Source organism: Psychrobacillus sp. FSL K6-2843 (genome assembly GCF_038626375.1).
Lineage (GTDB): Bacteria > Bacillota > Bacilli > Bacillales_A > Planococcaceae > Psychrobacillus > Psychrobacillus faecigallinarum.
On the sequence record NZ_CP152021.1, the window covers coordinates 2,421,823 to 2,479,493 of the forward strand.

The window sequence follows — 57,671 nt, forward strand, 5'->3', positions numbered from 1 at the left end:
TGCACTGTTGTTTTTGTCATCATCACTTGTCACTAAATTAACTATAACTACAATAATTAACAGAAGTACTATTCCGATTAACACATTCAAAATTGTATTGTTTTTTTTCTTTCGATTGTTTAAGCGCGAATTAACTCTTTGGTTTTGGTCTGGCATACTCTTCCTCCTTTTAAAGATAGAGAACTATAATTTAATAGACGCGAATAAAAGGTTTAAGTTTCATTTTAATTACCCACTTTTGTCTATCAACTTTAATACTATCAAGACGGCAAAAAAGGGGCAAACATAAATTGTTTACCCCCTCTTGTATAAAATATCTTCCAATTATGAAATAGAGATGATTTCTACGTCCATTTCTCCACCCGGAGTAATGATTTTCACTTTATCTCCAGTGCTCTTTCCTAAAAGGCCTTTAGCAATTGGTGAATCGTTTGAGATAAGTCCTTCTAAAGGATCGGCTTCTGCAGATCCAACGATTGTATAGCTTTCTTCATCACCATCTGGTATTTCAACGAAAGTAACCGTTTTTCCTAAAGAAACGATATCATTATTGCCTTCCTCTTCGATGATAACAGCGTTTCTTATCATGGATTCAATGGTAGAAATTCTTCCTTCTACGAATGCTTGGTCTTCTTTAGCAGAATCATATTCTGAATTCTCAGATAGATCCCCAAAGCTACGAGCAATTTTAATACGTTCTACTACTTCTTTACGTTTTACCGTTTTCAATACTTCTAGTTCTTCTTCTAGTTTAAGCTTACCTGCAACGGTCATCGGAAATTGTTTCTCAGTTGACACTTCCATACACTCCTTTAAATACCCTCTTTATAAACATACATTTCCTATTCATATGCATTAAGTTAATTTGATATGAATTTAATGAAATATTTGTAAATCTTTCATCATCATATTATACAATAGCATTAGTTTCAAGAATAGTTTTTATTTTTGTAACCATTAAATCGATGGCCACCTCATTTTGACCACCTTCAGGGATGATTACGTCTGCATATCTTTTAGTTGGTTCGATAAATTGATTATGCATCGGACGAACTACCGTTAAATATTGCTCTACTACAGATTCTACTGTACGGCCTCTTTCATGAATATCACGTAATATTCTTCGAATAATGCGTAAATCGGAATCTGTATCTACGAATAACTTTATATCCATCAAATTTCTTAAACGCTCGTCCTCTAACACTAAAATTCCTTCTAAAATGATAACATCCTTTGGCTCGATTAAGATTGTTTCACTTGATCGAGTATGCTGAGCATAATCATAAATTGGTTTTTCAATAGCTTTGTCGTTTAACAAATCGTTTACATGCTGAATAAGCAAGTCATTGTCAAAAGCGAAGGGATGATCGTAATTTGTATTTAGTCTTTCTTCAAATGCCAAATGGCTTTGGTCTTTATAATAATAATCTTGTTCAATAACTACTACAGAATGGTCTTTAAAAACTTCACTAATTGCGTGGGTAACGCTAGTTTTTCCGGAACCGGAACCACCAGTGATACCAATGATAAGCGGAGTGCGTTTAGCCATTATTTTAACCCCTTTCTCATCATGTTGTTTGGATATAATTTTACAGGGCAATAAAATTGAACAATTTCCAAAGGATGTCTTGCCGCATCCAATTTCTGACCCTTTTCGTTTTTAATCTCTTCGATTACTAGACGTACGTTATCAATTTCAGGACCAAAAAACTCTACTTCATCTCCAGGCTTAAAATAGTTTCTTTGCTGTAACGTCACAACTTGTGTTTCCTCGTTATAATCAAGCACTAATCCTACAAAATCATATCCTAGTTTTTTGTCGTGAACTCCATACATTTGTTGTTCAACGCCTGGCTCTCCCTCGAAGAAAGCTGTATCTGCTTCTCGGTTTGCACATTTTTCAAGCTCGTACAACCATTCTTGCTTCATTACAAAGTTCGCCGGGTCAATACAATACGCATCGATTACTTTACGGTATACACTAATAACCGTGGCAATATAGTGAATAGACTTCATGCGTCCTTCCACTTTGAGGGAATCAATACCCATTTCGATCATCTTAGGAATAGATTCAACAAGCTTCAAGTCTTTCGGACTCATTGCAAAAGGAATATCTTCTTCCTCAAACAACGCTTTTTCCTCACTATTTGAATCTGTCTCATATAAATCATAATCCCATCTACATGATTGACAACAACCACCTCTGTTAGAATCACGAGCAGTCATATGGTTAGAAAGTGTACATCTACCACTATAAGCAATACACATAGCACCATGGATGAATGTCTCAATTTCTATATCCACTTTTTCTTTCATTAGTTTAATCTCTTCACCGCTAGTCTCACGAGCTAAAACAACGCGATGTAAGCCCTCTTCCTTCCAATATTGAACCGCCTTCCAATTTGAAAGCGATTGTTGAGTGCTTAAATGGATTTCAAGCTTAGGAGCCGCATTTCTACATGTTTCTATGATTAATGGATCGGCTACAATAATTCCTGTAACTCCCGCATCTTCTATAGACTTTAAATATGTCTCAAGTCCTTGCATATTTTCATTATGAGCAAAAATGTTAGTCGTTACATAGATTTTTGCCCCATAGCGTTTGGCAAATTCCACCCCTTCGCGCATTTCTTGAATAGAAAAGTTACCTGCGTTCGAGCGCAAACCAAACTCTTGACCACCTATAAAAACTGCATCTGCTCCATAATGAACAGCAATTTTTAACTTTTCTAGACTTCCTGCTGGCGCCAATAACTCAGGCTTTTTGGTAATAACACGTTTACCGTCGACTAATTCACTAATATGATCTATTCTGGTGCTTATCACATGTATTCTTTCCTTTCTAAACTGAAAATACAATTCAGCTACGAGCTAAGCAATTAATATACTGTTTCTTTAAAATAGAAACCGGTATCCAAAGGTCTAAGCGGCGGTTGAATAGCTTCGATTTTTTTGAGTAATTCTTTTTTAAGTTCCTTGTATGCAGTTCGTGATTCGTAATATGCATCAATTGCCTGACGGTAGTAGCCAGTTACTTCTGTGACATAAGACGCCTCGTGAAAAATACCATCAATTTTCAAACTATCCACTTCTGCATCCAAAAATTCATCTAGCTCATCAATCATACAAATATCATTTGGACTAAAGATGTGTGTTCCATTTTGATCTTCGTAAATAGGATATTTATTCGAACGCTCTTTATCATGTAAAAACATATTATTGTTTTGAGAGCGATTTTCCACTTCCATTGCTTTATCTTGAAAAAGAAAGTAGTTTCCGATTAATGAACGTTTTGATTGAAACATACATGTCATTCCATGTACTTGTGCCTCAATTTCTACTTCAGCGTTTTCTTTAATTTCAATAACTTCTTCCAAGCTAAGCTCGCGAGCCAACACTGCTCGTGTTGCTCCACGTTTTCCCCAATAATTTGCGGTAAAGAAGTTAGTTGCTGTTTGTTCAGTATTCCAATGAAGAGGTATAGTTACTTCTGCTTCTCTTTTGGCAATGATTACTGCTGGATCACCAAATACTATTGCATCTACACCGATTTCTTGCATTTTTTGCAAATATGGACCTAACTCATCTACTTTATCGTTATGGAATATACCATTCATTGCAACATAGATTTTTTTATTATGTTCTCTTACTAGTTTAGTCGCCTCAGCTATTTCTTCAACAGAAAACTCCCCTGCTAACCTTAAGCCAAAATACTGCTCACCAACTAAAAAAGCATCTGCTCCTGCCTGAATTAGCTCGCGGATATGCTCAATATTTTTTGGAGTCACTAATAATTCTGTTTTATCCATAAATGTCACCTCTTTATACTGACTAGCATTCCATCTCCTACTGGGAAGAATGCTGTATCATAATCTGGGTGCTGCAATAGCCATTCTAAAAACTGATGCTGATTGCGCACCATCGTTCTTTTCCTTCTAGGAACATCCTCCATCGGAAGCTCTGAAAGGCCATTTAACAAAATGTTATCACAGTAAATAACACCTCTATCGTTTAACAAAGGTGCGTACTTTTCAAAGAATTTTTTATATTGTCCTTTTGCAGCATCTATAAATATTGCATCAAACCTTTGGTTATTTAAATCTTCGTCATTTATTTCTAACGCATCACCAATAACTACTTGAATGCGATTATCCAAATTGGCTCGCTTTATATATTCCTTCGCGAGTTCTGCCTTATGCTCATCACGCTCTACAGTAACAATTTCAGTAGCTTCTAGCTTCATAGCCATGCGCATAGAGGAATAACCAATCGCTGTTCCTAGTTCTAAAATGGAGGAAGGCTTTTGAAGAGAGAGAAGCTGTAGTAATGCTTCCATCCCCGACAGTTGCATTATCGGAACATGGTTTTCTAGTGCATATTGCTCCATTTCAATTAATATGGACTCTCTCGGTTTAATAAGATTTTTCATAAAGTCTTCACTAATGTTCATTGCTTTGTTACTCCTTTTAGATGCCAGGTTGGTTCCTTATGTAGTGTATAGGGTCTTTGTACTTTCTCGAAATTCTACTCCTATAGACAAGTATATTCAACTGTTTAATATTACAGGGTCAATGAAAAAACCCATCTAATAATAACATAGCAGGAGAAGGAAAGCGATAACCTTCCTTCTCCTGCATGCTTATTATTTTAAATGTTCGTCAATTTTTTGAAGATGTTCCTCATATGTGACGGAGAAATAATTTTTTCCTTCTTTATCAGCTAGGAAATAAAAATACTCAGTATCTTCTGGGTCCAAAGCAGCTTCAATGGAGGACTTCCCGGCATTTGCAATTGGACCAGGCGGTAATCCTTTATTTGTGTAAGTATTATATGGGTTTTCATATTCTAAGTCCTCATATAAAACGCGCTCTTTATGACTGCCTAGAGCATAAAGCACAGTTGGATCTGTTTGTAATGGCATATCAATCTCTAATCGGTTGTAAAACACACTAGAAATTTTCTGACGATCTGTTTGAGCAGTAGCTTCCTCTTCTAACAATGAAGCAAAAGTCAAAAGCCAGTGAACAGATTTTTCTTCTGCTTGTAATAACTCATAATAAGGTGCCATAGTTCTATCTGTCTGTGCTAATAACATTTCTGCAATCTCTTCATTAGTCGGTTTTTCTTCGAAAAAAGGATAAGTCGATGGATATAAATAACCTTCTAATGCGTAACGGACGTTTTCGCCTTTAATTTCTTCTGTAAGCAATGCAGGATATTTTGCCATCATTCTTTCAACAAACTCATCACTAGTAACTAGTTCAAAAAATTCCTTTGAAGAGTTCCCTGTTTTCTTTTCAATTACTTCTCCAATTTGTTCTAAAGTTAAACCTTCTGGAATTGTTAAAGAAAATAGTGGTTCTCTGTATATTTTACCAGTTTTTAGGCTTTCTATAATTTCATCTAAAGTCATATCCTTAGATAAATCATACGTGCCAGCCTGAAAATCAGATTGGTTATTAAATTTTACATAGTATTTAAATATCCTAGCATCTTTAATAATACCATTCTTTTCAAGTGTAGAAGAAATGCTATCAATGCCAGACCCAATAGGAATTTCCACCGTTACTTTTTCCGTCGAATCTGGATCCATCGGTGAAAGTGCTCCTTTAACATAGTTATAACCTATGTATCCGCCAATAGCTCCAACTAGTATAATGAATAAGGCGATTACTAATACAATTCTTCTAACAAGTTTTACTTCTTTTTTTTTGTTTTTCATTCGATTAAACATTATCTCTTTTTTAGATTTGTTTTCCACGGGCTTGCCCCCTTTTTTCTCCCTTATTATACATGATGCTGTACAAAAAGAAAAAGGATGGCTTGAGAATACTCAGTCCATCCTTTTTAAGCTTGAATTAGTCTTCGTCTTCTTCTGTTTCATCTAAAAACGTATTTAACATTTCTTCAATCATATCCCACTCAGCATCATCTTCGATAGGAAGTAAATCTCCGTCTTCTCCGTTTTCATTTGGAGTAAAGGAAGAAGCATGAATTTCGATTTCTTCGTTTTCATCCTCTTCAGCACCGATTGGATAATAAAGTACATAAGATTTACCAAATTCCTCTGATTCAAATGTAAATAGTACGTTACAAAGCTGTTCGTTCCCGTTTTCATCAACTACTGTGATATTTTCTTGTCCGTGGTCCATTTGTGGTCACCTCATCTGTTTTTTCTATCAAGATATCCCTGTAAAATCATTACAGCTGCCATCTTGTCAATAACTTGCTTGCGTTTTTTTCGACTAACATCCGCATCTATTAACATACGTTCTGCAGCCATCGTTGTCAATCGTTCATCCCATAATGTAACAGGAAAGTTGTATTTATCGGTTAACAGCTTGGCAAATTGCTCTGATGCCTCTGCACGGGGACCAATCGAGTTATTCATGTTTTTAGGAAAACCTACCACGAATTCACTTACTTGATGTTGTTTTACCAATTCATCAATCCGCTCAATTCCAAATTCTTGCACATCTTCGTTAATCTTGATTGTTTCTATGCCCTGGGCTGTCCACCCGAGAGCGTCACTTATAGCAACACCCACGGTGCGAGAACCGACATCTAAACCCATTATTCTCATAATTACGCCTCATTATTCTTTTTAATATAGAACTTGACTAACTCCTCTAAAATTTCATCACGTTCTAATTTACGGATCATATTTCGAGCATCTTGATGGCGAGGAATATAAGCTGGATCACCAGAAAGTAAATAGCCAACAATTTGATTGATAGAGTTATACCCTTTTTCCTCTAACGCAGAGTGGACCTGAAGCATCACATGTTTTACTTCTTGTTCCATCGATTCCTCTGGGAAATTAAATTTCATTGTTTTATCAAATGAGCTCATGATCAGCACCTCGCTTTCAATTTGGTAATGAAGTTTGCTTAGTTATTTGTTAAGTATACCCTATTTTCGGATAAGTTTAAACTGATTTGATATATTCGTAAACTGAGTTAAGTGCGGTTTCAAGTTGGCTTGCGTCTTTAGCCCCAGCCATTGCGAAGTCTGGACGTCCCCCACCTTTACCGCCACATTGTTCTGCTAATAGTTTGACGATATTTCCAGCGTGGTAGTTCCCGCCCACTAAATCTTTTGTCACGCCTGCAGAAATCATCACTTTTTCCCCATCCACTGCTCCTAGAACTATTACAGATTTATCCATTTTTTGTTTTAGATCATCCATCATTTGTCGCAGTTGATTGTTATCTTTTGCTTCTACTTTAACAGATAACACGGTAACATTGTTAATTGTTTGTGCTGATGATAACACAGATGCTGCTTCACTATTTGCAATTTTTGCAGATAAGGATTCATTTTCTCGTTGTATGTTTTTTAAATCTAATAGTAGTTGGGAAACCTTCATAACTATATCCTTTGGCTGAGCTTTCAATAATGATGCTGCTTCCGAAAGAAGTTGTTCCTCTTCCTTGACAACCTCAAATGCGCCTTTTCCAGTAACAGCTTCAATTCGTCGTGTTCCTGCTCCAATACCGCTTTCAGAGAGAATTTTGAAGTAGCCAATTTCTGATGTATTTTTAACATGTACACCACCGCAAAGCTCTAAAGAATAAGTTCCCATCTGAACGACTCTAACTATATCCCCGTATTTTTCACCAAAAAGAGCCATTGCTCCCATACTTTTAGCTTCATCGATATTATGGTAGCCAGTTACTACCGGAATATTATCCCACACCTTCTCGTTAACTATACGCTCAATTGTTTCAAGTTCTTCCTTTGTAACTTGTCCAAAGTGAGAAAAGTCAAATCTAAGTCGGTCGGGTCCAACGTATGAGCCCGCTTGGTTTACATGGCTTCCTAACACATCTTTTAGTGCTTGATGCAAAATATGTGTAGCAGAGTGATTTTTAATCGTCAGTCCTCTTAGCTTTTGGTCCACTGTTGCCACAACCTCTGCTTCAACAATCATTTCTCCTGATTCAATTACTACAGTATGAAGATTCTGTCCGTTTGGAGCCTTTTGGACATCTTTTACAAAGCCTCGGAAGTTATCATTTTCGATTACACCATGATCTGCGATCTGCCCACCACTTTCAGCATAGAAAGGCGTTTGCGTTAATATAACTTTTACCTCTTCACCTTCATGTGCAGATTTTACAAGATCTTTCCCCAAAACTATAGAAGAAACTTTTGTTGTTACACTAAGAGTATCGTAGCCTATAAATTCGCTAGCGTCTTGAAGGTTACTAAATACCTCTGACTGAACTTGCATGGAATCTACGTTTTGACGAGCAGCACGTGCTCTAGAACGCTGTGCTTCCATTTCCGCTCTAAACCCTTCATGGTCAACCGTCATATTAGCTTCCTCTGCGTATTCTTCGGTCAATTCAATAGGAAAGCCATAAGTATCATATAACGTGAAGGTTGTAGTACCAGGAATAAATGATTCTCCCTTAGCTCGTTGTTCTGCGATAACCTTTTCTAAAATGCTAAGTCCATCATGTAACGTTTCGTGGAATCTTTCTTCCTCCGTTTTAATAACTCGCATAATAAAATCTTTCTTTTCTGTAACCTCTGGATAGAAATCTTGCATAATTTCTCCTACTACAGGCACTAGTTCAAATAAAAATGGTTGGTCGATTCCTAGCTGTTTTGCAAAACGAACTGCTCTGCGTAGTAGCCTTCTAAGTACATAACCTCTTCCCTCATTTGAAGGTAAAGCCCCATCTCCAATCGCAAAAGCAACAGTTCGAATGTGATCTGCAATTACTTTGAATGCAACGTCGTCTACACTATTTAGTCTATATTCTTTTCCAGAAATTTGTTCTGTTTGTCGAATGATAGGTATAAATAAATCTGTGTCGAAGTTGGTTGGAACATTTTGCACCACACTAGCCATACGCTCTAATCCCATGCCTGTATCAATGTTTTGCTTTGGAAGTGGGGTGTACGTATGATCAGGGTTATGGTTAAACTCAGAGAAAACTAAGTTCCAAATTTCTAAATAACGTTCATTTTCTCCTCCTGGATATAGCTCAGGATCATTTATATCATTGCCATAGGACTCGCCTCGGTCATAGAATATTTCGGAGTTTGGACCACTTGGACCTTCTCCGATGTCCCAGAAATTCCCTTCTAATCGAATAAGTCTTTCTTCTGGAATGCCGATCTCATCTCTCCAAATAACATATGCTTCTTCATCCTCAGGATGTATCGTAATTGATAGTTTTTCGGGTTCAAAAGCCATCCATTTTTCATCAGTTAGAAATTCCCACGCCCAGTGGATAGCTTCCTTTTTGAAATATTCTCCAATTGAGAAATTCCCTAACATTTCAAAGAAGGTATGGTGTCTTGCCGTCTTTCCCACATTTTCAATGTCATTCGTACGGATTGATTTTTGTGCATTGGTGATACGGGGATTATCTGGAATCACTCGTCCATCAAAATATTTTTTTAGAGTTGCAACACCACTATTTATCCATAATAATGATGGATCATTAATGGGTACAAGTGGCGCTGAAGGCTCTTGTGTATGGCCTTTTTCGATAAAGAAATCTAAATACATTTGTCTAATTTGTGCACCTGTTAACTGTTTCATCTTTCATTCCTCCTAAAAAAATAAAATAAAAAAAGCCCTCATCCCTAAAAGGGACGAAAGCTATTATTTCGCGGTACCACCCTAGTTACATAGCAGTGTATTTCTGCCATGTCTCTCAAGAAACCTTAACGCGGTTAAACGGCAGGTATTAGCTGCACTCAGAAGTAGCTTTCCTAATTGTTATAATCTGGGGATTCTTTCAGCCATGGAACCCTTCTCTAATCAGCTAACAATAGTACTTTCTCCGTCTACATTTTCATATATACAATTCTGATTATAAGTAACTATTTGTCCTCTGTCAATCCGAATCTAAGAACTGATAGGGATTTATACCCTTCATGCCAATCATTGGGTCAATCGAATGATAATTGTCTGAGGATAAATAAGTAGTGACTAAATCATCATGCGTAGATTGACTTGTAACTTCTTTTGCTTCTATTTCTTCAGCTATTGATTTTGCATCTTCTACTGTTTCTTCGTCCGCAAGACGTTCCTTTAACGTTGTTAAACGCTGTAAATCATCCGTTCGTTTCACTCCAAAAGTAAAAACTTCCGGATCGCCACAAAGAATTAAAAAGTTTTTTGCTCTTGTTATACCTGTATACAACAAATTGCGTCTAAGCATTTTCATATAGCTTCTAGTAACCGGCATAATAACCGTTTGGAATTCACTGCCTTGTGACTTATGGACAGAGCAACAATAGGCAAGAGTAATTTGATTCAAATCATTTTTTTCATATGTTACTTCATTGCCATCAAATGATACGACTAGCATCTCTTTCTTTTCCACTGTTTCGTTTGCTTTAAAAAGAGCCACTACCTCACCCATATCACCATTAAAGACATTACTTTCTGGTTGGTTGACCAGCTGAAGTACTTTATCTCCTATCCGATAAATAGTTTCTCCGAAGGTCATCTCTTTTCTTGTACCGTCTGGATTTGGATTGACCATTTCTTGAATCATCTTATTTAGCGTGTCAATCCCAGCCGGTCCACGATACATAGGAGCTAGAACCTGAATTTCTCGGATGGATTGTCCCTTCGATAATGCTGCTTTCAAGACTTGTTCTACTACTTTAGGAATTTGTTCCGGAGAAGCCTTGATGAATGAGCGATCCTTAGTTTTCGCAGTTAGAGTTGCAGGCACACTTCCTTTTTTCATCTCGTGTGCTAGCTCAATAATTGAGGACCCTTCAGATTGACGATAAATATCGACAAGCTCCACTGTAGGTATCCTTTTACAAGCCAGTAGATCCTTTAATACCTGACCCGGACCAACAGGTGGCAACTGATCTTGGTCACCTACAAATATGACTTGAGCGTCTTTGGGGATTGCCTTTAAGAGCTGATGCCCTAGCCACGTGTCTAGCATGGAAGTCTCATCGATAATTACTAATCTACCTTCAATCTCTTTGCCTTCTGTATCATTATCTTCTTGCCCATTAAAACCGAGTAGTCTATGAATCGTCATAGCTGGTAGCTCGGTCGATTCACTTAAACGCTTTGCAGCTCTCCCTGTAGGAGCTGCCAAAACAATAGGAAACGGCTTTTGTTCTTTCGCCCATTGTTTTGGATCTAAGGATAGTCCATGTAGCTCTGCATAGAGCTCTACGATTCCTCTGACAACAGTCGTTTTCCCGGTTCCAGGCCCTCCCGTTAAGAGAGTTATAGTAGAGTTCAGAGCTGTTTCAATCGCCTTAATTTGTGTTTTTGCATATTGAACACCTAAGCGCTCCTCTAATGCCCCTAAATGCTTTTTAATCTCCGACAACGGAAAATGATGAAGGTCCTTCTCTGTTAACAAGGTTTCCACTTTCGAACTGATTCCCACCTCTGAAAAATATAGAGAAGGAATATAAAATCGGTTAACTTCCCCAACAATACGGCTTTCCTCTGCGAGTTCAATACAGCATTTGGTTATAGCATCATAAGAGATTTCTTCTCTTTGGGCATTTTCAAGCATTCTTTTAACGTCTTCAAGAAGTTGCTCAGCATATTGAAAAACATGTCCCTCACTCAGTGAAGATGATTGAAGTAAATGGTAGATAGCAGCTTTTATGCGGTCCGGATGATTTCCTTTTATGCCAAGCTTATAGCCTAGCTCATCAGCACGAACAAAACCAACACCCTCCACATCCTCTATTAAACGATATGGATTATCAGTTAGTTTAGAGATTGTTTCTTCTCTATAGACCTGATAGATTTTCATCGCTATTTGCGGACCGAAGCCCCATTCATTTAGCTGAATCATTACTTTTTCCAAGCCTAGATTTTGCTCCAAGGTAGCTCTGATTGTCTGCTTCTTTTCCTCTGCCAACCTTGGAATAATATCCAATGCAGAAGGGTCATCTAAAATTCGATTGATCGCATTTTCTCCAAGCTTTTTCACAATCTGCTCAGCAGTCTTTCTCCCTATTCCAGGAAACATATCACTTGAAAGATAATGGACTATACCTGTCTCAGTAGCAGGAACTTCTTTTTGAAAAGTTTCTACCTGAAATTGAACCCCATACTTAGGATGATTTTTAATATAACCAGTAAATTTATATGCCTCTTCCAAAACCAATGGAGGAAAATAACCAGTTACAATTATTTCTTTCTCTTTATATACGGTATTTGTTGATTTTACTTTTAATTTAATGATGGAGAACAGGTTTTGGGGATTATGAAAAATAGAGACGATTGGTCGACCAGCAATAAATTGCTTTTCATTATTAATCATTTCTTTTGTCATCACAACCGCCTCCTAACTTTTTCTTAATTACGTAGAGAAATCATATCGTACACATATCTTGCTTGATCATAGTTTGGTTGAATGGTAAAAGCTTCTTTCAAATGCTTAAGGGCACTTTCTGTGTCTGAAGTAGACACGGCATATAATACCCCCATATTGTAATGAGCATCTGCATTTTCTGGATCTAATGCTAAAATTTCTTTGAAGATTGGTTCTGCCACATCGAACATTTCTATACTTGCAAGTGCTATGCCATATGTTAGCTTAATCTGAATATCTTGGGAGTCCAATTCATAGGCTCTCTGAAGATATGGAAGGGCAAGCTTAGTTTGGTCCACTTTTTGAAAGCTTTTACCAAGCATAAAATAAGCATCCGGGCCTTCTATACCATTTGTAATTGCTTTTTCATATAACTTGGCAGCCTCTTCATAGCGTTCAGCATTAAAATACAAGTTTGCTAAGCTATAGTAAGCAGTTGCAGCATTTTCGTCTAAAGTAATTGCTTTTTGAAAGAAACGCTCCGCACGTTCGTTCTCATTCATAGAAGCTAGTAAATTGCCAAAATTAATATAACCAATTGACTCTTCTGGGTTTTCTTCAATTGCTTTTGTAAATAACTCTGCTGCTTTTTCATAATTTTCTTCTTGAATCGCTTGGATTCCTAGTTCATTATAATTCAAATCCATTACCTCCATTAACCTACATAATCCAGTTTAAGACCATCTTTAAATACTTCGTCAATTGTTGCTCCCCCAAGGCATTCATCCCCTTGATAGAAAACAACTGCTTGACCAGGAGTTATCGCACGAACTGGTTGATCGAATATTACACGAACACGATTGTCAGCCAGTAGCTCTACATGAACTCCTACATCTTCTTGACGATAACGGAATTTAGCTGTGCAATCAAAAGATGCTGGCTTGTCTAATGTAGTTGTAAAGGATAAATCAGTAGCAGTAAGGCTTGTAGAGAACAAAGCATCATTATTGATATTTTGTCCAACTAATAAAACATTTCTTTTCAAGTCTTTTCCTATAACAAACCAAGGATCACCTGAACCACCAATACCTAAGCCATGACGTTGGCCAATAGTGTAGTACATTAAGCCATCATGTTTGCCCATCACTTTTCCGTCCATTGTTTCCATCGTACCTTGTTTAGCTGGTAGATATTGACTTAGAAACTCTTTGAAATTTCTCTCACCTATAAAGCAAATTCCAGTGGAATCCTTTTTAGTAGCTGTCGCAAGTCCTTGCTCCAGAGCAATTTCCCGCACTTTTTTCTTTTCTAAATGTCCAATTGGGAACATAACCTTTCCAAGCTGTTCTTGATTCAATTGGTTCAAGAAATAGGTCTGGTCCTTATTATTATCTCTGCCTCTTAGCATCCTCGTTTGGCCGTCTCGCACTTCTACTTGAGCATAATGACCCGTTGCAAGATAATCAGCCCCAAGTGCCAATGCATGCTCTAAAAATGCTTTGAATTTTATTTCTTTGTTACACATTACGTCAGGATTTGGTGTTCGTCCCGCTTTATATTCCTCTAAGAAATATGAAAATACTTTATCCCAATATTGTTTTTCAAAATTAACAGCATAATAAGGTATACCAATCTGGTTACATACTTTAATAACATCTTCATAATCCTCTGTTGCCGTACAAACTCCATTTTCATCTGTATCATCCCAGTTTTTCATGAAAATCCCGATTACATCATAACCTTGTTCTTTTAAAAGATAGGCAGCAACGGAGGAATCAACTCCTCCTGACATACCGACTACAACTCTTGTATCTTCTTTTCTCTTCATCATTACTCACTCATTTCAGTTATCCAAGAATAATTTTACTTATTTTGTTAGCTGCTTCTACAGCTTCTTCTTTAGTATTGTTTAGCCCAAAGCTAAAACGTACTGAGTTTCTTAGTTCTGGAGAGCTCTCTCCGTACATAGCAACTAGCACATGGGAAGGATCTATAGAGCCTGCTGTACAAGCTGAGCCGCTTGAGGCATCGATTCCTGCTAAATCTAATTGGACGAGGAATGTCTCTACATCTGTTTTCGGAATACTTAAGTTCACAACATGGGTTAGAACCTCGTTCTGCGTCCCGTTGATTTTAAAATCTACTCCATTTTTCTCCAACTGTGTGACAAAAGCATCCTTTAGCTTACGATAATGCGAATTGTTATCCTCTATATTTTGCTGTTTAAGCTCAACCGCTTTGGCAAATGCAACAATTGCAGGGACATTTTCGGTGCCTGCTCGTTTTTTTCGTTCCTGCTGTCCCCCATAGAATAATGGCTTTAAATAAATATCTTTTCGTTGATATAAAAAACCAATTCCTTTAGGTCCATTAATTTTGTGACTTGATACGCTTAGCATATCAATATGGAACTCTTGTACATCTATTTTGACACTGCCGTAGGCCTGTACGGCATCCGTATGGAAGTATGCTTGGTGATCCTTTAGGAGATTTCCAATTTCTTTAATTGGCTGAATCGTTCCTACTTCATTGTTTGCAAACATTACAGAAACTAAAATAGTATCTTCTCGTAATGATTTTTTCAAGTATTCAATACTGATTAAGCCAGAACTGTCTACGGGTAGGTAGGTTATTTCAAAGCCTTCTTTTTCAAGTTGTTCACAGGCATGCAAAACAGCGTGGTGTTCTATTTGTGTAGTAATAATATGCTTACCTACATCTTTACGGGCAAATGCTGTCCCAAATATCGCATAATTGTCAGCTTCTGTCCCACCACTCGTAATAGTTATCTCTGTTTCATGGCAGCCAATAGAGTGAGCTAGAATTGTTCGAGCATCGTCTAGTTTTTTCCTAGCGCTTCTCCCTGTTTGATGAATACTAGATGCATTTCCGTATACTTGGTTTATTTCTTCTACAAATGTATTGACCACTTGTTCTGCCATTGGCGTTGTAGCAGCATGATCTAAATATATTCTATTCATGATGAACTCTTAACTCCTTATATATAAAACATATACCCTTTTGTATCTGGGTTTTCTTCCGAATATTTTGCTAGGTCTTCAATAGTAGTTGTATCGAGTACATTCTTGACCGCATCACGAATTCTCATCCATAACTCTCTCTGCGGTGGAGCTTCCTCTTCAATTCCTTCAACTATTTGAATGGGACCTTCAAGCACACGAATGACATCGCCTGCAGTAATTTCATTTGGCGCTTTAGAAAGCATATAGCCTCCATAAGCTCCTCTAACACTTTTAACCAATCCAGCATTGCGCAATGGAGATACGATTTGCTCCAAGTATGCTTCCGATAAGGAATGCTCAGAGGCAATTTGACGTAGCGCATGAGGTCCTTCTCCGTATTGCTTACCTAGCGCCACCATAATTGTAAGACCATAACGGCCCTTTGTTGAAAATTTCAAATGTCCCACCTCATTTTTCGTTTATCCATTCATTCTTATATTTCACTATAAAAGTATTTATAGGACTTAGATTGTTTCTATTTAGATTAACTTCATAGGTAAAAAAATTCTTTCCCTAGTATAGCATAACTCATAGGGCTAACGACTTCAAAATGACTTTTTGTCTCATCTTCTATATAATAAAGGAACAAATGTACGTTTTGTATAACCAAAGCACATTCGCTTGTACCTGCACTGACAAGTAAATGATTATCTTTTGACGAACACGTTCTAGTACAATCAATTTGTAATAGACATACATTCGTACTTAAGTGTCTTAAATGTAATCCAGGTGCCAGATCAAAGTCACTCAAATACTTTATTTACAATCAATCCTCTCTTCAAAAACAGGATTTCAAATACGAATAAAAAGGAGAGATCATTTTGCAAAATGAACCTTTAGCTTATCGAATGAGACCTCAAACAATCGATGAAATTGCTGGTCAACAGCATGTAATCGGTAAGGATACTGCATTATATAAAATGATAATGAATGGGCATGTACCATCTATGCTTCTTTATGGAGATCCTGGTGTGGGCAAAACCTCTTTAGCTTTTGCGATTGCTGGGACAACCAAATTACCCTTTATTGCATTAAATGCAACTAAGGCCGGAAAAAAAGATGTCGAGGATGTCGTAGCAGATGCTCGGATTAGCGGAAAGGTAATTTTGTTTTTAGATGAAATCCATCGCTTCAACAAGCTACAGCAGGATACACTTTTGCCCCATGTTGAAAACGGTTCTATAATTCTTATCGGGGCTACAACGGAAAATCCCTTCCACGATGTAAATCCAGCGATACGCTCACGCTGTGGTGAAATAAAGCAGTTAAAGCGTCTTACTACTGAGGATGTAGATGTTCTTCTAAAAAGAGCCTTAGAGGATCCTGACAAAGGGCTAGGCAAAACTCCTATTAAAATCACCGATGAGCAACGGCTAAAAATAGCGGATGCTTCAAATGGAGATGCTCGAAAGGCATTGACTCTATTAGAATCTACCGTTTTTGCCAGCTTTGAAGAAAATGGCGTGACTGTAGTGGAGAATGGCACTCTGGATAGCCTTATCGATCGTGTTGGCGTCTTTGGAGACAAAAAAGGTTCACACTTTTATAATCTGTTATCTGCACTACAAAAATCAGTTCGGGGTAGTGATACGGACGCAGCATTATATTATCTTGCCCATCTATTAGAAAACGGAGATTTGGTAGCAGTTAGCAGAAGATTATTGGTAATGAGCTATGAAGATATTGGACTTGCCAATCCTTCAGTGGGCCCACAAGTATTAGCCGCTATACAATCCGCAGAAAGACTTGGACTCCCTGAGGCACGCATTCCCCTTGCCAATGCCGTAGTTTTAATGTGCTTATCAGAGAAATCCAATTCGGCATATGTAGCACTTGATAAGGCTATTAGTAGTATACATTCAGGTAAAACAGGAGAAATCCCAAGTCATTTAAAGGATACTCATTACTCTGGAGCCAAGGAGCTTGGACATGGTGGCTATGTATATCCTCATGATCATAAAATAGGAACCTTTGGCGGTTGGGTAAACCAAACCTATCTTCCAGATAATTTAGTCGGAACAAGATTCTACGATCCAATAGATGCAGGGGAAGAGAAACGTCTTTCTGCTATTTATAACAAATTGGAGAAATTTAAGAAGGAAAAGTAGAAAAATAGCTTTTGTGCCTGTTGGCAATGCGAGAAATAGAGAAATTCATATACTGCTTTACTATGAAAAAACGCTACCGAAAAAATCGGTAGCGTTTTTTGTTTGCAAACTTAAAGGTGTGCACCTTCGAATTTAGTAATTACACACCCATTTTTCTGCGTGTATTACTTACTTTCTTGGTTTGCTGGCTTTTCATTTTTTGGTTGGCTGCTGGGCCGTTTCCTTTTGCTTTGCCGCCACCAGCTTGATTTTTCTTTTCTTCAAGCTTTTGTTTCACAGCTTCTTGAAGAGTCATTTTTTTCTTTGGCTCTTCTTGATTTGTTGTTTCTGTCATATAAGTTTCCACCTCGTTTGAAATGTGATTAGTTTTAGTATAAGTGATGTGGAAAAAACTGCAACCAATTACTGCACTCGATTCACTGTAATATTTTTCGTGATATCATTTATTACCCAGCTAGCACAGATTAATCCAACCACAGACGGTACAAAAGCATTAGATGATGGTGGCATTTTTGCTTTACGAATTGCTGCATCTGGTTTTCCTACTGTCTCTACTACATCTTCTCTTACTACGATAGGACTTTCATCCGAAAAGACTACTGGGATACCTTTTGTAATTCGATCTTCCTTACGAAGCTTAGTACGAATCACTTTTGCTATTGGATCGGTATGTGTTTTAGAGATATCTACAATTTTAAATCGAGTTGGATCCGTTTTGTTTGCTGCTCCCATACTAGAAATAATTTTAATGCCTCGTTTTAAACATTCCTTCATTAGATGAATTTTATATACAATAGTATCAGATGCATCAATTACATAATCAATATTCATCGCAAAAAATTGTTCATAAGTTTCTTCGGTATAAAACATATGCATGTCAATTACTTCACATTCTGGATTAATATCTGCTATTCTCTCTTTCATCACTTCGGATTTTGACCGCCCGATAGTAGACATATAGGCTACTAATTGACGATTGATATTCGTAATATCCACGTTATCCTTATCAACTAAAATAATACGCCCCACTCCACTGCGAGCACATGCTTCTGCTGCAAATGAACCGACGCCTCCGACTCCTAAAATTGCAACAGTTGTATTTTTTAAGAAATCTACACCCTCTTTACCGATAGCAAGTTCATTTCTAGAAAATTGATGTAACATACTAAACACTCCATTTATATCAGATTAGTTGGTTTTATCTTTTCACTTCTCAAATATTAACAAAATCATTATGCCTACGCTAGTACATTCTAAATTTATTGCTGTTGTACCCATGCCCCCATATTATAAACTAAATGCAACTTTTAAGTCGATGATTGTAATGTGAGGTCTAACGATAGGTAAACGTATTACAAAAAGATATATTCATTTCTTGTTCTTTTTTGCTCAAATAGAGATTACTATTATTGAATACAATTGAAGAATTGGGTCACGTGCCGACCTCAAAGCGCAGAAAAAAACCTCCTACAAAGATGCAGGAGGCTGACTGTTTAAAGATAGACGAATCCCAATCGTGCCGACTAATAGAGCTTATCGTTTTGAACCCGCACAGAGCAGGTGGGTGTCCTCTTTACTGTCTTTGAAGTCCCTAGACTAGAGGGCATGTCATCAACAATAAAAGTTAGACTCCCGACGATATAATTGTTCGGTCAAAACTGATTGGCATTTTGCGAACACATCAGGATTCGTATTACTTATATATTATCACAGATATTAATGAATTTCAAATGAAACACCACACTATAATTTAACTATTCTGAATAATGATTTATAGTAAAATTTTCATACTCATAATTATTTCCTTTAATTTATGATTAAAGTCACCACTTAAAAATTCTATTGAAAACTAGTCCTAGATGACCCTACATGTGAATATTATTCATAGACAAGACATTTAACGGAGGTCTATTTGTGAATTCACTAATGACGTATTTTATTCTTGGTGTCTCTTTAGCGGCACCCATTGGCCCTGTAAAGGCTACCCTACTTAATACCGGTATAAAGAACGGATTTTTTCATGCATGGTTTTTTGGTTTGGGTGCCATTGCAACAGATATACTTTATATGCTTATGGTGTATTTTGGAGTGGGACAATTTATCGACAGTCCAATGATGAAAACTTTTTTATGGTCTTTTGGCTTTTTTGTACTCATGTATACTGGCATTGAAAATTTACTTACGGTCAATAATATATCTATGGATGCAAAATATCGAAAAGTAGTACGTTTAAGACATTCTTTTTTATCGGGGTTACTCATGGCATTATTGAATCCTTTGACTATTTTATTTTGGCTTGGGATTTATGGCTCCATACTAGTCGGTGGCGCTAGTGGCTCGTTATCTGGACTAGAAGTTATTTTATATAGTATTACTATCTTATTAGGTATTACACTTGTAGATTTAACAATGGCTACTATCTCAAGTGGTTCAAGAAAATTATTATCAACTTCTCTTCTAAAAACGGTGTCCATCATCTCATCATTATCAATGATTGCGTTTGGAATTTACTTTGGCATTCAGGCCTACTATTCCTTATTTTAAGTTAAGGATTTTTCCTTATACATAATAATTAACTGTTAGTGGACATTTGTTTTGATGAATGCATAAAACAATTCCTCAAGGAGAACATACCCTTAATTGATAATTAAAATTGAGGTGTGTAGGTTGGGTAAGAAAGATGAAATTAATACAGTAAGCAAGATGTGTATTATAAGCATATCTTCCATTCCTTTAGTTATGACGTTAGGGAACTCTATGCTGATTCCAGTTTTGCCGATCTTAGAAAAAAAGGTGGATATCAGTTCTTTTCAATCGAGTATGATTATAACTAGTTACTCCATTGCTGCTATTATTCTCATTCCAGTGGCTGGTTATTTATCGGATCGATTAGGAAGAAAGAAAATTATTTTGCCCTGCTTACTTCTTGCTTTATTGGGTGGACTAATTGCTGGTTTTGCCTCTTGGAAAATGGAGAATCCTTACACAACTATTATTATTGGTAGAATTCTACAAGGGATGGGTGCGGCAGGAGCAATGCCGATTGTATTACCACTAGTCGGAGACCTTTTTAAAGATGATTCAGAAAAAACTAGCTCCACCTTAGGTATTATTGAAACATCTAATACGCTTGGGAAAGTGTTGAGTCCTATTATAGGCTCGGCGATTGCAGCAATACTATGGTTTTTTCCATTCTTTTCAATCTCAATTTTTAGTGCCATTGCTTTCGTTTTAATATTTTTCTTTGTCAAAGTTCCTAAAGGGGACAATGAAGAGCCAGACAAAATAAAAGAATTTTTAAGTAAAGTAAAGGAAACCTTTAAAGCAGAGGGTAAGTGGCTGACCTCGGTATTTTTAAATGGTATCTTTGCGATGTTCGTATTATTCGGAGTATTGTTTTACTTATCAGAAATACTAGAAAAAATTCATGATATTAAAGGTGTTAAGAAAGGTTTTGTGTTAGCAATCCCCCTATTGTTTTTATGTATATCTTCTTTCCTTACTGGCCGAAAAATTGAAGGAAAGCTCAAAATGATTAAACGAATTATGATCATATCTCTTATTATTAGTTCAGCTAGTGTCGTTTTTATTGGTTTTGTCAAGGAACAACTCATTCTGTTGTTAATAGTTACAAGTATACTTGGTATAGCTATTGGAGCCATACTCCCTGTCTTAGACACAATAATCACAGAAAATATAAAAAAAGAAGAGCGAGGCACCATTTCTTCTTTTTATAGTTCAGCTCGTTTTATAGGGGTTGCAGCAGGACCACCTATACTTTCACTTGTCATGAAAAACTATTTAAATCCATTTTATATCGGCTGTGGTATTCTTGGCATACTACTTATGTTTCTTGTCTTTAAGCTAGTTAAAATAGATGAAATCGAGAAGACAGAGAATGAAATTGCCTAGAAGATTATACGTCAATACTATAAAAACGACAAAGACCGATAATTTGCATTCGCATTATCGGTCTTTTTATTATTTTTTATATTACGGAGTCACTTATTTACTTTTAATAATATAACCATTCATGACAATTATTAGCTAATTGCTGTAACTCCCCTAAAGTTATACTAGCTTGGTATCCATCGCAAATTTTAACATAGCAAAAAAAATTAACACCTACTCCCTCTATCTTTAAGCAGAGACAATCTAGGTGCTCATTTTTTGTCAAAACTATATACTAAGTTCTTCAAACTCTATTTAGCATTCACGCTGAACAGTATCAATAAAATACCCGCAAATAAGCAAATTATTCGAGTCATTGATATTTTATCCGCTAGGCCCATTAAACCTATACCAGTTGTGACGATTAAAATACATGGTCCGACTAGAGCTAGCATGGAATTAATATAGAAAGCTTTTTCCAAGTTATTAAATTTCAGCATAAACATTGCCGCAGTGATTTCTACACTTCCTGAAAGAAGTCTTAATAAAATAATAAAGAGTAAAGCTTTTTCTATAACTTCGATCATCCTTCCAATTATCAATCATTTAATAGAGTATATGTTAGCTCCTTCTAAATTATTTTATAACCTCTCCTAGATTCAATTTATTCAAAAACCACCTTTTATTGTATGACCTATAAAAGGTGGTTAATTATTATTGTTTTTACTTATTTAATTTTAAGTGCAATTCATCTAGCTGTGCTTCTGCTACTGGGCTTGGTGCTTGAGTCAGTAAGCAGCTTGCGCTAGCTGTTTTAGGGAAGGCAATCGTATCACGAAGATTTGTTCTTCCAGATAGCAGCATAACCAAACGGTCCAACCCGAAGGCTACTCCACCATGTGGAGGTGTACCGTATTCGAATGCTTCCATTAAGAACCCAAACTGAGCTTTTGCCTCTTCGTCAGAAAATCCAAGAATCTCAAACATTTTTTCTTGAACTTCTCTTGAATATATACGCAGGGATCCTCCACCAAGTTCATAGCCATTTAGTACAAGGTCATATGCTTGTGCTTTTACTTGACTTGGATCTGTTTCCATTAAAGGTAGGTCCTCATCAGCCGGACGTGTGAATGGGTGGTGTGCAGCGTAATAACGTCCTTCTTTTTCGTCATATTCGAATAATGGCCAGTTTACTACCCATAGGAAAGCATAACGACTTTCATCGATAAGATTCAAATCTTTACCTAATTTCAAACGTAACGCTCCAAGGGCATCAGCTACTACAGACTTTTTGTCTGCTACGAATAACAATAAATCTCCCGCATTAGCATCTAAAGTTTTAATAAGAGTGCTAGCCGCTTCTCCTTCAAAGAATTTAGCAATAGGACCTTTTACGCCCTCCTCGTCAACTTTTAACCAAGCAAGACCTTTAGCACCATAGCGAGAAGCATATTCTCCTAACGCATCAATATCTTTTCGTGAATAGTTATCGGCTGCTCCCTTGACGTTAATAGCTTTAACTTGGCCTCCTGCTTCTACTGCTGAAGTAAATACTTTAAAGGCACTATCTTTTACTTGATCTGAAAGATCTGTTAACTCTAAACCAAATCGAACATCTGGTTTATCTGATCCAAATCTAGCCATTGCTTCGTCATAGTCCATTCTAGCGAATGGTATACTAACCTCTACACCTTTAACATCTTTCATTATCTTTTGCATCATGCGCTCATTCATTTCTAAAATTTCATCCATTGATAGGAAGCTCATTTCCATATCAATTTGAGTGAATTCTGGCTGACGGTCAGCACGTAAATCTTCATTACGGAAGCAACGAGCAATTTGATAATATTTTTCAAATCCACCCACCATAAGCAATTGTTTGAATAGCTGAGGGGATTGAGGCAGCGCATAAAATTCTCCATCATGCACTCGACTTGGCACTAAATAATCTCGCGCTCCCTCTGGCGTAGATTTTGTTAAAATTGGTGTTTCTACTTCTAAGAAGCCTTCATCATCTAAAAATCTTCTAACAGTTTTCGTAATATCTGAACGCATTTTAAATGTGTCATACATAACAGGTCTTCTTAAATCTAAGTAACGGTATTTTAAACGAATATCTTCCCCTGCATCTGTTTGATTTTCGATAGAAAAAGGAGGATTTTTTGCTTCGTTAATAATTGAAATCTCTAATGCTTGAACCTCGATAGCACCAGAAGGAATATTAGGATTAATTTGATTTTCTGCTCGCGCTACAACATTCCCTTTTACCTCAATGATAAATTCGTTTCTTAAAGTATTTGCTACCTGGATTGCTGATTCTGAAATCTCTGGGTTAAATACTACTTGCACAATGCCAGAACGATCTCTCATATCAACAAATATTAATCCACCTAAGTCTCTTCTTTTCTGAACCCATCCGATTAATTGAACGGATTCTCCTATATGTTGTTCGTTTAGTTGTCCACTTGTATGCGTTCTACTCATTGTTATTTTGCCTCCGTTAACTTTTTTACTTCATCTATTAAGGATGTAAAAGGTACAAGCTGTTGAGTTCCTGTAGATAGATCCTTTAACATGACACTTTGTTTTTCTAGTTCATCCTCACCAATTACAATAACTGCCTTCGCTTTTAAGCGGTCAGCTGATTTCATTTGAGCCTTTACTTTGCGTTCCAAATAGTCCATATCAGCAGAGATTTTATGCTTACGAAGCTCAAATGTAAGCTCTGTTACCTTTTTCTTTGCTTCCTCACCCATTGCTACTAAGTAAACGTCCAATGATGTAGTATCTGGAAACTCAATTTTTTCTGCTTCCATTGCAAGTAATAGTCGTTCAATACTCATTGCGTAGCCAATTCCTGGAGAATCTGGACCACCAAGCTCTGCTACTAGTCCGTTATATCTTCCCCCACCAGCAAGTGTAGTAATGGCACCAAATCCTTCTGCAGTGCTCATAATTTCAAATGCAGTGTGATTGTAATAGTCTAGCCCACGTACTAAATTAGGATCTACCTCGAAATCAATATTCAACATTGTTAAATATTCTTTTACTTTTGCGAAATAAGCTGCAGATTCTTCATTTAAATAATCTGTTAATGAAGGAGCCGTTTCCATCAATGGATTGTTTCGGTCTATCTTACAGTCTAAAATTCGAAGTGGATTTTTTTGTAATCGATTTTGGCAATCTGAGCAAAACTCTTCAATATGTGGCTCAAAGTGATTAACTAAAGCCTCGCGGTGAGCGATACGACTTTCAGTATCACCTAATGAGTTAATCACTAGTTTTAAGCTTTTTAAGCCTGCTCTTTTATAGATGGACATTGCTAGTGAGATTACTTCTGCATCAATCGCTGGATCTGAGCTACCTATTGCCTCCATACCAAACTGAACAAACTGACGATATCTACCTGCTTGCTGACGCTCATATCTGAACATTGGCCCCATATAATATAACTTTACTGGTTGGTCCGGATAGCCAAACATCTTGTGTTCAACGAACGACCGAACTACAGATGCTGTACCTTCTGGTCTTAATGTTAGGGAACGATTTCCTCTATCTTGGAATGTATACATCTCTTTTTGAACAATATCCGTTGTATCTCCTACACCTCTTGTAAAAAGCTCTGTATGTTCAAAAACAGGTGTCCTGATTTCTTTGTAGTGGTACATACGACATTGCTCTCTTATTAATTCCTCTACTACCTGCCATTTTGCTGTATCTGATGGCAAAATGTCCTGTGTTCCTCTTGGTAATTTAATATCCATTTCCATAGACTCCTCTCAAATCCATATAAAAAAAAGCTCTCATCCCTTGCATATAGCAAGGGACGAGAGCTTTTATAAGCTTCCGCGGTTCCACCCTAGTTGGTTAATACATCTATTAACCCTCTCAACGCTGGATAACGGCCAGATCCGTTTTTGCCTACTAAAGAAAACTCTTTCGACAAAAATCCTCTCGAATGTTGTTCACTGTAGGCGTATGTAGGAAAGATTTCAGCCACGTCTTTCCCTCTCTTGTCATCCCGTTCAAACAGTTACTTTTTCGGTCATCGGTTTGTTATATTTTTTAATTATACTTTATCATAATGACGTAAATGAAATAAGTCAACCTTTTTAAAGAAAAGGTAGTAATTTTTTATTTGACTATTTACAATATAGTTAGAGGTGATCCAATGAATAACAAATTAGTCCACAAATTGGCAATATTTCTGCTTTTAGTTGTACTAATAATCCCTAATGTAAAGATGGAGGTCCAAGCTCAAGAACAGCAAGCTGTGGTCAATGTGGATTCTTTAAAAGTCAGATCTGGTCCAGGCCTCACTTACGATGCAATTGGATCGGTACAAAAGAACGAAAAGTTGACAATAATCTCTAAAGAAAACGATTGGTTAAAAGTAAAATACAAAAATACATCTGGATGGGTTGCAAGTTGGTATACAACTGAGGAAACATCAGATTTAGCTAACAAGCAAATTGTTTCCAAGGTAAACCGATTAAATGTCCGCACAGCACCTTCAGTATCCTCAGCTGTCATTGGACAACTAAACGAAGGAGACAAATATTTAACATCTCGTTCGGAGAAAGAATGGATTGAAATTGACTTCAACGGGCAAAAAGGATGGGTAAATAATACATACGTTACAATAGTTGATCAAACACCAGTGGAAACTTCTACACCATCCAGCACAACTGAGAAAAGAACCTTTGTTATTTCAGTTGATGTATTAAATGTCCGAGCCAATCCAGATTTGTCTTCTAAAAAGATTGGACAAGTGAACAAAGGCGATGAATTTAAGGTGCTTGCAACAGATCATCAATGGATTCAAGTAGAGCTTAAAAATGGAAAAAAAGGATGGCTCTATAGTTTTTACGGGAATTTCTCTAATGCTGTAAAATCTAATTCCTCTATTCCAGCATCGGATACGATAACTGTTCTATATAGTGGAACTAATATCCGTTCGGATAAAAGCACTAATAGCGAGGTTTTAAAAAGAGCTTCTGCCGGCGAATCATTTGCTGTTTTAGAAACTATTGATGATTGGTATAAGGTGGATTTAGGAAACGGTAAAATCGGCTACCTTGCAAGCTGGGTAGTTTCAAATACAGGGGACTCCACTTCACAAAGTACGGTTAAAGAAGGGGAAAAGAAGGAAAATTCTAAGCGAAAAAAAGGAACTCTAGATGGAGTTACTATCGTTATCGATCCTGGGCACGGAGGCAACGACCGTGGGACAACAGGTGCTCTTGGAACAGATGAAAAAGATATTACCCTTAAAACTGCAGAGTTACTTTCTTCCAAGCTTCAAGCAGCAGGCGCTAATGTTAGGATGACCCGACAATCAGATGAATATGTAGATTTACGAAAAAGAGTTTCAATAGGTCATCAAGTTGGAGCCGACGCATTTATAAGCCTACACTATGACGCTATCGATAATAGCTCTGTTCGAGGTTTTACAACCTATTACATGAATAGCTATCAGAAAGAGCTAGCAAAGCATGTCCATGATGGTCTTGGAGATATGATTTCTCTGAAGGATAGAGGGACTCAACCAGGCAATTATCTAGTATTGAGAGAAAATAAACAGCCTGCTATTTTAATAGAGTTAGGGTATTTGAGCAATCCAACAGAGGAACAGAATGTCACTACCCAGAGATTTAGAGAACAGGCAACACACGGAATATACAACGGGATTATTGACTATTTTGATAGTCAATTGAAATAAAAATTGTTAAGAAACAGCAAAATAACTATAAATGCTATTTTAGAGAGGGAAGTAGTGACTCATGTCATGACTTCCCTCCTTTTTCATATATGGCTTTTGAAGCGTACAGCTGATTTCCGCTTAAAGCGGACGCTTTCCGCAGGGGGAACGCCATCACCGCCGCTTGCGCATCGTGTGTGATGTCTTATCTATCTCCCTCCTCCTGTTGGACAAGCAAAAACCTTACTAATCCTATAAACGAGGATTGTAGTAAGATAATGCGATACCAAAATAAAAACAGTGCCACTTAAAAATAGTAGCACTGCTTTTAAATTATGCTTCTAGCATGATTGTCACAGGACCATCATTTGTAAATGCCACGTCCATCATTGCACCGAATGTGCCGGTTTCTACTACAAAACCTTTTGAACGTAGCTTTTCATTAAATAGCTCCCAAAGGGGCTTTGCAATTTCTGGCCGAGCGGCTTCTATAAAGCTTGGTCTACGGCCACGCTTAGTATCAGCATATAGGGTAAATTGTGAGACAGAAAGAATAGAACCATTTACTTCCTTAATCGAAAGATTCATTTTGCCTTCTTCATCTTCAAAGAGACGAATGCCTTCAATTTTGTTCGCTAAATATTCTATTTCTTTTTCAGTATCTGTAGTCGTGATTCCTACTAACAACAAATAACCGTTGTCTATCTTACCAGTCACTTCACCGTCAACAGTAACACTTGCATCTTTACATCGCTGCAACAAAACCTTCATATACCATAACTCCTTTAATAATACGCTGTTGTTAGCTTTAATTAATAATACGCTGAACAGAGTACACATCTGGCAGCTGCTTAATACGATCTACCACTTTATGAAGATGAGCAATATTAGAAATAAGAATAGACAGATGAATGGAGGCAATATCATTATCCGATTTGCCACTTACTGCAACAATATTCGTTTTAGATTCGTTTACTACTTGAAGAACTTCATTAAGAAGACCTGTCCGATCAAATGCAGACACTTCTATATGAACTTGGTAATCCTTCTTGGTAGGTGAATCAGTTTGCTCCCATTCAACCTCTATAATGCGTGAATGAGCATTGTCATTTTGGACATTCGGACAATCTGCTCGGTGAACAGATACACCTCTCCCTTTGGTTATAAATCCAACAATAGCGTCCCCAGGAACGGGGCTGCAGCAACGAGAAAGTCGTATTAGAAGGTTGTCTATCCCCTTGACGACTACTCCTGATTCTGTCGTTTTCTTGGTAGGTGGAGTGTTCATTTCTGTATTAATTTTTTCTAACGCTTCCTCTTGGTCGCGTATTTTTCTCATTTTTTCTGCTAATCGGTTAACGACTTGCTGGGCGGTAATTCCATTAAAGCCCACAGCGGCATATAAGTCCTCTTCCCCAGCAAATGCATATTTTTCACAAACTCGTTTGATATTTTCGAGAGTCAAGACCTCTTTTATTTCAAATTCCTGTGCCTTGATTTCTTTTTCAATTGACTCTTTACCTTTGATAATGTTTTCTTCTCTAAGCTGTTTTTTAAAGAATTGCTTAATCTTGTTTTTTGCTTGAGAGGATTGAGCAATTTTAATCCAGTCTCTGCTCGGACCAAAGGACTGCTTAGAGGTCAGAACCTCTATAATATCTCCTGTTTTTAGCTTTGTATCTAAAGGAACCATTTTTCCGTTTACCTTAGCACCAATTGTTTTATTGCCAACTTCCGAATGTACTCGGTAAGCAAAATCAATAGGAACAGAACTAGCAGGTAATTCGATGACGTCCCCCTTAGGGGTAAAAACGTAGACCATATCTGAGAACAAATCAAATTTCAGAGATTCCATAAACTCTTCTGCGTTGGATGACTCTTGTTGAAACTCAAGTATCTCCCTAAACCATGTAAGTTTTGAATCTATTGTTTGCTTACCAGTCTCCACCTTTTTGCCCTCTTTGTAGGCCCAGTGTGCAGCAACCCCATACTCAGCAATATTATGCATTTCCTCTGTACGGATCTGAACCTCTAATGGCTCTCCATTAGGGCCAATTACTGTAGTGTGTAAGGATTGGTATAGGTTCTGCTTTGGCATCGCAATATAATCTTTAAACCTACCTGGCATTGGCTTCCAAAGCGTATGAATCACACCTAAAACCGCATAGCAGTCTTTAATGCTATTGACGATGATTCGCATTGCTAGTAAATCATAGATTTCATTGAATTGTTTGTTTTGGACTACCATTTTTCGATAGATGCTGTATATATGCTTTGGTCTTCCGGATATATCTGCATCTACCTCCATCTCGTCCAACTGTTTACAAATATCATTCATTACATCTTTTAAGTATGATTCACGCTCCGTGCGTTTTTTCTTCATGAAATTGACAATTCTATAATACTGCTGCGGATTCAAGTATCGTAAAGCTGTATCCTCTAATTCCCATTTCACTGCGGATATCCCTAAACGATGAGCAAGTGGTGCAAAAATCTCTAGCGTCTCATTTGAAATTCTACGTTGTTTTTCTTCGGGTAAATGCTTTAAAGTACGCATATTATGTAAACGGTCAGCAAGTTTAATCAGGATGATCCGAATATCTTGCGCCATTGCTATGAACATCTTGCGATGATTTTCTGCCTGTTGTTCTTCTTTAGACATATATTTAATTTTACCTAGCTTGGTCACTCCTTCAACCAAAAGAGCAACTTCTTCGTTAAACTCTCGAACAATATCATCTCTTGTATACTCGGTATCCTCTACTACATCATGCAAAAAGCCAGCAGCAACAGTCTCCGGATCCATTTGAAGATCAGCAAGAATACCTGCTACTTGTATGGGATGAAGAATATACGGTTCGCCAGAATTACGAAATTGTTCTCGATGGGCATGTTCTGCTAACTCGTATGCTTTTTTAACGAAGTCAACATGTTCCTTATTCATATAAGTAGAAAGTGTTTCAAAAACATCTTCTGCTGTCTTCACCTGATCTTTTGCCATGCTAACTCACCTGTTTTCGTTATTTTTCAAAAATAGTATATAGGCTATATTTTATAAAAAAAAAGAGGGACTTGTAAAGTCCACCCTTAAACTGTATAGTCGATTACTTTCTTATTATACACAAATTATGTCTATATAGAAAATGAATAATATTAGTATTGCATTAACGTACGAATATTGTAGTCTTTTAATTTGTCGCGTCCTTCTAAATAAGACAATTCTATTAAGAATGCACAACCAACCACTACACCGCCAAGTTCTTCTACTAACTTAATGGTTGCTTCAATCGTTCCACCTGTTGCAAGTAAATCATCTACAATAAGTACACGCTGACCAGGTTTAATTGCATCCTTATGCATAGTTAAAACATCTTTCCCATATTCTAATCCGTATTCAGCACGAATTACTTCCCGAGGGAGCTTGCCTTCCTTACGAACTGGTGCAAAACCTATGCCTAAAGCATAAGCAACAGGGCATCCAATGATGAATCCACGTGCTTCTGGTCCAACAATAATATCTGCATCCACTTCTTTTGCATATTCAACAATTTGGTCAGTCGCATATTTGTATGCTTCTCCATTGTCCATAATTGTTGTAATATCCTTGAATCGAATACCTGGTTTAGGCCAGTCTTCTACAATTGTTACATATTTCTTTAAATCCATTTTTGCTCCTCCTCAGGAACGGTTTGTGCTGCTCTTCGCTCTTCAAACCATTGTTTCAGCTCTTTATATGGTGCATACAAAAGCTTTTGCTCTAAACTTATCTGCTTTGTACGCTGTTGATAGGCTGGCGCTTCAGATAAATCTCTTTTAGGGAGATTTTCATTCAAGACCAATGTGCCACCCTCTATTCTAACAAAATTTAACTCAAAAAACACCTTTGACATAAAATTTATTGTGTTTGGACTCCATCCAGTATGTTTGGATAGTTCGTGAATATGCTGTTTTAAAGCAAAATTTTTCCTTTTAGCAATGAAAGAAAAATACCATTTGAATTGTTCTCGGGTTGGTAATCCTTCAAAATAAGTAGACTCGTTTGCAAAAAAGTGAGCATAAATTCGTTGCCAATCATGGTGTTCTAACAAGTTTATTAAATATTGCTCCTCTAATGGTAGATCTAGTAAACAAATACAATCGGAAACAATGCCTTCTTCTATTACGTTATTGTGAAACCATATTTTGCCAGAAATAATAGATTCAAAATGAGCTAAAGATTCCTTGTTAAAGCAGACAAAGGTAGTATTTCCCTCTGGTATAGTAGGCAGCCATCTATTCACCTGGCGAATGCCTCTTATATCAAACAACTGCCACTGATTCGTTTTTGCATCTTGAATCATAAGCTGTGGTTTTTTTCGCCCATTCCACTCGTTGATTTGCAAGTCTCCAATAAAGGATAATTTGGTTGCCGGTGCAATCTCATCAGCAAGATCACCTTTTCCAAATCCGATAGCGTCTAACAAAACAGCACCCTGCATTAGCTCCATCTTCACATGGTTTTGGGCAGAGCCAATTTTCCTTACTGAGTTCACTTCTATATTTTCTAAACAATATACAGGTTTAGCAAAACCCATACCAAAAGGAGAAAGCATTTGAATGGATTGAATGGATTCCGTGGATATTTCATGCATTTCCAGTGGCACATCAATTGATACAACAGGTATTAACTGTTCCTCAGTCAGGCACGTCGTCGCTTGTTCATTAAGTCTGTTTCTAAATTCTTCTACATGTTCGAGAGGGAAGGTCATACCTGCTGCCATCGGATGACCACCAAAATGAGTTACTATATCGCTATTCTTAGCTAGCTCATTGTACATATGAAATCCTTCGATGCTACGTGCAGAACCTTTAGCAATTTGTTTTTCTACGTCAAACCCAAGAACTATTGAAGGACGATAATATTTTTCCACTAATTTTGATGCAACAATTCCTAATACGCCAGGATTCCATCCCTCTTTACCAACTACAATAACACTTGGACCTTTTAAGTCTAAGTGTTGTTGTTCGATTAATTCAATCGCTTCATCCGTGATTTGCTTTACAATAGCTTGTCGTTCTTTATTTTTATCGTTCAACATATTAGCTAGAGCAAGTGCTTTATTTGGTTCTTCTGTTAAAAACAACTCAACTCCCGGGGAAGCTTCTCCAAGACGCCCTACAGCATTGATACGCGGTCCAAAAGCGAAACCGATAGTTTCCTCATTTATAGCGCTTGTTTCAACTCCACTTACATTTGCCAAAGCCTCAATTGCAATAGAATCATTTTTCTTCATCTGCTTAATACCCTGTTGGACAAAATAACGATTCTCACCCTTTAACGATACGAGATCGGCAATTGTCCCAATGGCTACTAGGTAAAATAATTCTTTCGGTATTTCACCTAGTAAAGCATGAGCAACTTTAAATGCCACCCCTACACCAGCCAAATGCGAGAAAGGATATTTTGTATCTTGTAAACCAGGGTGAATAATTACATCTGCCTTGGGAAGCACCTCACCAGGTTCATGGTGATCCGTTACTATTACATCCATTCCTAAGTTTTTAGCAAACTGAATTTGCTGTATGCCGGATATTCCATTGTCTACTGTAATAATAAGTTTGACCCCTTCATCAAAGGCCTGTTGGAATAAGCGCTCGCTTGGTCCATAACCATCTATAAATCTGTTAGGAATTTTAAAGATAACATCTGCACCCATAGCTTCCAATGTTTTCATCATGACAGTTGTGCTTGTTATTCCATCTGCATCATAGTCACCGTAAATCATAATTCTTTCTCCAGCATCTATCGCTTGATGGACTCTTTCTACCAGTTTTTCCATCCCTTCAAAGAGAAAAGGATCATGAACGTTATCTTCAGTAATATATATAAAGCTTTTAGCTTCCTCTACGCTATTAAACCCTCTAGATACTAGTACTTTAGCACAGACTCTTGGAATCGTGAGTTCTTGTTCAAAGGTTGTAACCAAATCATCATTAGGTCTAGAGATTCTCCATCTTTTTTGAGATTGTATCATTTTATTTCACTTCCTTAAGTTTTATTATAACGTAAAAACCTTGAGGGATTAATATTTTTACTTTAACAAAAGTGTCTGAGTAACTAACATTTCAAAGTCAGTCCTTCTTTTTCCAATAGCCTAGAATTCTACATAAATCATTTGCTTTCCATATTAAAAAGAAAAAAAGAGCAGAGAATGAATACTCTGCTCTTTTTACTGTTATACCACAGGCTCGTCTGAACCCCATTTTTTCTCTTCTTTTTCTACTTTTATACCACCTGTTTTACGAAGCTCTTTAGCTTTTAGATCAAACCATAATTGAGTTGCGATAAACAGTGATGAATACGTCCCTGCAACTAAACCGATCAATAATGCAATAGAGAAGTTTCTAATACCTTCTGCACCAAACAATAATAGTGCCACTACTACAAGAACAACGGTTAACACAGTATTTACTGAACGTCCTAATGTTTGACGAAGTGATTTATTTACAATTGTCGCAAGCTCTTCCTCAGTAGTAATTGCTTTACTACGGTGAAGATTTTCTCGAATTCGGTCAAACGTTACAATTGTATCGTTAATCGAGTAACCTACAATAGTTAAAACAGCTGCAATAAATGTAATGTCGACTTCTAAACGAAGAATGCTAAATATCGCGATCATTAAGAATGCATCATGTAATAAGGAAACAATGGCAGCAACACCCATGCGCCACTCAAATCGGAACGCCACATAAATTACAATTCCAATAGCAGCGAATAGCAAAGCTTTCATTGCATTTGCGGCAAGTTCCTTACCAACCGTAGATGACACAGTACTTACTTGTGGTTCTGCACCAAATTGTTCGTTTATATCTGCTTTTAAAGTCTTAATTTCTTCTTGAGAAAATTCGTCTTTATATCGAACTACAGCTCCATCAGCATTTTCTCCTGAAATTACAATATCCTCAGTAGATAACCCGATAGAATCCAATTTCTCCGATACTATTTCCTGCGTTAATGGAGTATTTGACTCAATTTGAACGCGTGTACCAGATGAAAAGTCAATTCCAAGATTCAATTTGAATACACTTAAAATAACAATCCCTGCTACCGTTAACACAATAGAAGCGATATAGAAAATTTTACGATTATGAACAAAATCTATACGATCAAACTTTGTTGTTAAATCTAATGTATCTACTTCTTCTTCAGGAGCATGAATACGTTTTTTCGGAATCCCAAACCAACCTGGTTTATTGTCAAAGTACCCACTATGCACTAAAAGACCTAATAAAATACGTGAAGCCCAAACAGCTGTAATGAATACAACCAATATACTAATGATTAAAAGCGTTGCAAAACCTTTTACTGAGCTTGTACCAAAATAGAATAATACGACTGCAGCTAAAAGTGTCGTGATATTAGCATCAAAGATAGCAGTAAATGATTCCTTTGCTCCGCTTTCAAAAGATTTCTTCACCGACTTACCTACACGCAACTCTTCCCTTATACGTTCATAGGTAAGAATGTTGGCATCAACCGCCATACCTACCCCGAGAACAATTGCGGCGATACCTGGCAGCGTAAGTACCCCATTAATCCAATCAAAAACTACTAAGATTAAGAAAATATAAACAACCAATGAAATTACCGCAATAAGACCTGGAAGGCGATAATAGAAAATCATAAACAAGAATATAGCTGAAACACCAATGATACTTGCTAGAATTGTGCTATCCAATGCCTGTTCACCGAATTGAGCTCCAACAGAAGTTGAATAAATTTCGGTAAGCTTAACTGGTAGTGCTCCTGCATTTAGAATTCCCGCAAGGTTTTTAGTTTCATCCACTGAAAATGCTCCAGAGATTTCTACGCTTTCTGAACTGATTCGTTGTGTAACACGAGGGTTGGAAATGAATTTTTGTTCTTCCTTCAACACCTCAGCAGCGTAGGAGTCAACTCCTTCTTCAAAATCTAACCAAATAACTAGCACATTGTCAGGTGCTGGTTTAGCAGCTATCTGTTCAGTAACTTCTGCAAATTTATTTGCATCCTTTAATTCTAATGTAACAATCGGTTGTCCTTGTTGATTAAAGGCAGATTTTGCTCCGCCTTCTTTTAAGTCCATACCATCTAGCATGATATTATCTTCTGAGTCTCGGAAAGACAGATTAGCCTGAGTAGAAAGTAATTCCCGCGCTGATTCCTGATTTTCTACTCCAGCGAGCTGAACCCTAATTCTATTTCCGTCTTCAATTTGAATACTAGGCTCACTTACTCCTAGAACATCAATTCTGCTTGTAAGAGCAGATGCAGTATCAGCTACTACTTCCTCTGTGATTTTTTGTCCTTTGTTGAGTTCATCTACTTGATAAAGAACTTCGAATCCACCTTGTAAGTCTAGACCTAATTTAATATTGTTTAATACTCCACTAACTGTCGGGCTTATAGTCCCGGCAAAAATCACTAGAAGCAGTAGAAACGCAACTATGCGTCCTCTTGTTTTCATATGTACTTCCTCCTAAAAATAACCACAGACTTCCTTCGTCAGAAAGACTATTGCTAAAAACAATTACGTAATATTCTATCTGTTTTAATTCCAAAAAATGCAACATGTTTATTATGAAACACGATACCCCTTACTGTCAAATGACTCTTTGCTTATTTTTCCTCTGTTTGAGGATTCAATAAGATTTGTAATTCTTCTTGATTGATTTCCGAGAACCAATTAGATGTTCGAGAATTTTCAATTTGTTCGTAGGTCATATACTCGGCAGGTGTTATGGAAAGAACGTCATTAACAATCTTATGAAGAGACAAGGAAAGAACATCTAGCTTTCTCCATTTCTTTTCTACACAATACTTCCAAATATCTGCTTCTGTTACAGTTTCGTACTGATAAACTTTAAACTCACTCTTTTTGCTCTCTAGAGCAGGTAGTACGTGTGTATAGATATGATTGTATGAGTTTTCCAAAATACTGCACCTCTTTATAGAATAATGTGGTAAGTAGCTTGCATATTATTATTGTAAACGAAGTTCCTGTATTTGAGAAGGAAGTGTTTAATTGTCAACTTATTTAAGAGGGTCTATTGTATTAATGTTTGCCATTTTTTTGTCCAAGTTTCTAGGTTTTATTTATCGTATGCAATTTGTTCGATTAACGGGAGAAGAGGCTGTTGGAATTTACAGCACGGCTTATCCAGCATTCATATTCTTTCTTTCGCTGATCCAACTGGGCATACCTATAGCTATTACTAAAATAGTAGCAGAGTTACGAACAAGGAACGCTATTTCAGAGTACTTTACCGTTATGAGAACATCCGTAATTGTCACAGTAGTCTCTATGATAGCTTTTACTCCCCTCTTTATCTTTGTTACTCCTCTAATTTCTAGTAACTTGCTAAAGAACGATGCTATTACAATGACTCTCTATGTTTCAATTGCAATTGTCCCGATTGCTGCAGCAGGTGGAATTCTTAGGGGATTCTTGCAAGGTATTGCAAGACTTGAAGAAACAGCAATAGCCCAACTTATTGAACAGATTGTGCGTATTTTACTGATTACCTTTGCATTACCATTGTTTTTAACTTCCTCAACTCCACAGGAAGCTGCTGCTTACGCCATGTTCTTAGCCTTATTAGCAGAGGCCGCTTCTTTACTTTATCTGAAGTGGAGATATAACAAATGGAAGAAAAGCCAGACGTATAAGAAATCTAAAAAAGCATATCCCTTATCACCATTATTTGCAATTGCACTGCCTTCTTCGGGCAGTAAGCTTTTTGGATCGTTCACTTGGTTTTTAGAGCCTATCATTTTTATTAAAGCTTTAGCCATTACTGGAATTAGTGCCGTAGCCGCTACAACTCTTTATGGTGTCATCTCCGGTGTTTTAGTTCCTTTGTTGCTCTTCCCATCATTCATACCTTTTGCCTTGTCTATCGTCCTTATACCAGCTGTTAGCGACGCCTATGCAAGGAAAAATTATAGCTTATTAAAAGAGAGAATACATCTTTCATTAAAGTTCTCTACTTTAACTGGTTGTTATGCAGCTACGTTATTCTATCTACATGGAGGCGAACTTGTCTATGAATTGTTTCATGTAGAAAACGCAACAGTTTATATGAAAATACTTGCACCGATATTTTTCTTTTACTATATTCAAAGCCCACTCTTCTCCATCCTACAGGCGTTGAATAGTTCTAACAGTGCTTTTTTAAACTCTCTGTATGGTGGAGTAGGGAAATTATTATTATTGTTTTTCCTTGCCTCTCAGGTATCCATTCAAGAAAAGGGAGCAATTGTCGCGATAGGATTTGGTGTTCTCATCACTTCGTTTTTACATATCGCTTCACTTAAAGAAAAGAAAGAAGCCCAAATCGGATTCTCTTTCTTTGCATTGCCATATGTAGTTTTTATCGCCACTATTATTACCCGTCCAATGGTAATATCCATAGGGAGTCAGCCATTAATAGTAGATTGTTTGATAACTTTGGTTTACTTAACTATTGGTCTATTGCTATTTGGACAAATTAAACGAAAAGAAGTTAGTGTCATCTTTAAAATTGCAAAAACAACTAAAAATAAATTTTAATATAAATAAATTATGAAGTGACTAAGAAGAATCTGGGACAAAACCCACCTTAGAAATTTAATAGTCCTGGAAATTTACCGATTAGTAAATTTTCTGGACTTTTTTTCTGCTCATAGTCAATGTTCTCCGATACAGCGGACGCTTTCCTGGGTGGGGACACGGGACGAGCCCGTAGTCTCTCCCACGCGCTTGTCCCCTAGGAGTCGCCGCCTTCGCTCCGAAAAACTAGAATTTTCTAGGATATCAAGTGAAAACTGTACATAATTTCAGGCACTACAAAACAAAATTCACTCAGAATGAAGTATCCTCTTGTTTAAATATTATAACAAGAATCTACTCACAACATTTTTACGTAGCATGAATCTACTTATGTCCCAGCCTCTTCTATCTTTTTAAAATGATGTCCTTAATTGAATATATAGTTCATCGTCCTCATAGCTACAATAAAACACCTTGGTGGGATCCAAAATCATTTTCTTTTCAAGCTCTTCTAGTAACCATTCCTTACTTTTACCAATTCGTGTAAGGTGTTCTAGTTGTATATCGCCATCAGTAATCAAAGGGAAAATAAATTGTTCCTCATCCTTCTTAAAAACAGATAAGTTTCCAGAGGGCTCTAAGAACGCATAGGAAACCGAACGGATAGAGCCTATTTGTTGCTCCCGAAGCTGTTGAAGCAAATCGTCCATATTATATCTTTGTTTCCTCATCTCTTTTTCAACAATAATTCCATCCTTCATAATAATAGAGGGATGGCCTTCCATCATATCTCTAAATTTTTTACTTTTTAAGGAAGTATAAGAAGCAATTAACTGAATGATCAATAACGTCAACATTGGTAGTAAAGCATGCATAAATTCACTTCTTGGATCATCTATTGCTATTGCTCCAACTTCAGCTATCAATAAAAAGACGACTAAGTCAAAAATACTCAACTCACCGACTTCTCTTTTTCCCATCATTCTTAATATAGCTAGTATGATCCAATATAATGCTATCGTACGGAAAATAATAATGAGAATCTCGTTCACAAAATTCACCTCACTATTAGATTGCCCATAAAAAAAGAACTTACTCCTAAGAGTAAGCTCTTTATTTTTTTTAGATTGTTGAATCCGTTACAACTCGTCCAACTGCAACGCGTTCAAATTGTAAACGCGTACCATCTGCTACTACTACAAAAATAGTTTGGTCATCCACTGCATCTACTTTTCCGTGTAATCCACCAACAGTGATAATATGATCTCCACGCTTTAGATTGCTTTGCATTTCAGCTGTAGTTTTCTGTCTCTTTTGCGCTGGTCGAATGATAAAGAACCACATTACGACGAACATAGCAATAATTGGTAATAAACCTACTAAATCCACTAATATTTCCCCTCCTTTTCCTCTTTATACAGTATACAAGAATCAGAAGTTTTTTGCATTTGGTTTGTTGTACCCATACTCTTCAAAAAACTCTTCTTTAAAATCAAGCAGTCTATCTTCTCTAATTGCCTGGCGAACATTCTCCATTAATTTCATTAAAAAATGTAGATTATGATAAGAAGCTAAACGCAATCCAAAGGTTTCATCTGCTTTAAATAAATGACGAATGTATGCTCGAGAATAGTTTTTACAAGTATAGCAATCGCACTTCTCATCTATTGGGCCAAAATCTCGAGCAAATTTTGCTCCCTTAATTACTAGACGTCCTTTATGTGTAAAGAAAGTACCATTACGAGCAATTCGGGTTGGTAATACACAGTCAAACATATCCACTCCACGAATAGAGCCGTCAATAAGTGAGTCTGGTGAACCGACTCCCATTAAGTATCGAGGCTTGTCCTCAGGCATTAAAGGAGTAGTAAAATCAAGAACACGGTTCATGACATCCTTTGGTTCACCTACAGACAATCCACCAATCGCATATCCCGGGAAGTCTAATGACACTAAGTCTTTAGCAGATTGTTTACGAAGCTCCTCATATTCTCCACCTTGAATAATACCAAATAAGCCCTGTTTTTCGGTATTCGTATGTGCAGTTAAGCAACGCTCTGCCCAACGAGATGTACGCTCTACTGAAGCTTTCATGTATTCAAAGGTAGCTGGATAAGGCGGACACTCATCAAAAGCCATCATAATGTCCGAACCTAGTGCATTTTGAATCTCCATTGACTTTTCTGGGCTTAAAAATAGCTTGTCCCCATTTAAGTGATTACGGAAATGTACCCCTTCTTCTTCTATTTTGCGCATATCGCTTAAACTAAATACTTGGAAGCCCCCTGAATCTGTTAAAATTGCACGGTCCCAATTCATAAATTTGTGCAAACCACCAGCTTCACGAATAATATCGTGGCCAGGACGAAGCCATAGATGATAAGTATTGCTTAAGATGATACCCGCATCCATTTCTTTGATATCTTCGGGCGCCATTGTTTTAACAGTAGCTTGTGTACCAACCGGCATAAATGTCGGTGTTTCAAACGATCCATGTGGAGTGTGTACAATACCAAGACGAGCACCTGTTTGTTTATCTTTTTTTATTAACTCATACGTAATTGCTGCCATTTAATAATTCCTTCCTTTTATGAACATCGCATCTCCAAAGCTAAAGAAACGATAACGTTGCTCGATAGCTTCTTGGTATGCAGATAGTATAAATTCTTTTGATGTTAAAGCACTCACTAGCATTACAAGGGTAGACTTTGGTAAATGGAAGTTAGTGATCATTCCATCAATACATTTAAATTCATAGCCTGGATAAATGAATATAGATGTCCAACCACTATCCTCTTGAAGAATACCATTAAATCTAGTAGCAACAGTTTCAAGTGTTCTAGTGGAAGTTGTACCCACCGCAACGATCTTTCCACCAGCTGCCTTCACTCCATTGATTAAATCTGCTGTTTCCTTTGTGATACGGTAAAATTCCGCATGCATTTCATGATCATCAATGGAATCCACACTTACTGGTCGGAATGTGCCCAAACCAACATGAAGTGTCACAAAAGCAATGTTAACACCTTTTTCTTTTATTGCTTCCAATAATTCCGTTGTAAAATGAAGTCCAGCTGTTGGTGCTGCTGCTGAACCCTGTTCCTTTGCGTAAACTGTTTGATAACGATCCTTATCATCTAGCTTTTCATGGATATAAGGTGGTAGTGGCATTTCTCCAAGCTTGTCCAATACCTCAAAAAATACTCCATCATATTCAAAACGGAAAATTCTTCCTCCGTGATCCTTTAAACCTGTACATACAGCTGTCAACAAGCCTTCTCCAAATACAATTTTTGTACCAATTTTTACTCGTTTTGCTGGTTTGACAAGTGTTTCCCACTCATCACCCTCCATTTGAGTCAATAATAGTACTTCAATATTTGCTCCTGTGTCCTCTTTGACGCCCATTAAACGAGCCGGCATAACCTTCGTATCATTTAAAACTAGGCAATCACCCTCATTCAATTCATCAATAATCATGGCAAAGCTTTTGTGTTCAAGCTTATTATTTGGATAGTCCGTTATTAAAAGTTTACTACTCGTGCGATCAGCTAATGGTGTTTGTGCAATTAACTCTTCTGGTAATTCAAAATCAAAATCTTCTACTCTCATTAATAAGTACTTCCTTTTTTAGTTGTTTGTATCAGTTGGCAATGGTATTCCTAAGTGTTCATATGCTAGTGGAGTCACAATTCTTCCACGTGGAGATCGTTGAATAAAACCAATTTGCATTAAATATGGCTCATATACATCCTCTATTGTAGTAGATTCTTCTCCTATGCTAGCTGCAATCGTATCTAATCCAACTGGACCACCTCTAAAACGCTCAATCATTGCGTTCATGAGTTTATGATCTATATGATCCAAACCTAGTGGATCCACTTGTAATAACTCTAATGCATCTTTCGCAATACTTAAAGTAATTTTACCATTTCCTCTAACTTGCGCATAATCCCTCACCCGTTTTAGCAAACGATTGGCAATACGAGGAGTCCCTCTTGAGCGACGAGCAATTTCTCCCGCAGATTCATGATCGATTGTAGCGTTAAATAGCTCTGCACTTCTTACAACAATCGCCGTTAGCGCCTCTTCATCGTAGTAATCTAAACGAAGCAGTACTCCAAACCTGTCACGGAGCGGAGCAGATAATGCACCTGCTCTTGTCGTTGCTCCCACTAATGTAAAAGGTGGTAGATCTAAGCGTACACTTCTGGCAGCCGGCCCTTTCCCTACAACGATGTCTAAGCAAAAATCTTCCATAGCAGGATAAAGTACTTCTTCAATAGAACGATTTAATCGATGAATCTCATCGATGAATAGTACATCGCCCGGCTCAAGCGAACTAACTATCGCAGCTAAATCACCCGGTCGCTCAATAGCTGGACCGCTTGTCATCCGCATTTGTACATCCATTTCGTTTGCGATAACTGCGGCAAGTGTAGTTTTACCAAGTCCAGGAGGTCCATATAGAAGACAATGATCCAGACTCTCATTTCTCATTTTTGCCGCTTCGATAAAAATACTCAGGTTATGCTTTATTTTATCCTGTCCAATATATTGTGATAATAACTGTGGACGAAGTGATTGCTCAAATGGCTCATCATATGGAGAAACATCACTGGAAATCACACGTTCTGTCATTCAAAGCCCCTCCTTTCTTATTTACCTGAAAATAATAGCTGCAATCCTTTTTTCATAAATTCGTCCGTTGTATGTAAATCATTATTTGACTTAAGTAATGGGCGTATTTTTGAAAGCTCCCGTTCAGAGTATCCTAGTGCTGTTAGAGCTAGAATAGCTTCTTCCAATTCATGATCCGATTCATTTTCAACAAATAGGCCAGGTTCGTCATTATCGAATTCCATTAACTCAATATCGATTAAGTCATTTAGCTTTCCTTTTAAGTCTAATATCATTTGTCTTGCTGTTTTTTTACCTACTCCAGGGAATTTTACTAAGAATGATTCATCTTCCCTTTCTATTGCTTGAATTACATGAGTAGGCTCCCCACTTGCAAGTATAGCCAGTGCTCCCTTAGGACCTATACCAGAAACAAGTATTAACTTTCGGAACAGCTCTCTCTGTGCAAGTGTAGGAAAACCCATTAATTGCTGAGCATCTTCTCTTATATGAAGATAAGTAAAAACTTGTATTATCTCTTCACTTTTTCTAAATGCATATGGGTTTGGCGTAAACAATTGATAGCCAATGCCCTGTTGCTCTAAAACAACATATTCAGGAGTCACTCTAGTGACCTGCCCTTTTATGTAATCATACATACTTTGCTTCCCACCATTTCCATACAATCATTATAGCATAACAAACAAAGAGGGCCGCCCATAGCTTGAGCGACCATCCTCCATTAAACTATTATAGCTGACTTAAATTATAGCATAAACTAGGCCAATTTGTTAAAGCTTTGTTCGTATACGGAATAAGCTGGTTAATAAACTTTTGTTTCCTCTCGCCGGGCAAGGCAAACGCATACAACCATTCTCTATACAATTCATTTGGGTACATGATTGCTTCTTTATATTTTGCAACAGTTTTCTCTAACTCAGGAAACTCGTTTAGGAACAATTCAATATCATACTCCATTTCAGGCAAAACCCGATGAATCCAAAGGATGTACTCCGTCTCCCTAGGTCCTAACACCGCCAAGTCAAAATCAATTATTTTATAAGTAAAGTCATTGGCTAAAAAGTTATGATGTACGACATCCCCATGCAATAGTGTCGGATTCTTCATACTAAATGGTCGAATGTTTTGAAGTGCCATATCCCCATATTGCACTAGCAATTTTGTCTTATTAAAACCAATATAGGATTCTATAAAAGGAGCTATTTCATCTACTTTTAGAAATCTAGTTTGCCACTTGGAAATTAAATTAAAAGGATAAAGCAAATTACTCTTTTCCCATTCAATCTTTTTTCTAGTGCTATGCATTCTCTTAAGTAAAGAATAAGTCTCAGATCTATCTTTTTTGTCTTTATAACTCACTGTACGATTATTTTTAAACCATGGCTGAATTATATAATCCTGCTGTGTTGAAGGAATTATAGGTAATACAAAAGGTTTTTCTAAACGGTATAGCTCATCATGGATATAACGAATTTTTGCAGCTTGCTCTCCCGAAGTGTATTTTTTTACAGAAAAAATACCATCTTCGTTTTTCCACTTCCATACATTTTTCTTTATCTGCTTTATATAAGTATCCACATTTAAAAGTGCTGATGCGGATATGGTGGACACGGATATACATGTTGATAATATGGTTGTGGAGGACAAGGATAACCACCGTGATACGGATTATGACTATACATTTGTGGCTGAGCATAGTTCATATGTGAATCGCCACATGATGCACATGGGGTTTGCTCATAATGCGGTTGAATATATGCCTGTTGAGCGTTCTGCTGTTGATATTGCTGAAAATAATCATTTTGCATATAATCGTTAGCCATTTCTAAAGCAGAAGAAGGTTCCTCCACCATCATTTCTGTCATCTGCGTCGCTAGAGTCTCTACAGCCGGCATACGAGGATGACTAGGCATAACACTGTATTCTACCTGCTCTTCTACGTCTATATTGGAAGATTCGATAAGCATCCAACTATTTGGTGAAGGCATATCATATTCTGGCGATGGCATCATTTGCATTGGAGCAAAATGGGTTGGTTGAATAGCCATTGGGTGATTTTGCTGCATATAATGCATCGGGTGAACGTGTGCACATGGATCCGGCGGGCATGGCATAGGTGGACAAGGCATAGGCGGGCAAGGAACAGGGTACATAATAGGATGCTGCTGCATTGGTGGACATGGAACAGGTATTAGCTTAGGCTGAACTGGTTGAATCGGAATTGGTTGTACGGGCTTAGGCTGTGGTTTTACCTCCGGTTTTGCTTGAGGTACTGGCTTTGGCTTTGGCGCTGGTTGTGGCACAGGAACTGGTTTTGGTACTGGTACTGGTTTTGGCTGCGGTGCTGGTTTAGATTCAGGTACTATTATCGGAATTGGTACAGGTACGGGGACAGGTATCGACTTTTGAATAATTTTTTCTTTTGGAGCAGGTACACTTGGCTGAATTGGTGGCATTGGTTGTGCAGGTTGGGCTTTTGGTATAGGTACAGCTTTTGGTGTAGGTGCAGCTTGTGGAATTGGTTGCGCTTTTGGTATTGGCTGAGCCTTTTGAATTTGTTTAAGGTTGCCATCGTATGGCTGAGCTGTTCCATCACCCATCATCCCCTTCTTGTTTGGGCGATTCTCCCCATAAGGATGTACCATACTTTCTGTCTTCCTCGCTTCTGGTATGAAGATTTTCATTCCTGGTACAATATATTCGGGATTAGCTAAATGAGCATTTATCTTTTTTAAATCATCAAAAGAAACTCCATACTCTCTTGATATTTTCCAAAGGGTATCACCCTTTTTAACAATATGAATTTGCACAGTCTTCCTCCTTCCTTCACCTTAAAATATGTGTAACAACAAAAATTGGTCACAGATTTTAAAACATTGATAGTTCCCTTCATGATAAACTTATGAATAGCAACTATACTGTTATGCAAGGTTGGAGGAATTTACTTATGAAAAAATTAAAAGGGGCAGAGCGTAGAACTTGGATCTGTTCTTATCTCAAGGAACAAGACCAACCTATTAAAGGGTCTGAGCTTGCTAAATTAGCAAATGTGAGTAGACAGGTAATAGTAAACGATATTACCCTGCTGAAGGCCACCAATCATCCTATTATGTCTACTAACCAAGGGTACATTTTATTACCTAACCGCGAAGACTTTGGTTCTGTCCAAAAAAGTGTAGTATGTATCCATAAATCAAAGGAGACTGAGGAGGAGTTATTAACATTAGTAGATGCTGGCGTTACAGTAGAAAATGTAACTGTAGAACACACGGTATACGGCGAAATTACCTCATCTATTATGGTTTCCAATCGACATGATGTGGAAATATTTTTAAAAAAAGTACGAGAAACAGAAGCTTCCTTTTTACTAGAGCTAACTTCAGGGGTTCACATTCATCGGTTATCTGCCCCAAGTGAGGAGATATTAGTAAGAGGAATAGAGGCTATTCGAAAAAAAGGGTATATAATGGATGAGCAAAATTAAAGGGTAGTTGAAGCCTCTTAAAGTGCCCACTAGATTTTTGATTTAAAATGCTTAAGAACATAGTAAAGTTTCTAAATTAGTTTGGTTTAGGAGCTTTTTATTTTTGAATAAAATGAAACCTCAAAATTTGAAAATCAATACAAACTTGTTTTATACGTATACTTTTCAAAAGTTTTTCGTTGGTTACTTTGCTTGGTTTACCATCTTCTATTTGCAAAGAGCAATATCCAACATTTTTCTTTGTATTTAACAAGAATGCCATGAACAGAGAGTTCATGGCATTCTTAATATATAAAATTTCTGGTCTATTAAATAAAGGGTAATTTATTCAGAGGGTACTTCCGCTTTTGTTTCGTATGTATAATAGGAGCCAAGTGATTTAACCTCACAACCTAAAGCCTTCAACTCTTCAATTGCCCCTATCATCATTGGAGCTTTCTCATCTTCGAGCACGTCTATGATGAAAAAATATTGTCCGAGTCCGGTTTTTAAAGGTCGAGATTCGATTTTACTCAAGTTAAGCTGACGCCATGCAAATACAGAAAGGACTTGATGAAGAGCTCCTGATCGATCATCTTTTGGTAGTGTGATCATTACAGTAGTTTTAACCTGTCCATTATGTCCTTTGGTTTCTATACATTTTTTCTTTTTCGAAAGCACGAAGAACCGAGTATGGTTAAAATGAAAATCATGAATATTATGTTCAACGATTTTTAAATCATATTCAGCTGCTGCGGATGTATTTGCGATTGCAGCAATACATTCATCTGCTCGTTCCGACACATACTTTGCTGCTGCTGCAGTTGAGGAAGATTGCTCTAATGGCACCTTACCAAATCGATAGTACAAATATTTGTGGCACTGAGCCAATGCATGTGGATGGGAGTAAATAGTTGATATTTTTTCCGATTTTTCCATATTATTTGGATGAACCATCAAATGCTGAGCAATCGGTGACAAAATTTCTGCAATTACGTTTACTTCAGCTTCATGAAATAAATAATCTATCGTTAAAGGCACCGTGCCCTCTAAAGCATTTTCAAGTGGAACAACTGCTACCTCAACCTGTCCGTTACTAACCATTTCAATACACTCTGGAATTGTTCGTATTGGTAGTAAACAATCCGTTGGAAATAACGCCTGTGTTGCTAAGTGAGTAAAAGAAGCCTCCGGTCCAAGGTAGGCAATCTGTAAATTTGTCAAAACCATACACTCCTTACAAAGCACCAGAGCTAATTACTTCAGCTGATTCTACAAAGTCTAGTCGCTTCATTTCGTTTATAAACTCGTCCAATTCCTTATTCATAGCAGTCACATCCAATGATAACGTGACACTAGCTCTTCCTTGAATTGGAATTGTCTGGTGAATCGTCAATACATTGCATGTAGAATCTGCCACTAAGGAAAGTAGTCGCGCAAGCGTTCCTTCTCGATCTTCTAGCTGTAAAAAAACAGTTAAGATTCTTTCTTGTACAATCGAATGGAACGGAAAAACCGCGTCACGATATTTATAAAAAGCACTACGAGACAAATCTACTTCTTTCACTGCATCCCAAATCGAGGAAACTTTCCCCGATTGAAGAAGATGCTTTGCTTCTAAAGTTTTTTGCATTGCTTCTGTCAGCACATCTTCTCTAACAAGATAAAAGCGCTGGCTTGTAACATCCTTCATGCGGTTCCCTTCCTCCTATTCGATAAATTCAAACTCGAATTGTAGTAATCGTACAGTATCTCCGTCCTTCGCTCCACGTTCACGAAGTGCATCGTCGATACCCATGCCACGTAACTGTCTAGAGAATCTACGAATAGAGTCTTCTCGACTGAAATCAGTCATTTTAAACAATCTTTCTACAGTTCCGCCAGATAATACAAATGCTCCGTCATCGTCTCTTGAGATAACAAAGTCATCCTTAGAAGCCTCATGCTTGTACATTACAGATGTCTCTGTCTCTTCTTCTTGCATGTGCTCTAATGGATATTCAGGTGCATCTTCTAAAATATCTGCTACTGCAAATAGTAATTCTTGCAAGCCTTGACGAGACACAGCTGAGATAGGGAATATCTTTGTATCTTTTCCTACTTTCTCTTTAAATAGCTCAAGGTTTTCTTCTGCCTCTGGCATATCCATTTTATTTGCTACAATAATCTGTGGTCTTTCTGTTAAGCGAAGATTATATTGTTTTAACTCTTCATTGATTGTAACGTAGTCCTCGTAAGGTTCGCGGCCTTCCATACCAGACATATCAATGACATGAACAATAACTCTCGTGCGCTCTATATGACGAAGGAATTGATGTCCTAGTCCAACGCCTTCATGTGCTCCTTCGATAAGCCCTGGTAGATCTGCCATTACAAAGCTTCGATGATCTTCCGTTTCAACCAAGCCTAAGTTCGGTACAATTGTTGTAAAGTGATAAGAAGCAATTTTAGGTTTAGCTGCTGATACTACTGATAATAATGTAGACTTACCTACACTTGGGAATCCAACAAGTCCAACGTCCGCTAAAACCTTTAACTCTAATGTTACATTTAATTCAATACCTGGCTCACCTTTTTCAGATAGCTCTGGTGCTGGATTTGCTGGAGTTGCAAAACGTGAATTCCCACGTCCTCCACGACCACCTTTGGCAATAACTGCTTGTTGTCCATGCTCTACAAGGTCTGCAATAACTTGTCCAGTTTCTTCATTCATAACTATTGTGCCAGGAGGAACTTTTACGATTAAATCATCCGCATTTGCTCCGTGCATATTTTTACTTCCACCGTGAACTCCACGATTTGCTTTAAAATGACGTTTATATCGGAAGTCCATTAGTGTGCGCAGTCCCTCATCTACTTCAAAGACTACATCTCCACCATTACCTCCATCACCACCAGCGGGGCCACCCATTGGGACATACTTTTCTCGACGGAAACCAACCATACCATCTCCGCCGTCACCGCCTTTTACATACACCTTAACGTGATCGACAAACATTTATTTCACTCCAATCTTTCCTTTGCAACCAACTTAAATTGCAGGTTTCCTTCTCTGTTGCTTAGTCTTTCCATGTTAAATAATTCATTTCCTGAATCGTCTATCCAAGAATAAGGAGTCCAATCTCCTTGAACCTCAATTAAAATCTCTAGTAATTCAGTCGAACTGATATGAACTTTTAGTATTTGTTCCTGATATCCTTGTAGTCGTGGATAAATAGATTGTACAAATTGATCCAATATACCATTTAAAGCAGTGTCATACTTTTTGGCACCGTATTTTTCTATAGTTGTTTGGACCTCTAATGTCATATGACCATACGTTATCGGAAACGTCTGCAGCCATTCATTCGTCTTTAACAATCCTATGTTGTTTAAATCGAAGAATTGAGCGCACTTCTGTGAATACATACGAATTAATTGCTTAGCCTCTTCTTGTCTACCCATATCCAAATTCATTTGAATCAAATGCATATTGTTTAAATAATCATGCATAGAATGACGAAGTACTTCATTAATTGATATATTTTTAGGATTCATATTAGTATACACGCTCCAACGTTTACTATCCTTTCTAGTATAACAGGAAAGGAATTATTTTGCGTAGAACGAAGAATACTTTTTAACTATTTTTAAAAATAAAAAAGGACTGCATAAATGCAGTCCTCTTATTTGTAAATTAAGCTTCTTGAGCTACAGGATATACACTTACTTTTTTCTTGTCGCGGCCGAAACGCTCAAAGCGTACTACACCGTCAACTTTCGCGAAAAGTGTGTCATCTCCACCACGGCCAACGTTTTCACCTGGGTGAATTTTTGTACCGCGTTGACGGAATAAAATTGATCCGCCTGATACGAATTGTCCATCAGCACGTTTAGCGCCTAGACGTTTCGATTGAGAGTCACGACCATTTTTAGTCGAACCTACTCCTTTTTTCGATGCGAAAAACTGAAGATCTAATCTTAACATATGTTCCACCTCCTACTTTTTGAAGGTTATTTTTATATACTTAGCGTAATCTTGCTCAATCGTTTGTAAAGATACAATCATTGACTCCAATATCAACTGCATACTCGCAGCTTTCTCAGAGCTTTCAATGCTAGGTACTTCAACGTATAAATACCCTCCGTCACCCTTTTGCTTAATAATAGGAGTAATTTTTGTAAGTGAGATGATGGCATTTACTGCACCAAACGATACAGCAGTAGCACCAGCACATACTAAATCCTTCCCATGCTCGGCAAAATCAGCATGTCCCTTCATTTCAAAGGAATGAATAAGACCTGATTGATCTCTTGTAACAGTCACTTTAATCATATTATAAGCTAATAGATTCTACTACTAATTTAGTGTATGGTTGACGGTGACCTTGTTTTTTACGATAGTTCTTTTTAGCTTTGTATTTGAAAACGATGATTTTTTTAGCTTTGCCGTTTTTTACAACTTTAGCTGTAACTTTAGCACCTTCCACGAATGGAGCACCAACTTTAACATCATTTCCACCTACGAATAATACTTTATCAAAAGTTACAACTTCATCAGCATTTACATCTAATTTTTCAATGTAGATTTCTTGCCCTTGTTCAACTTTGATTTGTTTACCACCAGTTTCAATAATTGCGTACATTTACCTGCACCTCCTCTTAGACTAAGACTCGCCTTCCAAAAGGTGATTCAGTAGACTGAATACTTAAAACCTTTTCAGAGCGGTTGTAGCAACGGGTGCTGCTACAAACAATAACATTAAAATGTTAACACATATAAAAAATCGAGTCAAGCATTTTTCGTAATACGATCAAATGCTAGCTTGTACCTTCTAAATCTCCAAAAAGATAAATTTTGCAATGCTATAAATAAAAAGATTAGCGAGACAAATAATCCTTTAGGAAAATAGTACAAACTTGTATAAAAAATTAGCAAACTGATCAATAAGGAAAAACTGATTAACTCGATATAAAAGTTTGGAAATAATGAATTAATTACTCGCCCTCCGTCAAGAGGATATATCGGAAGTAGATTTAAGCAAAGAATAACTAGCTGAGTATAGGTTAACAGCTCTACTTGTGGAAAATCGACTACCTTACTTACCAGTAGAACCACCAAAGTAAAGAAAGGTCCTCCTAAAATAACTATAAGCTGTTCTCTTTTTCCCCACTTTCCAAATTGCTCAATCTTTATCTCCCCACCATAGGGAAGTATAGTACAGGACGTAACCCTTCCTCCAACTGCTTTTGCCGCAACTAGGTGGCCTAGCTCATGAATGATTAAGGATCCAAAAACAATTGCATACACTGCAATCTCGCCAGAAAGGTAAAAAAATAAAAGAAAGGGAATCATAATAGGATGAATTCTGAAAAGCCTACTCTTCATAATTTGTTGCAAGCCAGTCGACAATATCCGTTGTCTCTAAAGTTTCTCCATCCTTCTCTACTTGAACATACAGAATGTCTCTTTTTACTGATGCAAATATGTCTCCCGCATTTACGGTTGTATATGGTAGTTGATAGAATTCTTCCAAAAATCCATAAGTAACCGTTTCTCCATTGTCATATAGAATAGAAATAGTCTTCCCAGTTTTTTTCGTGTAGCCGGTAAATATAATTAAACCATTTTCAGAAGCACCAATTTTTTGGGAAGCACTGATTGAAAGCACTGCTCCTTGACCATATGGTTGGATGGTACTGTACTCAAGCACTGGATTTTCTAAAAGGGGTGCACTAACCGTCACCACGTCTTCATTTGGGGTAATCCATTCCCTAACTTTTTGATAAATTTCCGTCGGCTTTTGAGGTGCTAAAAGTGTATTTGAATAGTTTGTAGATAGCACATCATTTTTTTCAAATTTGTCCATAACGATGAATAGAAATACTAATAGAATTGCAAGCATCCATTTTTTTTTCGATAGCATAACATTCCCCCTAAAAAAATATATGACTATCTGTCCCATTTCATGAATAAAAGAGGTAAGGGTATTTTTTCTTGAAAGTTTGAAATCAAAGAACATGAAAGACACCTTCCAAGCTACAGTGGAATATAAGCGGACTGGACTATATTCAAGCCAACAGATTCATTTGAAGTGGCAAGGTAACACAAAAATAATAAATAGATAATGTAAACAAGGCACTTTCTGTTCAAATCGAACAGAAAGTGCCTTATATAATCTTTATAAATAGCTTAGTCATTTTTTATTTAGAAAAAATTGATTTTATCTTCGAAATGACGCCTTTTTTAGGTGTATCCATTGACATTAACGGAACGGATTCTCCTAGAATTCGTCTAGCTATGTTTCTGTATCCAAGCGCTGCGCGGTTGGAAGGATCCATTACTACTGGCTCTCCCTTATTAGATGAGGTAATGACATTCTCATCATCAGCTATAATTCCTAGTAAGTCTATGGATAAATGTGTAGTGATTTCATTAATATCTAAAGCATCACCACTTTGCATTAAATGCTGCCGGATACGATTGATGATTAATTTTGGTGGATCGATGGAATCCTCTTGCTCCAACAGACCAATAATTCGATCTGCGTCACGCACTGCCGAAATTTCTGGTGTAGTGACAACAATTGCTTTATCTGCTCCGGCAATAGCATTTTTGTAGCCTTGCTCAATACCAGCAGGGCAATCAATGAGAACATAGTCATAATCTCTTTTTAGTTCTGTTACAAGATTTTTCATTTGCTCTGGTGTCACTGCATTTTTATCCGTAGTTTGTGCTGCTGGTAACAGGTATAACTTGTCCTCAAAACGCTTATCTTTTACAAGCGCCTGATGGATTTTACAGCGACCTTCTACTACGTCTACTAAATCATAAATAATTCTATTTTCTAGTCCAAGAACTACGTCTAAGTTTCTTAGACCTATGTCTGTGTCCATTAAACAAACTTTCTTACCTTGCAAAGCCAATGCAGTACCAAGGTTAGCAGTGGTCGTCGTTTTACCGACTCCTCCCTTACCTGAAGTTATTACGATTGCTTCTCCCACATTAGCTTCCTCCTTTAAATGTTGATAGATTTGGTCTTATTAATCTTAGCTCCTGTAAGCGATCGATAGCTATAGAGCCATTAGTATGTAAATAAGCACATTCCATTTCAGGCTGCTCAGATAAGACACTTAACTCATCTGTCATCGTTTCTATAACACTATCAATTATTAGATGGGTTGCCTCTAGCCAAGATGCTGCGATGACAGCCTCTCTGTTACCATTTGAACCAGCATGCGCGATTCCTTTTAATCGTCCAAGTACAAAAACATTACCACCTGCAACTACTCGTCCATTCGGATTGACATCCCCTATGACAACAAGGTCGCCTTCTGCTTTGATAACTTGTCCAGAACGTACTATTCCGACGTAAGTCTCTGATTGATTTTCTATTAATCTTCTATTACATTCTTCAACAGCCATAACCTCGCTCTGTATTTTCGAAACGCGAAGATGCTCTGTTTGTTGTACACAGTTGATAATTTCTTTTGCCTGCTCGTCATTACAATATCGATATCCAAGTTGTAAGAGTACTTCTGCCTGGCCTTCAAAACCTTCATCAGAAACCTTTTTCGTTAATTCTTCTAAAAGTTCTGTGTATGAACACTGATCGTCTAAACGTAATACAAGGCCCTCTTTCGTCCCTTTAATCGATATTAACTGCTTTTTTGTCAATCAAGTCACCTCAGATCTACTGTCAACCAAAAACAATTATTTTTGAAGAAGTAATGCTTTTTGATTAAACCGATATAGAAGAATATATTTAAAAGCCCACCCGAACATCAAAATAAAAATGAGATTCGCAATCATCGTTGGGATGAGATTATGTTGATAAAAAGTTGTAAATGTCATGAATTTAATACCGATGGCCGTGTAGAAAAAGAACAGTAAGGTTTCTACTACTGCCACCAAAACTAATGAGAGAAGTGTAGCTACTATCAGATGTTGATGGATAAATTTTACGATAAAGCTTGCCACTAAACACATTAGAGGGTAAATAAAAGAATATAATCCAATAATATCAATGAAAAAGACATCATACAAGAGGCCAAACAATAAACCATATAACATTGCTCTTTTTCTATTGTAATAAATGGAAACAAAAATCAAGTATATGATTAAAAATCTTGGAACTAATGTATAAAGTTGATCGTTTAGCTCAATCGGTGAGAAAAGACCAAAAATCGGTTCCATATAAAATAATAGAACCGAAATGATCACTACTAGATATCTTATCATGAGCCATCCCCTGCCTCTTCCGTCAAGTCAGCCTCTGTATTGTCACCATCCGAACCGTCTACCGGATTGATAGAACGCTTAGCAATGATTACATGTTCCAATATAGAGAAGCTTGCCGAAGGTTTAATATAAGCAAGTTTTGTTAAACCGTAATCATCGGTGGTAACCTCAGTCACCTCACCTATTATGATTCCTTTCGGGAATATTCCACCTAAACCTGAAGTAGTAACTTTTTGCCCTTTTTCCACTTTAAACTCTGAATCAATTCTTTTCAGTATTAATTCTTTTCTAGTTTCATCATATCCCTCGATTAGTCCAAAAACCTCTCCCTCTTCGCTAGCAATAACTGCTGAGACCCGGTAATTAGGATTTTGAGTAGACATAAGTTCAACGGTTGACGTGTAAGGAGTAGTTAAAATTACTTTACCTATAAGGCCTTTGGCAGTCATCACAGCCATATTAGGCTGGACACCATGAATTTCCCCTTTATTGATAATAATTTTTTCTTCCCACTGATCGGGATTACGAGCAATTACCGTCGATTGGATCGGATTGAAGTCTCGTAGATCGTCCTTTTTGTCTAGAATTTCTTGTAATCTTTCATTGTCAAGTTTTAAGGAATTAACATCTGCTTGTAAGGAGGCATAATCTTCTAATCTTGCTTTCAATCTTTGGTTTTCATCATATGTATTGAGTAAAGAATCTACATTATTAAAAATACCAGAAACATACTGAGTCGGCTTGGAAAACATTGTTTGTCCAAAACCGACTACATCTTTGATCAATTGCTCTGGCAATGATGCATGATTTCGATCGCGCAAAGAAAAACTGATGAGTGCCACAAGAAAAATCATCCCTACAAGTAGCAAGATTAATCGCTTATTTGAAAAAAACTGTGGCATATCTCACTTCCCCTTAACCTTTTGTTTGTTGACGTTTTAATAATCCCATATGATCTAACGCTTTACCAGTCCCAATTGCAACACAATCTAACGGATTTTCAGCTATAAATACAGGCATATTCGTTTGATCGCTAATTACCTTGTCTAAGTTACGTAGCAATGCTCCACCACCAGTTAGCATGATTCCACGCTCCATAACGTCCGCAGATAATTCTGGAGGAGTCTGTTCCAACGTTTTTTTCACTCCATCGATAATTGAAGCAATTGATTCGCGTAAAGCACTAGCAATTTCCTTGGAGGAAATTTCAATAGTTTTTGGTAAGCCTGTTACTAAATCACGTCCGCGAATATCCATCATTTCTTCTGCTTCCATCACACGTGCAGAACCGATTTCCATTTTAATAGCTTCAGCAGTACGTTCACCAATCGTTAAATTATAAGTTTTACGTACATAGCTAGTGATTGCTTGGTCCATTGCGTCTCCGCCAACACGTACAGATTCACTAGTAACAACACCGCCTAGAGAAATAACAGCAACTTCTGTAGTTCCCCCACCTATATCAACGACCATACTTCCCGTAGGTTCCCAAACTGGCAAATTAGCACCAATCGCAGCAGCGAACGGCTCTTCGATTGTTAGAGCTTCACGAGCTCCAGCTTGCTTTGCAGCATCAATAACTGCACGTTGTTCTACAGAAGTGATGCCAAAAGGAACACAAATCATGACATTTGGCTTACTCCAAGACATTCCAGATGCCTTCATCGCATTTTTTAAGTAGTATTCTATCATTGCAGATGTAGTATCAAAGTCAGCGATAACCCCATCCTTCATTGGGCGAATCGCCACTATAGAACCTGGAGTACGGCCAATCATGTTTTTAGCATCATTACCTACTGCTACAATATCACCATTTTGTACGTTTTTAGCTACAACGGAGGGCTCTCTTAATACAATGCCCTTCCCCTTAATGAAAACAAGCGTATTCGCTGTTCCTAAGTCTATTCCTACGTCTCTTGATCCAAATCCAAACACTATTTTTTACTCCCTTTCTATCCCAAACAAGTTTCACTTATTCTTTAAGTAATAACACTTATTATAACGGAAAGAAAGGAAAATGCACAGTGTCACATATACCCCTTTTCTTTTAAGCTGATAAATTGATGATCTCCAATGATTACATGGTCAAGAAGTTCAATGCCCATCAGCCTTCCAGCCTCCATGAGACGCTTAGTCACATCGATGTCTTCTGTCGAAGGAGACGGGTTACCTGAAGGATGGTTGTGTGCACAAATAATGGAGGCGGCTGAACGTTTTACCGCTTCTCGAAATATTTCCCTTGGATGAACAATGGAAGCATTTAATGAGCCGATGAAAATGGTTTGCTTGTGTAATATTTGGTTTTTGACATTTAGAAACAAAGTTACGAAGTGTTCTTGAGTGAGGGAGGCCATCTCGGGCATCAAATAAGTGGCTGCATCTTTCGGGGACCTAATAGTAAACTTTTCATTTGTTTTTTGCTGAGACAATCTTTTTCCTAGTTCAACTGCCGCTAATAACTGAACAGCCTTTGCCTGGCCTATTCCTTTAACTGTCATCATTTCTTCCATCGTAGCATTTTTTAATTCTTGAATTTGTTCAAAAAAACCAAGTACACGATTGGCTAGGTGTAGAACAGACTCTTGCTTCGTTCCTGTACGAAGCAAGATGGCTAGCAGTTCTTGGTTAGATAAGCTTTCTGCACCCTGTCTGATCAATCTTTCTCTAGGCCTATCGGCAATATGTACATCCCTAATCATCAAAGAAGGCGGAGTATTTACAGTCATAGAAAATCCTCCTTATCTATTTGGATAACGTTTAAAGTAAGAAGTGTATGGAACAATCGGCTGAGTGGTAGACCTACCACACTATTGTAGTCTCCATTAATCTTTTCTACAAACATCCCACCCAGCGTCTGAATCCCATAAGCCCCCGCTTTATCAAGAGAATCTCCTGTAGCAACATAAGCATCAATTTGATCATCTGTCAGCTCATAAAATGTAACGGTTGTCGTTTCTGCAAAGCCGATTGACAGACCTGCTCCGCGAATAGACACACCTGTAATTACCCTATGCTCTTTGCCGGACAGAGCCCGAAGAAACTCTCTCGCCTGATTATTATCTACAGGCTTAGATAATAACGTTTCTCCTAAGTAAACTGTTGTGTCTGCTGCAATCACAATTGCTTCCTTATTTCGTTGTACTATTTCATCAGCTTTTTTTGTAGCAATTGCTAGAGCAAATTCCTCTGGTGGTAATTCCCCTTCGATTTCCTCCTTTATACCTGACGCCTTCACCTCAAAAGGCACTCCTAATCGAGAGAAAAGCTCCTTTCTTCTCGGTGACTCACTAGCTAATATAATTTTATTGTTTGCAATAACTTTCATTGTATCTCCTCCTTTTTCTAAGCATACAAAATAATGGAGAAAATGAAAATTGTATAAAAAACGCGACTATTTCATTTTGAACTGTTTTCAGGCTTAAAAACTTAATTTTACACAATTATTTTGTTCCAAATAATGTGTAAAAACATGCAGTCGGATGACTGAAGGATTGTCTGAAAACGTTGTTACCGCTTGCACGATTGTTGCTAGGTCTTCAGGATATTTATCCTTGCTTGCAATAGAATCAAAAAAATTTTTAGATAAGTTTTCTTCTGTTAATAGAGTCATTAAATTTTTAACTTTTGGATTCTCACACGCACTAGTAGATACATAGAAATTCTTTACAAATGAAGGCAATGCCTCTGAACTTACTGCAGACACTTCATTCACATATAAATCACTCCAAATGTAAAACTGTCCCTCTGCTTGAACTATTCCTGCTCTTTCTAAGGATGGCTCAACTGCCATAAAGGAAA

58 protein-coding genes, 1 other RNA gene and 3 other annotated features (2 of these 62 only partly in view) are annotated in these 57,671 nt (G+C 37.3%); of the genes, 6 read left to right on the top strand and 53 right to left on the bottom strand.

Features of this window, described 5'->3' with window-relative positions:
- From MKY94_RS12290 to MKY94_RS12365, 16 genes are all read right to left on the bottom strand, one after another.
- Window positions 1-156, bottom strand: partial view of a YrrS family protein gene (locus MKY94_RS12290; protein ID WP_151109372.1) — the beginning only. The gene continues 510 nt to the left of window position 1, outside the view; the window shows 156 of its 666 coding nt (coding positions 1-156); its start codon is at window positions 154-156; its stop codon lies beyond the left edge, outside the window.
- A gap of 168 nt (window positions 157-324) precedes the next feature.
- Complete coding sequence (gene greA, locus MKY94_RS12295; protein WP_144535801.1) at window positions 325-798, bottom strand: transcription elongation factor GreA; 474 nt, start codon at window positions 796-798, stop codon at window positions 325-327.
- Between the two features lie 112 nt (window positions 799-910).
- A complete protein-coding gene (gene udk, locus MKY94_RS12300; protein ID WP_144535799.1) occupies window positions 911-1,549 on the bottom strand; it encodes a uridine kinase in 639 nt (212 codons plus the stop codon).
- Window positions 1,549-2,823: a U32 family peptidase gene (locus MKY94_RS12305; protein WP_151113632.1), complete on the bottom strand. Its 1,275-nt coding sequence runs from the start codon at window positions 2,821-2,823 to the stop codon at window positions 1,549-1,551. The genes udk and MKY94_RS12305 overlap by 1 nt, the downstream gene beginning before the upstream one ends.
- A gap of 56 nt (window positions 2,824-2,879) precedes the next feature.
- Complete coding sequence (locus MKY94_RS12310; protein WP_191696846.1) at window positions 2,880-3,809, bottom strand: peptidase U32 family protein; 930 nt, start codon at window positions 3,807-3,809, stop codon at window positions 2,880-2,882.
- 5 nt (window positions 3,810-3,814) lie between these two features.
- Window positions 3,815-4,450: an O-methyltransferase gene (locus tag MKY94_RS12315; protein WP_144535795.1), complete on the bottom strand. Its 636-nt coding sequence runs from the start codon at window positions 4,448-4,450 to the stop codon at window positions 3,815-3,817.
- 192 nt (window positions 4,451-4,642) lie between these two features.
- Window positions 4,643-5,761, bottom strand: a complete 1,119-nt coding sequence (mltG, locus tag MKY94_RS12320; RefSeq protein WP_151109368.1) for an endolytic transglycosylase MltG — start codon at window positions 5,759-5,761, stop codon at window positions 4,643-4,645.
- 97 nt (window positions 5,762-5,858) lie between these two features.
- A complete protein-coding gene (locus tag MKY94_RS12325) occupies window positions 5,859-6,152 on the bottom strand; it encodes a DUF1292 domain-containing protein (RefSeq protein ID WP_144535791.1) in 294 nt (97 codons plus the stop codon).
- Window positions 6,153-6,163: 11 nt separating this feature from the next.
- Window positions 6,164-6,583, bottom strand: a complete 420-nt coding sequence (ruvX, locus tag MKY94_RS12330) for a Holliday junction resolvase RuvX (RefSeq protein ID WP_144535789.1) — start codon at window positions 6,581-6,583, stop codon at window positions 6,164-6,166.
- Between the two features lie 2 nt (window positions 6,584-6,585).
- A complete protein-coding gene (locus MKY94_RS12335) occupies window positions 6,586-6,852 on the bottom strand; it encodes an IreB family regulatory phosphoprotein (RefSeq protein ID WP_053588802.1) in 267 nt (88 codons plus the stop codon).
- Window positions 6,853-6,928: 76 nt separating this feature from the next.
- Window positions 6,929-9,562: an alanine--tRNA ligase gene (gene alaS, locus MKY94_RS12340; protein WP_342577117.1), complete on the bottom strand. Its 2,634-nt coding sequence runs from the start codon at window positions 9,560-9,562 to the stop codon at window positions 6,929-6,931.
- Between the two features lie 46 nt (window positions 9,563-9,608).
- Window positions 9,609-9,822: a binding site (T-box leader), on the bottom strand.
- Window positions 9,823-9,860: 38 nt separating this feature from the next.
- Window positions 9,861-12,296 (bottom strand): ATP-dependent RecD-like DNA helicase, encoded by a 2,436-nt coding sequence (locus tag MKY94_RS12345; RefSeq protein ID WP_342577118.1) that lies wholly within the window; start codon window positions 12,294-12,296, stop codon window positions 9,861-9,863.
- A 23-nt stretch (window positions 12,297-12,319) separates the two neighbouring features.
- Window positions 12,320-12,976 (bottom strand): tetratricopeptide repeat protein, encoded by a 657-nt coding sequence (locus MKY94_RS12350; RefSeq protein WP_342577119.1) that lies wholly within the window; start codon window positions 12,974-12,976, stop codon window positions 12,320-12,322.
- A 14-nt stretch (window positions 12,977-12,990) separates the two neighbouring features.
- On the bottom strand, window positions 12,991-14,106 hold the full coding sequence (gene mnmA / locus MKY94_RS12355) for a tRNA 2-thiouridine(34) synthase MnmA (protein WP_342577120.1): 1,116 nt from the start codon (window positions 14,104-14,106) through the stop codon (window positions 12,991-12,993).
- 16 nt (window positions 14,107-14,122) lie between these two features.
- Complete coding sequence (locus MKY94_RS12360) at window positions 14,123-15,256, bottom strand: cysteine desulfurase family protein (RefSeq protein WP_342577121.1); 1,134 nt, start codon at window positions 15,254-15,256, stop codon at window positions 14,123-14,125.
- 17 nt (window positions 15,257-15,273) lie between these two features.
- On the bottom strand, window positions 15,274-15,696 hold the full coding sequence (locus MKY94_RS12365; RefSeq protein WP_144535777.1) for an Rrf2 family transcriptional regulator: 423 nt from the start codon (window positions 15,694-15,696) through the stop codon (window positions 15,274-15,276).
- A 423-nt stretch (window positions 15,697-16,119) separates the two neighbouring features.
- On the opposite strand from MKY94_RS12365, the gene MKY94_RS12370 reads away from it, so the two are divergent.
- Window positions 16,120-17,406 carry a replication-associated recombination protein A gene (locus tag MKY94_RS12370; protein ID WP_342577122.1) on the top strand — a complete coding sequence of 429 codons (1,287 nt, stop codon included), beginning with the start codon at window positions 16,120-16,122 and terminating at the stop codon, window positions 17,404-17,406.
- A gap of 139 nt (window positions 17,407-17,545) precedes the next feature.
- On the opposite strand, the gene MKY94_RS12375 is transcribed toward MKY94_RS12370, so the two are convergent.
- The 3 genes from MKY94_RS12375 to ssrS form a co-directional block, all read right to left on the bottom strand.
- On the bottom strand, window positions 17,546-17,740 hold the full coding sequence (locus tag MKY94_RS12375) for a hypothetical protein (protein ID WP_144535774.1): 195 nt from the start codon (window positions 17,738-17,740) through the stop codon (window positions 17,546-17,548).
- A gap of 68 nt (window positions 17,741-17,808) precedes the next feature.
- Window positions 17,809-18,570: a tRNA threonylcarbamoyladenosine dehydratase gene (locus tag MKY94_RS12380; protein WP_144535772.1), complete on the bottom strand. Its 762-nt coding sequence runs from the start codon at window positions 18,568-18,570 to the stop codon at window positions 17,809-17,811.
- 339 nt (window positions 18,571-18,909) lie between these two features.
- A non-coding RNA gene (gene ssrS, locus MKY94_RS12385) (6S RNA) lies at window positions 18,910-19,097 on the bottom strand.
- A 223-nt stretch (window positions 19,098-19,320) separates the two neighbouring features.
- Between ssrS and MKY94_RS12390 the strand changes: the two genes are divergently transcribed.
- Complete coding sequence (locus MKY94_RS12390; protein ID WP_191696842.1) at window positions 19,321-19,950, top strand: LysE family transporter; 630 nt, start codon at window positions 19,321-19,323, stop codon at window positions 19,948-19,950.
- A gap of 159 nt (window positions 19,951-20,109) precedes the next feature.
- Window positions 20,110-21,318 (top strand): MFS transporter, encoded by a 1,209-nt coding sequence (locus MKY94_RS12395; RefSeq protein ID WP_191696929.1) that lies wholly within the window; start codon window positions 20,110-20,112, stop codon window positions 21,316-21,318.
- Between the two features lie 290 nt (window positions 21,319-21,608).
- Here MKY94_RS12395 and MKY94_RS12400 read toward each other — a convergent pair whose 3' ends face one another.
- From MKY94_RS12400 to hisS, 3 genes are all read right to left on the bottom strand, one after another.
- Window positions 21,609-21,884, bottom strand: coding sequence for a YqhV family protein (locus tag MKY94_RS12400; RefSeq protein WP_191696841.1), 276 nt, complete (start codon window positions 21,882-21,884; stop codon window positions 21,609-21,611).
- 136 nt (window positions 21,885-22,020) lie between these two features.
- On the bottom strand, window positions 22,021-23,781 hold the full coding sequence (gene aspS, locus MKY94_RS12405; RefSeq protein WP_342577123.1) for an aspartate--tRNA ligase: 1,761 nt from the start codon (window positions 23,779-23,781) through the stop codon (window positions 22,021-22,023).
- 2 nt (window positions 23,782-23,783) lie between these two features.
- Window positions 23,784-25,061, bottom strand: coding sequence for a histidine--tRNA ligase (gene hisS / locus MKY94_RS12410; RefSeq protein ID WP_144535764.1), 1,278 nt, complete (start codon window positions 25,059-25,061; stop codon window positions 23,784-23,786).
- Window positions 25,062-25,116: 55 nt separating this feature from the next.
- Window positions 25,117-25,355 (bottom strand) — a binding site (T-box leader).
- A gap of 113 nt (window positions 25,356-25,468) precedes the next feature.
- Here hisS and MKY94_RS12415 point away from each other — a divergent pair.
- Window positions 25,469-27,019, top strand: coding sequence for an SH3 domain-containing protein (locus MKY94_RS12415; RefSeq protein ID WP_191696839.1), 1,551 nt, complete (start codon window positions 25,469-25,471; stop codon window positions 27,017-27,019).
- 312 nt (window positions 27,020-27,331) lie between these two features.
- On the opposite strand, the gene dtd is transcribed toward MKY94_RS12415, so the two are convergent.
- From dtd to MKY94_RS12445, 6 genes are all read right to left on the bottom strand, one after another.
- Window positions 27,332-27,769 carry a D-aminoacyl-tRNA deacylase gene (dtd, locus tag MKY94_RS12420; protein WP_144535760.1) on the bottom strand — a complete coding sequence of 146 codons (438 nt, stop codon included), beginning with the start codon at window positions 27,767-27,769 and terminating at the stop codon, window positions 27,332-27,334.
- Window positions 27,770-27,806: 37 nt separating this feature from the next.
- Window positions 27,807-29,999, bottom strand: coding sequence for a bifunctional (p)ppGpp synthetase/guanosine-3',5'-bis(diphosphate) 3'-pyrophosphohydrolase (locus MKY94_RS12425; protein WP_144535758.1), 2,193 nt, complete (start codon window positions 29,997-29,999; stop codon window positions 27,807-27,809).
- Between the two features lie 152 nt (window positions 30,000-30,151).
- On the bottom strand, window positions 30,152-30,664 hold the full coding sequence (locus tag MKY94_RS12430) for an adenine phosphoribosyltransferase (RefSeq protein ID WP_144535756.1): 513 nt from the start codon (window positions 30,662-30,664) through the stop codon (window positions 30,152-30,154).
- Window positions 30,655-33,012 (bottom strand): single-stranded-DNA-specific exonuclease RecJ, encoded by a 2,358-nt coding sequence (gene recJ, locus MKY94_RS12435; protein ID WP_342577125.1) that lies wholly within the window; start codon window positions 33,010-33,012, stop codon window positions 30,655-30,657. The genes MKY94_RS12430 and recJ overlap by 10 nt, the downstream gene beginning before the upstream one ends.
- 201 nt (window positions 33,013-33,213) lie before the next feature.
- A complete protein-coding gene (gene secDF / locus MKY94_RS12440) occupies window positions 33,214-35,484 on the bottom strand; it encodes a protein translocase subunit SecDF (RefSeq protein ID WP_191696837.1) in 2,271 nt (756 codons plus the stop codon).
- A 152-nt stretch (window positions 35,485-35,636) separates the two neighbouring features.
- A complete protein-coding gene (locus tag MKY94_RS12445; protein WP_144535750.1) occupies window positions 35,637-35,951 on the bottom strand; it encodes a post-transcriptional regulator in 315 nt (104 codons plus the stop codon).
- A 91-nt stretch (window positions 35,952-36,042) separates the two neighbouring features.
- On the opposite strand from MKY94_RS12445, the gene MKY94_RS12450 reads away from it, so the two are divergent.
- Window positions 36,043-37,569, top strand: a complete 1,527-nt coding sequence (locus tag MKY94_RS12450) for an oligosaccharide flippase family protein (RefSeq protein ID WP_144535748.1) — start codon at window positions 36,043-36,045, stop codon at window positions 37,567-37,569.
- 392 nt (window positions 37,570-37,961) lie between these two features.
- On the opposite strand, the gene MKY94_RS12455 is transcribed toward MKY94_RS12450, so the two are convergent.
- The 8 genes from MKY94_RS12455 to MKY94_RS12490 all read right to left on the bottom strand — a co-directional run bounded on the left by MKY94_RS12455 (window position 37,962) and on the right by MKY94_RS12490 (window position 44,999).
- Window positions 37,962-38,600 (bottom strand): DUF421 domain-containing protein, encoded by a 639-nt coding sequence (locus MKY94_RS12455; protein WP_191696836.1) that lies wholly within the window; start codon window positions 38,598-38,600, stop codon window positions 37,962-37,964.
- A gap of 70 nt (window positions 38,601-38,670) precedes the next feature.
- Window positions 38,671-38,943 carry a preprotein translocase subunit YajC gene (gene yajC / locus MKY94_RS12460; protein ID WP_255475386.1) on the bottom strand — a complete coding sequence of 91 codons (273 nt, stop codon included), beginning with the start codon at window positions 38,941-38,943 and terminating at the stop codon, window positions 38,671-38,673.
- A 36-nt stretch (window positions 38,944-38,979) separates the two neighbouring features.
- Complete coding sequence (tgt, locus tag MKY94_RS12465) at window positions 38,980-40,119, bottom strand: tRNA guanosine(34) transglycosylase Tgt (protein WP_151109354.1); 1,140 nt, start codon at window positions 40,117-40,119, stop codon at window positions 38,980-38,982.
- Window positions 40,120-41,160: a tRNA preQ1(34) S-adenosylmethionine ribosyltransferase-isomerase QueA gene (queA, locus tag MKY94_RS12470; RefSeq protein WP_151109352.1), complete on the bottom strand. Its 1,041-nt coding sequence runs from the start codon at window positions 41,158-41,160 to the stop codon at window positions 40,120-40,122.
- 18 nt (window positions 41,161-41,178) lie between these two features.
- A complete protein-coding gene (gene ruvB, locus MKY94_RS12475; protein WP_151109350.1) occupies window positions 41,179-42,189 on the bottom strand; it encodes a Holliday junction branch migration DNA helicase RuvB in 1,011 nt (336 codons plus the stop codon).
- A 17-nt stretch (window positions 42,190-42,206) separates the two neighbouring features.
- Complete coding sequence (ruvA, locus tag MKY94_RS12480; protein ID WP_151109348.1) at window positions 42,207-42,827, bottom strand: Holliday junction branch migration protein RuvA; 621 nt, start codon at window positions 42,825-42,827, stop codon at window positions 42,207-42,209.
- A gap of 91 nt (window positions 42,828-42,918) precedes the next feature.
- Window positions 42,919-43,767 (bottom strand): hypothetical protein, encoded by an 849-nt coding sequence (locus MKY94_RS12485; RefSeq protein WP_144535738.1) that lies wholly within the window; start codon window positions 43,765-43,767, stop codon window positions 42,919-42,921.
- A 2-nt stretch (window positions 43,768-43,769) separates the two neighbouring features.
- Window positions 43,770-44,999: a LysM domain-containing protein gene (locus MKY94_RS12490; RefSeq protein WP_151109346.1), complete on the bottom strand. Its 1,230-nt coding sequence runs from the start codon at window positions 44,997-44,999 to the stop codon at window positions 43,770-43,772.
- A gap of 137 nt (window positions 45,000-45,136) precedes the next feature.
- Here MKY94_RS12490 and MKY94_RS12495 point away from each other — a divergent pair, with 137 nt between their 5' ends.
- Entirely contained in the window at window positions 45,137-45,673 is a 537-nt protein-coding gene (locus MKY94_RS12495; protein ID WP_191696835.1) for a transcription repressor NadR, read from the top strand.
- Window positions 45,674-45,997: 324 nt separating this feature from the next.
- Here MKY94_RS12495 and pheA read toward each other — a convergent pair whose 3' ends face one another.
- The 17 genes from pheA to MKY94_RS12580 form a co-directional block, all read right to left on the bottom strand.
- Window positions 45,998-46,876 carry a prephenate dehydratase gene (gene pheA, locus MKY94_RS12500; RefSeq protein ID WP_342577128.1) on the bottom strand — a complete coding sequence of 293 codons (879 nt, stop codon included), beginning with the start codon at window positions 46,874-46,876 and terminating at the stop codon, window positions 45,998-46,000.
- A gap of 13 nt (window positions 46,877-46,889) precedes the next feature.
- The gene (locus tag MKY94_RS12505; RefSeq protein WP_144535730.1) at window positions 46,890-47,345 is read right to left on the bottom strand and encodes an ACT domain-containing protein; all 456 of its coding nucleotides are present in this window, start codon (window positions 47,343-47,345) and stop codon (window positions 46,890-46,892) included.
- A gap of 15 nt (window positions 47,346-47,360) precedes the next feature.
- A complete protein-coding gene (gene obgE, locus MKY94_RS12510; RefSeq protein WP_191696833.1) occupies window positions 47,361-48,650 on the bottom strand; it encodes a GTPase ObgE in 1,290 nt (429 codons plus the stop codon).
- A gap of 5 nt (window positions 48,651-48,655) precedes the next feature.
- Window positions 48,656-49,189 carry a Spo0B domain-containing protein gene (locus MKY94_RS12515; RefSeq protein WP_151109340.1) on the bottom strand — a complete coding sequence of 178 codons (534 nt, stop codon included), beginning with the start codon at window positions 49,187-49,189 and terminating at the stop codon, window positions 48,656-48,658.
- 139 nt (window positions 49,190-49,328) lie between these two features.
- A complete protein-coding gene (gene rpmA, locus MKY94_RS12520) occupies window positions 49,329-49,619 on the bottom strand; it encodes a 50S ribosomal protein L27 (protein ID WP_144535725.1) in 291 nt (96 codons plus the stop codon).
- Window positions 49,620-49,631: 12 nt separating this feature from the next.
- Complete coding sequence (locus tag MKY94_RS12525) at window positions 49,632-49,967, bottom strand: ribosomal-processing cysteine protease Prp (protein WP_144535724.1); 336 nt, start codon at window positions 49,965-49,967, stop codon at window positions 49,632-49,634.
- Between the two features lies 1 nt (window position 49,968).
- A complete protein-coding gene (gene rplU, locus MKY94_RS12530) occupies window positions 49,969-50,277 on the bottom strand; it encodes a 50S ribosomal protein L21 (protein WP_142538629.1) in 309 nt (102 codons plus the stop codon).
- Between the two features lie 14 nt (window positions 50,278-50,291).
- Window positions 50,292-50,372, bottom strand: a sequence feature (ribosomal protein L21 leader region).
- A 51-nt stretch (window positions 50,373-50,423) separates the two neighbouring features.
- Window positions 50,424-51,044: a site-2 protease family protein gene (locus tag MKY94_RS12535; protein WP_191963846.1), complete on the bottom strand. Its 621-nt coding sequence runs from the start codon at window positions 51,042-51,044 to the stop codon at window positions 50,424-50,426.
- Complete coding sequence (locus tag MKY94_RS12540) at window positions 51,010-51,558, bottom strand: hypothetical protein (protein WP_191696831.1); 549 nt, start codon at window positions 51,556-51,558, stop codon at window positions 51,010-51,012. The genes MKY94_RS12535 and MKY94_RS12540 overlap by 35 nt, the downstream gene beginning before the upstream one ends.
- A 277-nt stretch (window positions 51,559-51,835) precedes the next feature.
- Entirely contained in the window at window positions 51,836-52,636 is an 801-nt protein-coding gene (gene minD / locus MKY94_RS12545; protein WP_144535718.1) for a septum site-determining protein MinD, read from the bottom strand.
- A gap of 1 nt (window position 52,637) precedes the next feature.
- On the bottom strand, window positions 52,638-53,309 hold the full coding sequence (minC, locus tag MKY94_RS12550) for a septum site-determining protein MinC (RefSeq protein WP_144535716.1): 672 nt from the start codon (window positions 53,307-53,309) through the stop codon (window positions 52,638-52,640).
- A 36-nt stretch (window positions 53,310-53,345) separates the two neighbouring features.
- Complete coding sequence (gene mreD, locus MKY94_RS12555; protein ID WP_151109332.1) at window positions 53,346-53,873, bottom strand: rod shape-determining protein MreD; 528 nt, start codon at window positions 53,871-53,873, stop codon at window positions 53,346-53,348.
- The gene (mreC, locus tag MKY94_RS12560) at window positions 53,870-54,775 is read right to left on the bottom strand and encodes a rod shape-determining protein MreC (protein WP_144535712.1); all 906 of its coding nucleotides are present in this window, start codon (window positions 54,773-54,775) and stop codon (window positions 53,870-53,872) included. The genes mreD and mreC overlap by 4 nt, the downstream gene beginning before the upstream one ends.
- A 13-nt stretch (window positions 54,776-54,788) precedes the next feature.
- The gene (locus MKY94_RS12565; RefSeq protein WP_144535710.1) at window positions 54,789-55,808 is read right to left on the bottom strand and encodes a rod shape-determining protein; all 1,020 of its coding nucleotides are present in this window, start codon (window positions 55,806-55,808) and stop codon (window positions 54,789-54,791) included.
- Window positions 55,809-55,900: 92 nt separating this feature from the next.
- Window positions 55,901-56,599, bottom strand: coding sequence for a DNA repair protein RadC (radC, locus tag MKY94_RS12570; protein ID WP_144535708.1), 699 nt, complete (start codon window positions 56,597-56,599; stop codon window positions 55,901-55,903).
- Window positions 56,596-57,198: a Maf family protein gene (locus MKY94_RS12575; RefSeq protein WP_191696830.1), complete on the bottom strand. Its 603-nt coding sequence runs from the start codon at window positions 57,196-57,198 to the stop codon at window positions 56,596-56,598. The genes radC and MKY94_RS12575 overlap by 4 nt, the downstream gene beginning before the upstream one ends.
- 93 nt (window positions 57,199-57,291) lie before the next feature.
- Window positions 57,292-57,671: the 3' portion of a hypothetical protein gene (locus MKY94_RS12580; protein WP_191696829.1), read on the bottom strand. It continues 277 nt past the right edge of the window; 380 of the gene's 657 nt are visible here — the last part of the coding sequence; its start codon lies off the right edge, out of view; its stop codon occupies window positions 57,292-57,294.

Coding starts and splice junctions, on each gene's coding strand:
- udk (WP_144535799.1), bottom strand. CDS start 1,549: ATGGCTAAACGCACTCCGCTTATCATTGGTATCACTGGTGGTTCCGGT.
- MKY94_RS12310 (WP_191696846.1), bottom strand. CDS start 3,809: ATGGATAAAACAGAATTATTAGTGACTCCAAAAAATATTGAGCATATC.
- MKY94_RS12315 (WP_144535795.1), bottom strand. CDS start 4,450: ATGAACATTAGTGAAGACTTTATGAAAAATCTTATTAAACCGAGAGAG.
- MKY94_RS12325 (WP_144535791.1), bottom strand. CDS start 6,152: ATGGACCACGGACAAGAAAATATCACAGTAGTTGATGAAAACGGGAAC.
- ruvX (WP_144535789.1), bottom strand. CDS start 6,583: ATGAGAATAATGGGTTTAGATGTCGGTTCTCGCACCGTGGGTGTTGCT.
- MKY94_RS12335 (WP_053588802.1), bottom strand. CDS start 6,852: ATGAGCTCATTTGATAAAACAATGAAATTTAATTTCCCAGAGGAATCG.
- alaS (WP_342577117.1), bottom strand. CDS start 9,562: ATGAAACAGTTAACAGGTGCACAAATTAGACAAATGTATTTAGATTTC.
- MKY94_RS12345 (WP_342577118.1), bottom strand. CDS start 12,296: ATGACAAAAGAAATGATTAATAATGAAAAGCAATTTATTGCTGGTCGA.
- mnmA (WP_342577120.1), bottom strand. CDS start 14,106: ATGATGAAGAGAAAAGAAGATACAAGAGTTGTAGTCGGTATGTCAGGA.
- MKY94_RS12360 (WP_342577121.1), bottom strand. CDS start 15,256: ATGAATAGAATATATTTAGATCATGCTGCTACAACGCCAATGGCAGAA.
- MKY94_RS12375 (WP_144535774.1), bottom strand. CDS start 17,740: ATGACAGAAACAACAAATCAAGAAGAGCCAAAGAAAAAAATGACTCTT.
- MKY94_RS12380 (WP_144535772.1), bottom strand. CDS start 18,570: ATGTTACATCAATTTTCTAGAAATGAACTTGCTATCGGTAAAGAGGGT.
- MKY94_RS12395 (WP_191696929.1), top strand. CDS start 20,110: ATGTGTATTATAAGCATATCTTCCATTCCTTTAGTTATGACGTTAGGG.
- MKY94_RS12400 (WP_191696841.1), bottom strand. CDS start 21,884: ATGATCGAAGTTATAGAAAAAGCTTTACTCTTTATTATTTTATTAAGA.
- aspS (WP_342577123.1), bottom strand. CDS start 23,781: ATGAGTAGAACGCATACAAGTGGACAACTAAACGAACAACATATAGGA.
- hisS (WP_144535764.1), bottom strand. CDS start 25,061: ATGGATATTAAATTACCAAGAGGAACACAGGACATTTTGCCATCAGAT.
- MKY94_RS12415 (WP_191696839.1), top strand. CDS start 25,469: ATGAATAACAAATTAGTCCACAAATTGGCAATATTTCTGCTTTTAGTT.
- dtd (WP_144535760.1), bottom strand. CDS start 27,769: ATGAAGGTTTTGTTGCAGCGATGTAAAGATGCAAGTGTTACTGTTGAC.
- MKY94_RS12425 (WP_144535758.1), bottom strand. CDS start 29,999: ATGGCAAAAGATCAGGTGAAGACAGCAGAAGATGTTTTTGAAACACTT.
- MKY94_RS12430 (WP_144535756.1), bottom strand. CDS start 30,664: ATGGATTTAAAGAAATATGTAACAATTGTAGAAGACTGGCCTAAACCA.
- recJ (WP_342577125.1), bottom strand. CDS start 33,012: ATGATACAATCTCAAAAAAGATGGAGAATCTCTAGACCTAATGATGAT.
- secDF (WP_191696837.1), bottom strand. CDS start 35,484: ATGAAAACAAGAGGACGCATAGTTGCGTTTCTACTGCTTCTAGTGATT.
- tgt (WP_151109354.1), bottom strand. CDS start 40,119: ATGGCAGCAATTACGTATGAGTTAATAAAAAAAGATAAACAAACAGGT.
- queA (WP_151109352.1), bottom strand. CDS start 41,160: ATGAGAGTAGAAGATTTTGATTTTGAATTACCAGAAGAGTTAATTGCA.
- ruvB (WP_151109350.1), bottom strand. CDS start 42,189: ATGACAGAACGTGTGATTTCCAGTGATGTTTCTCCATATGATGAGCCA.
- ruvA (WP_151109348.1), bottom strand. CDS start 42,827: ATGTATGATTACATAAAAGGGCAGGTCACTAGAGTGACTCCTGAATAT.
- MKY94_RS12495 (WP_191696835.1), top strand. CDS start 45,137: ATGAAAAAATTAAAAGGGGCAGAGCGTAGAACTTGGATCTGTTCTTAT.
- MKY94_RS12505 (WP_144535730.1), bottom strand. CDS start 47,345: ATGAAGGATGTTACAAGCCAGCGCTTTTATCTTGTTAGAGAAGATGTG.
- obgE (WP_191696833.1), bottom strand. CDS start 48,650: ATGTTTGTCGATCACGTTAAGGTGTATGTAAAAGGCGGTGACGGCGGA.
- MKY94_RS12515 (WP_151109340.1), bottom strand. CDS start 49,189: ATGAATCCTAAAAATATATCAATTAATGAAGTACTTCGTCATTCTATG.
- rpmA (WP_144535725.1), bottom strand. CDS start 49,619: ATGTTAAGATTAGATCTTCAGTTTTTCGCATCGAAAAAAGGAGTAGGT.
- MKY94_RS12525 (WP_144535724.1), bottom strand. CDS start 49,967: ATGATTAAAGTGACTGTTACAAGAGATCAATCAGGTCTTATTCATTCC.
- rplU (WP_142538629.1), bottom strand. CDS start 50,277: ATGTACGCAATTATTGAAACTGGTGGTAAACAAATCAAAGTTGAACAA.
- MKY94_RS12540 (WP_191696831.1), bottom strand. CDS start 51,558: ATGCTATCGAAAAAAAAATGGATGCTTGCAATTCTATTAGTATTTCTA.
- mreD (WP_151109332.1), bottom strand. CDS start 53,873: ATGATAAGATATCTAGTAGTGATCATTTCGGTTCTATTATTTTATATG.
- mreC (WP_144535712.1), bottom strand. CDS start 54,775: ATGCCACAGTTTTTTTCAAATAAGCGATTAATCTTGCTACTTGTAGGG.
- radC (WP_144535708.1), bottom strand. CDS start 56,599: ATGACTGTAAATACTCCGCCTTCTTTGATGATTAGGGATGTACATATT.
- MKY94_RS12575 (WP_191696830.1), bottom strand. CDS start 57,198: ATGAAAGTTATTGCAAACAATAAAATTATATTAGCTAGTGAGTCACCG.